Genomic DNA, 56,309 nt, shown 5'->3' with positions numbered 1-56,309 from the left:
GATCGCGGACGAGAGGGAGCGCCAGGACCTCCCGGGCGACGTCGTCTGGGTGCCGCGGGGGGATGAGCGTCCCGGCGCGCCGCTCGCGCGCGCGCTCCGCACGGCCGTGCTCCCGGATCCCGTCGACTACGCGTGGGTGTGCGGCGAGCGGGGCGGCGTGCAGGAGATCCGCCGCCAGCTCGTCGAGCGCGGGGTGCCGAAGGACCGGATCACCTTCTCGGGCTATTGGCGCCTCGGTGAGCCTCGCGGGTGACCGTGATGCGACCGGGAACCGAGAAGGCCGGGCCGCTCCGTCTGGAGCGACCCGGCCTTCTCACTGTGCGCGAGGGGGGACTTGAACCCCCACGCCCTATGCGGGCACTAGCACCTCAAGCTAGCGCGTCTACCTATTCCGCCACCCGCGCTGGTGTTTTCGGCTGTTTCCAACCGAAGAATGAGATTAGCACGATCCCGGGGTGCGCTCGAACCCGGGCGTCCGCCGGGCGCGTCGATCGGGCCTCTTCCCGTGTTCGATACGCTGGACCCATGTCTGCGCCCGAGGTCGATCTGCCCGAAGTCGCCCGGCTCGCCGCCGATCTGATCCGGTTCGACACGTCGAACTTCGGAGGCGGGGACGCGCGGGGGGAGCGCGAGGCAGCCGAGTACGTCGGCGCCTACCTGGAGAGCCTGGGGCTGCGCACCGAGTACTACGAGCCGATCACGCGGCGCACCAACGTCATGGCGCGCGTGCCGGGACGCGACCCGGACAAGCCTGCGCTCGTCGTGCACGGGCACCTCGACGTCGTCCCGGCGATGGCGGACGACTGGAGCGTGGATCCGTTCGGCGGCGTCGTCCGGGACGGGATGCTGTGGGGCCGAGGCGCCGTGGACATGAAGAACATGGACGCGATGATCCTCACCTCGGTGGCGGATCTCCTCCGTGCCGGCGAACAGCCCGAGCGCGACCTCGTCCTCGCTTTCTTCGCCGACGAGGAGAACGGCGGGGTGGAGGGCTCGGCCCTCGTGGTTCGGGAGCGCCCCGAGTGGTTCGCCGGCGCCGGCGAGGCGATCAGCGAGGTCGGCGGCTACTCCATCGACGTGGCCGGACGTCGTGCCTACTTGCTTCAGGTGGGGGAGAAGGCCCTGATGTGGATCCGCCTGGTGGCCCGCGGGCGCGCCGGGCACGGCAGCCGCCTGCACCCGGACAACGCCGTGACACGGCTGGCCGAGGCGGTCGCCGCACTCGGGCGCACACAGTGGCCGGTGCGGCTGACGCCGACGACCAGGGAACTGCTCGGACGGCTGTCCGATCTGACGGGCCTGCCCGCGGACGACCCGGACGCGCTGGCGGCGACGGCCGGGCCGGCCGAGGCGTTCCTCCGCTCGACCTTCCGAACGACGACGAACCCGACCGTCCTCGCGGCCGGGTACAAGCACAACGTCATCCCCGAGCGGGCCGAGGCGCTGGTCGACGTGCGCGTGCTCCCCGGCACCGAGGACGCGGTGCTGGCCCAGCTCCAGGAGATCGTGGGCGACGACGTCGAGATCGAGATGGTGGTGCGCGACATCGGCATGGAGACCCCGTTCCAGGGCGCGCTCGTCGATGCGATGGTCGGGGCGCTCGGGCGGCACGATCCCGGTGTTCCGGTGATCCCGTACCTGCTCGGCGCCGGGACGGACAACAAGGCCCTCGCCACCCTCGGCATCACCGGCTACGGGTTCGCGCCGCTGCGCCTGCCCGCCGATCTCGACTTCACAGGCATGTTCCACGGGGTGGATGAGAGGGTTCCCGTAGACTCTCTCGTCTTCGGGCAGCAGGTGCTGACCGACCTCTTCCGGACGTACTGACGCCTCAGCGTCGCGGTACGACGCCCTCCGCCTGACCCGAAAGCACGACGCATGCATCTGCTCGAAGCCCTGTTCCTCGGCCTCGTGCAGGGACTGACCGAGTTCCTGCCGATCTCCTCCAGCGCCCACCTGCGCATCGTGGGCATCTTCCTTCCCTCGGCGCAGGATCCCGGCGCCGCATTCACCGCCATCACTCAGATCGGCACCGAGGCGGCCGTGATCGTGTTCTTCTGGCGGGACATCGTCCGGATCATCAAGCATTGGGCGCTGGCGCTGGTCGGCAGGATCCCGCGCGACGACAAGGACGCGCGCCTGGGCTGGCTGATCATCATCGGCAGCATCCCGATCGTCGTCCTCGGGCTCCTGTTCCAGGACCAGATCGAGACCGTCCTGCGGTCGATGTGGATCGTCGCGATCATGCTGATCGTGTTCGGCCTGCTTCTCGGCGTCGCCGACGCCGTGGGTGCCAAGAGGCGCTCACTCGACGAGATCACCGTGCCGCACGGCGTCGTCTACGGCCTCGCGCAGTCGCTGGCGCTGATCCCCGGGGTGTCCCGTTCCGGCGGGACGATCACGGCCGGGCTCTTCCTGGGCTACGAGCGCGCGGCGGCGGCGCGGTACGCCTTCCTGCTCGCCATCCCGGCGGTGATGGGGTCGGGGTTCTACCAGGTGTTCAAGAGCATCGGCGAGCCGAGCGTGTTCTCGGCGGGGGAGACCCTCGCCGCGACGGGCGTGGCCTTCGTCGTCGGGCTCGGCGTCATCGCGTTCTTCATGAACTGGATCTCGAAGCGCAGCTTCCTGCCGTTCGTGATCTACCGCGTGCTGCTCGGCGTCGTGCTGCTGGTGCTGCTCGGGATGGGCGTGATCCAGCCCTGACGGGTTCCGGCCCCCGGGCTCAGCGCTTGTGCTCGCCCGGGCCGTCGCCGTTGTTGCGGCGCAGGTAGCGCTCGAAGGCCTGTGCGATCGCGTCGCCGGAGGCGTCGGGCGAGTCCCACGTGTCCCGCGTGCGCTCGAGCTGATGGATGTAGTCCGTCATGTCCTCGTCCTCGGCCGCGGCGGCGTCGATGGACGCCTCCCAGGCGGCGGCCTCGGTGCGTAGATGCCCCCGCGGCACGTCCACCCCGGACAGCTCGTGCAGCCGGTCGAGGAGGGCGAGCGTCGCCTTGGGCGACGGCGTGGCCGAGGCGACATAGTGGGGCACGCTCGCCCAGAGGCTGGCGGTCGGGATCCCCGCGGACTCCGCGGCATGCTCGAGCACGCTCAGGATCCCCACCGGGCCCTCGTAACTGGAGCGTTCCAGCCCCAGCCCCTCGCGGATCTCCTCGTTCTCGCTCGACGCGAAGATCGAGATCGGTCGGGTGTGCGGCACGTCGGAGAGCATCGCGCCCAGGGTCACGAAACCCGTCACGTCGTCCGCCAGAGCGGCGTCGACGAACTCGGCGCTGAACGCCTGCCAGGCGCGCGCGGGCTCCGCGCCGGTGAGGAGCCAGAACCGTGTCCGGTCGGTGTCGTCGTCGCCGACCGGGCGCCACAGCGTCGCCTCCGGCCAGCGCAGCCGCCTCCGGCCGTCGGCATCGAGCCCCACGGCCGGCCGCGTGTACTGGTAGTCGAAATAGAGCTCCGGATCCACCGAGTGCGCACGCTCGTACTCGCCGCTGCTCCGCAGCAGTTCGACTGCGGAGCTCGCGGCTTCGCCGGCGTCGTTCCAGCCGTCGAACGCGGTGATCACGATCCGGGGTCCGAGAGCCTGCACCTCGCTCCTCTCCGCGACGCCCGTCGCGCCGCTGGATCCCCCCAGGCTAGTCGCCCGACGGCGGACCGGGGCGGCGGGCGGCGCGCGGTGCCGCGGCTACGATGGAACAGTGACCCACCTTCCTCGCGCCGTCCTCTGGGACATGGACGGGACCCTCGTCGACACCGAGCCCTATTGGATGGCCGCCGAGACCCCGCTCGTCGAGTCCTACGGCGGGTCCTGGACCCATGAGCAGGCGCTTCAGCTCGTCGGCAACGGGCTGGAGGACAGCGCGCGGATCCTTCAGGCCGCCGGCGTGCGGATGGGGGTCACCGAGATCATCGACCACCTCACAGACAGCGTCCGCCGACAGCTCGTGGTCGACGGCGTCCCCTTCCGACCCGGCGCCCGCGAGCTCCTTCGCGAACTGCGGGATTCGGGCATCCGGACGGCGCTCGTGACGATGTCCATGCGACGGATGGCGGAGGACATCGTCTCTCTCATCGACTTCCCGGCCTTCGACCTGATCGTCGCCGGCGACGACGTCGAGCGCCCCAAGCCGTACCCCGACCCGTACCTGCAGGCGGCCAGGGAGCTCGGCATCGACGCCTCCGAGGCGGTCGCGCTCGAGGACTCGGCCACGGGACTGCGCTCCGCCGTGGCCGCAGGCACGGTGGCGGTGGGCGTGCCGCACATCGTCCCGCTCGACGGCATCGGCGCGCACGAGCTCTGGCCGACGCTGGACGGACGCGGCGTGGCGGACATCGTCACGGCGTTCGCGGACCACCGCGCCGTGCGCGCACCGGAGATCGGGGCGGACGCGTGACGGCGACGCGCCCCCGGGGTCCCTTCCGTGAGGGGGATCGCGTCCAGCTCACCGGGCCGAAAGGCCGCATGCACACCATCACGCTCCGCGCCGAGGGCGAGCTGCACACGCATCACGGGGTGCTGCGCCACCGGGACCTGATCGGTCTTCCCGACGGATCCGTCGTCGCGAACAGCTCCGGACACGAGTACCTGGTGCTGCGACCGCTGCTGCGCGATTTCGTGATGTCGATGCCGCGCGGCGCGGCGATCGTCTATCCGAAGGACGCCGGCCAGATCGTCGTCCAGGCCGATGTCTTCCCCGGCGCCACCGTCGTGGAGGCCGGGGTCGGCTCCGGAGCGCTGTCCCTGTCCCTCCTGCGGGCGATCGGCGACGAGGGGCGCCTGCTGTCCTTCGAGCGCCGCGAGGACTTCGCCGAGGTCGCCCGGGCGAACGTCGAGACGTTCCTCGGAGAGCTGCCGCCGACCTGGGACGTGATCGTCGGCGACCTCGTCGAATCACTGCCCGAGGCCGTGGCCCCCGGCACGGTGGACCGCGTCGTGCTGGACATGCTCGCCCCGTGGGAGTGCATCGACGCCGTGGCCGAAGCGCTCGCCCCCGGCGGGGTCGTGCTCTGCTACATCGCGACGGCCACACAGCTCTCCCGGGTCGCGGAGTATATCCGCGGCACGGGGCTGTTCACGGATCCGGAGTCCAGCGAGACCATGGTCCGCGGCTGGCACGTCGAGGGGCTCGCCGTGCGGCCGGATCACCGCATGGTCGCGCACACGGGCTTCCTCATCACGGCCCGCAGGCTCGCACCCGGCGCCGTTCCCCCCGATGTCAAGCGTCGGGCGGCGAAGAAGGCCACCTACGGCGACGAGGACGTCGAGCTGTGGACACCGGGCGCCGTCGGCGACCGCGAGATCACGGACAAGAACCTCCGAAAGAGGGTGCGCGAGGCCCAGCGTGCCGCCGGCGGCGCGCGGCTCGCGGCGGAGGGGCGGAGCGAGCCGGGCGCGTCCGCATAGACTGGAGCGCGTGCGTAAGACTGCCGCTGCCCTGATCACCCTCGGCCTCGCCTCCGTCGCGCTGGCCGGATGCACGAGCGCCCCCGCCTTCGACGGGGCGGCCTGCGTTGCTCCGTCGTCGGGCGACCTCGCCCGGGTGGCGACGGTCACGGGCGACCTCGGCACCGAGCCGGAGGTCGACCTGCGCACTCCCATGAAGGAGTCGTCCCTCACCGTCGACAAGGCGATCGTCGGGAAGGGCCAGGCCGTGAGTGCCGGCGATCAGCTGCTGTCCATCGATGTGGCGCTCTACAGCGGCACGACGGGGGAGCGTCTCGTCGCGACGGAGTTCAACGGCGACACCACTCGTCTCTCGAACGTCAACTCGTGGGACAGCCAGGTGCCGGGCATCGCGAAGGCCCTCACCTGCGCCACCGAGGGTTCGCGGCTCCTCGCCGGGATCCCCGCCGACGACCTCGGCGCCCAGACCGCCCAGGGGCTCGGCGTCGACAAGGACGAGACCGTCTTCGCCGTCATCGACGTCCTCAAGGTCTACCTCCCGCACGCCGAAGGCGCGCTCCAGTACAACGACGCGCTCGGACTGCCCACCGTCGTCCGTGCGCCCGACGGGCGCCCGGGGATCATCGTCCCCGACGCGAAGGCGCCCACCGAGCTCGTGGCTCAGACGCTCATCAAGGGCGATGGCGAGAAGGTGACCGGCGACGCGCCGATCCGCGTGCACTACACCGGCGTGACCTGGGCCGAGCGCACCGTCTTCGACAGCACGTGGGGAAGCAACCCGACGAAGTTCGACCTCGCGCAGGTGATCCCCGGCTTCGCCGAGGGACTGAAGGGTCAGACCGTCGGATCCCAGGTCCTCCTCGTCATCCCGCCGGAGAAGGGCTACGGCAGCCAGGCGCAGGGCGCGATCCCCGCCGACTCGACGCTCGTGTTCGTGGTCGACATCCTCGGTGTGGATCCCGACACCGGTACGGGACAGTAGTGGCCGGACGCATCCCTCCTGAAGAGCGCCTCACCAACCTCGTCGTGGCGCTCATGGCGACCGAGGTCGGTCTCACGAAGCAGCAGATCCTCGAGAACGTCTCCGGGTACCGGCAGCGGCAGGAGGCCGGGGCCCGTGCGGATGCGCTCGAGAAGATGTTCGAACGCGACAAGGACGATCTGCGCGCCCTCGGCATCCCGATCGAGACGCTCGGCGACCACGCCGACCCGAACGATCTGCGCGAGGCCCGCTATCGCATTCCCAAGGCGGAATACGATCTTCCTGTCGACATCGAGTTCACCCCGGCCGAGCTGGCGGTGCTCCGCCTCGCCGGAGGTGTCTGGAGCGAGGGTTCCCTGTCCGGCGAAGCGCAGGCCGGTGTCCGGAAGATCCGCGCCCTGGGCATCGACGTGGACGAGCCCATCATCGGGTTCGCTCCCCGCATCACGGCCCGCGAATCCGCGTTCGCCCCGCTCCAGGAGGCGATCGAGCGCAGCGTCGCCGTGGTCTTCGACTATCTCAAGCCGGGGGAGGAGGCTCCCCGGCGCCGACGGGTGAATCCGCTGGCTCTCCTGGAGTACGAGGCGCGATGGCATGTGTTCGGGATCGATCGCGATGTGGACGGCGAGCGGATGTTCCTGCTGTCGCGCATCGTCGGCGATGTGACCGTGACCGCCGAGTCGTTCCCGGCGGCGCTGCGTCAGGACGCCGGGGACCGCGCGCTCGCAAGCCTGGAGGCCGTCGCCGCCGCCCACTCCGCGTTGCTGGAGATCACTCCAGGGACCGAGGCCGCGCTGCGGCTCGGACGCCGCGCCACCCCGGCGGCGCAGGGAATCCGCCTGCCCTACGTCGACCTCCATATCCTGGCGGACGAGCTGGCCTCGTACGGTCCGGAGGTGCGCGTGGTCGAGCCCGCCGACCTCCGGGACGCCGTCATCTCGCGGCTGCGCGCCGTCGTGGCCGCCCACGAGTCCACGACCGGCGGAAAGGGGACGTCCTCGTGAACGCACGGCGACCGCTGCTCACCTCCGACCGCGTCCGCGCCTACCTCACGCTCGTCCCGTATCTGCTCGAGCGCGGCGAGGTCTCGCTGGAGGAGGCGGCGTCGGACTTCGACGTCACCGTCCCCCAGATGCGATCGATGGTCGAGAAGCTCACCCTCATCGGCCTGCCGGGGGACGAGGGCTACTGGCAGCAGCCCCAGGAGCTCTTCGACATCAACTGGGATCTCCTGGACGAGCAGGGGATCATCGAGCTCACGAACGACGTCGGCCTGCGTCGAGCTCCGCGCCTCACCGCGCGGGAGGCGGCAGCGCTGCTCGCGGGTCTGCAGCTCACGGCCGCCGTGCCGGCCGTGGCGGAGTCCGGGGTGATCGCCGGGCTCATCGCCAAGCTCTCCCGCGGCGCCGCCGGGCTGCCCGCCGACGTCATCGTCGCCCCCGGGCCCGTCGACGAGGTGCGCTCCCTGGTGTCGCGCGCGCTGCAGGACGGCGTCGCGGTGTCCTTCACCTATCGCGCCCCGGACGCCCCGGCGATCACGCGCACCGTCGATCCCGTGAAGGTCCTGATCACCAACGGCCAGTGGTACCTCCAGGGCTGGTGCCACCTGCGGCGCGCGATGCGGACGTTCCATCTGGACCGGGTGAGCGACCCCCGGCTGACGGACATCCCGATCGAGCACGGTGAGGAGCCCGTCCCCGAGCTCTTCGCGGTCGGCGGCGAGGGCGAGGCCACGATCCGCCTTCCTGAGCGGATCGCTCCGCTTCTCAGCGACTATCTCGAGCGCGCGGAGGCCGAGGTGCACGACGGCGTGGTCACCGCCCGCCTGCGCGTGGGAGATCCGTTGACGCTGAAACGGCTGGCGGCACGCTACGGGGGACAGGTGGAGCTGCTGGCCCCGCATGCGGCGCGAACGGCCGCGCACGACTGGGCTGCGGCGGGACTCGCTCTGTACAACGAGGATTCCGAGTCCTCCGCACGGTAGACTGGCCGGAAATCCCCGACTTGAGGAGACGAACATGTTCGCTGGACTGAACGGGTGGCACCTGCTCATCCTCCTCGCCGTCATCCTCCTGCTGTTCGGAGCGGCGAAGCTCCCGGCGCTCGCCAAGAGCATGGGCCAGTCCGCACGCGTCTTCAAGGGCGAGATGAGCGCCTTGAAGGAAGAGGACGCCGCGCGCGCCGAGCAGCGCGAGGCCGACAAGGACGACAAGGGCGAGGGCTCCACCGGCACGGGCCAGGGCACCTCGTCCGACCCTGAACGACCCCGCTGATCCGCGTGGCAGCGGTCGATTCTGCGACCGCCGGAGGCAAGCCTCGGCGCGATCGCACCATGTCGCTCGCCGCGCACCTCGTCGAACTCCGCAAGAGGCTGATCATCGCCGCTGCGGCGCTGGTGCTCGGCATGGTCGTCGCGTTCCTGGTGACGGACCCGATCATGAACTTCGTGACCGGCCCGATCCGGGCGGTGGCGGAGAAGCGAGGAGCCGACCTCGTCGGCTTCACCTTCACCTCGGTGACCGCGCCGTTCGATCTGCGGATGCGGATCGCGTTCTCGATCGGCATCTTCCTGTCCGCTCCCGTCTGGCTGTGGCAGATCTGGGCCTTCATCATGCCGGGGCTGACGCGGAAGGAGATCCGCTACACGATCTCCTTCGTCGCCGCCGCCGTCCCGCTGTTCTTCGCGGGCTGCTATGTGGGGGTCATGATCGTCCCGCACATCATCGAGCTGATGGCCGGATTCACCCCGGACGGGGCGCAGAACCTCTACACCGCGCAGGAGTACTACGACTTCGTCTTCAAACTGATGCTCGTCGTGGGCATCTCGTTCATCCTGCCCGTCTTCCTCGTCGCGCTGAACGTGGCGGGAGTCATGTCCGGCAAGGCGATCCTGAAGGGGTGGCGCGTCGCCGTGCTGATCGCGACCGTGTTCTCCGCGCTCGCGACCCCGGCGGCCGACGTCATCAGCATGCTGCTGCTCGGCGGCATCCTGGTCGTCCTGTTCTTCGCTGCGGCGTTCCTGTCCATGCTCTTCGACCGGCGCAAGCGCAAGCGGCAGGATGACCTGGGCCTCCCGCTGGACGCCACCGGATGACCTCGCCCGCCGATCGCTACTCCGCCGCCCGGGAGTCGCGGGACTACCCCCAGACGGCGGCGTTCGCCGCGCGGCAGCGGTTCGAGCTGGATCCCTTCCAGGTCGAGGGGTGTCGTGCGCTGGAGCGCGGTCGCAGCGTCCTGGTGGCCGCGCCGACCGGCGCCGGCAAGACGATCGTCGGGGAGTTCGCGATCCACCTCGCGATGGCGGGGCGGGGGGAGAAGGCGTTCTACACGACGCCCATGAAGGCCCTGTCCAACCAGAAGTTCCGGGAGCTGGTCGACGTCTACGGCCCGGACGACGTCGGGCTCCTCACCGGGGACGTGAACATCAACGGCTCCGCCCGCATCGTGGTCATGACCACCGAGGTGCTGCGGAACATGATCTACGCGGACTCCTCGGCGCTGCAGGGCCTCCGGTTCGTGATCATGGACGAGGTGCACTACCTCGCCGACCGATTCCGCGGGGCCGTCTGGGAAGAGGTCATCATCCATCTGCCGGCGGCGGTCCGCCTCGTCGCGCTGAGCGCCACCGTGTCGAACGCGGAGGAGTTCGGCGACTGGCTCGACACCGTGCGGGGCGACACCGAGGTCATCGTCTCGGAGACGCGCCCCGTGCCGCTGGAACAGCACGTGCTGGTCCGCGACGACCTGCTCCCGCTGTTCGACGACCGCGCGGGCGTCGCGACGGCCCAGGTCAACCAGGAGCTGATGCGGATCCGCTCGTTCACCGGCTCCCGCTACGACGAGAACCGCCGAGCCCAGGAGTACGGCAGCCGACGGCACGCCGGCGCCTACGCGCCTCGCCCGAAGAAGGGCGGTCGCCGCCCCGTCCGTTCCTCCAACGTCCGCCGGATCGAGCGTCTGGACCGTCCGCAGGTCGTCGAGCTCCTGGACCGGGCGAACCTGCTTCCGGCGATCTTCTTCATCTTCAGCCGGGCCGGCTGCGACGCCGCGGTGCAGCAGGTCCGTCGGTACGGGATCCGTCTCACGACCGCCGAGGACCGGCAGGAGATCCGCCGGACGGCCGAGGAGCGGATGCGGACGCTCCGCGACGAGGATCTCGGCGTGCTGGGCTACTTCGAGTGGCTCGACAACCTCGAACGCGGCATCGCCGCCCATCACGCGGGTCTGCTCCCGGCGTTCAAGGAGGTCGTCGAGGAGCTGTTCCAGAGGCGCCTGCTCAAGGTGGTCTTCGCCACGGAGACGCTGGCACTGGGGATCAACATGCCGGCGCGCACGGTCGTCCTGGAGCGGATGGAGAAGTTCAACGGCGAAGCGCGCGTCGCGATCACCTCGGGGGAGTACACCCAGCTGACCGGCCGCGCGGGGCGCCGGGGCATCGACGTCGAAGGCCATGCGGTCGTCCAGTGGACCGAGGGGATGGATCCGCAGGCGGTCGCCGCACTCGCGTCCCGCCGCACCTATCCGCTGAACTCCAGCTTCCGGCCGACGTACAACATGGCGGTGAACCTGCTGGATCGCTTCGGGCGCACCCGCTCGCGCGAGGTCCTCGAGTCCTCGTTCGCGCAGTTCCAGGCGGACCGGGCCGTCGTCGGCCTCGCGCGGTCGGTGCGCGAGGCCGAGGAGTCCCTCGCCGGCTATCTGCAGGCCATGACCTGTGAACGGGGAGACTTCCCGGAGTACTCGAGCATCCGGCGGGAGCTCAGCGACCTCGAGAAGAAGAACCGGTCGGACGCGAGTGCGCCTCGCACGGTGCGGGACAAGCGTCTGCGCAAGATCGAGTCCCTGCGCCGAGCCATGCAGCGCCATGCGTGCCACCGGTGCCCCGATCGCGAGACGCACGCCCGCTGGGCCGAGCGCTACTGGAAGCTCAAGCGCGAGACCGACCGCACGCGTCGCCAGATCGAGAACCGCACGGGGACGGTGGCGCGCGTGTTCGATCGCGTGATCGACGTCCTGCAGGCGATGGAGTACGTGACGGGCGACGGCGACGACCTGGTCCTCACGGACGCCGGCCGCTCGATGCAGCGCATCTACGGCGAACGCGACCTGCTCGTCGCGGAGTCGTTGCGGCAGGGGCTCTGGGACGGTCTCGACGCCGCCGGACTGGCGGCGATGGCCTGCGCGCTCGTGTACGAGCCCCGCCGGGACGACGGCTCCGTGGACCCCCGCGCTCTCCCCCGCGGACGGTTCCGCGAGGCGTGGGACGCGACCCTGACCCTCTGGGCCGAGCTGGACGATCTGGAGAAGGATCACCGTCTGCCCGGATCCGAGCCGCCGTCGGCCGCTCTCGCGCCGGCCATGCACGCGTGGGCCCGCGGCGGTGCCCTCGACCGCGTCCTCGACGAGGCGGACCTCGCCGCGGGGGACTTCGTGCGCTGGTGCAAGCAGACGATCGATCTGCTCGACCAGCTGTCGATCGTCGCCGGGTCCGCGGAGCTGGCCCGCACGGCACGAGCGGCGCTGGACGGCGTGCGGCGAGGGATCGTCGCCTACTCCGCGATGTGAGCCGACCCGAATGAGATCTCGACCGATGCGCGACCGCAGCGCGCCCGACGACACCGCGCCTGACGACTCCGCGCCCGCGGATCGCGCCGAGGCCCCGCCGGTGCCGCTGTGGCTCGCCGTGGTCCTCGCCGCGTGCGCGGGCGGGCTGCTCACCCTCGCCTTCCCTCAGCCGGCGGTGTGGGGGCTCTCCTTCGTCGCCGTGGCCATGCTGCTCGTCGCGCTCATCGGGCGACGGACGTGGTCGGCCCTGCTCGTCGGGTCCGTCTTCGGGATCGTCTTCTTCGTGCTGCTGGTCTCCTGGACCGGCACGTACCTCGGCCCGATCCCGTGGGTCGCGCTCGGCGTGCTGGAGGGCGTGTTGACGGGCGTCGGCCTCATCCCGGTCACCCTGGCGTACCGCTGGATCCCCCGGGCCCTCCGCCGGCCCGCCGTACGCGCGCTCGCTCTCGCGGGGACCGTGGGAGCGCTGTGGATCGGCCGCGAGCTGTTCGTGGGCACCTGGCCCTACGGAGGATTCCCGTGGGCGCGCATCGGGCTCACGATGACCGACACGAACGCGGCGCACCTGGCGTCCTGGGTCGGAGTCAGCGGGCTGGGCTTCGTCGTGGTCGCATTCGTCGCGCTCGTCGTCGAGATCGTGCGCGATCGACCGCGAGCCGCCCCGCGTCCCCGACTCCTGCCGATGCTCTCGTCGCTCCTGCTCCTGATCCTGCTCGTCGCCGTGCCGCTGTTCCCGACGACGCCGGCGGGAAGCATGCGGATCGGGGCCGTGCAGGGCAACGGACCCGCCGGGTTCTTCGACGAGCGCGAGCCGTACGCGGTCATCGACGCGCAGATCTCTGCCACTCGTGAGCTGCGCGGCGAGGACATGGATCTGCTCGTCTGGCCCGAAGGCGGCGTCGACGGCGATCCGTTCGAGAGTGCCGCCCTGGCCTCGGCGTTGAACCAGGTCGTCCGCGGAGTCGACGCGCCGCTTCTCAGCAACGCGGCGACGGGGAAGGGCGATCGGTTCTACAACACGTCGTTCCTCTGGCCGAAGGACATGACGGGGACACCGTCGCGGTCGGAGACGCAGACGCACGCGAAGCGGCACCCTGTCCCGTTCGGCGAGTACGTGCCTGACCGCGCCTTCTACAACGCGATCGTGCCGGATCTCATCGGGCTGCTGCAGCGTGAGTACACGCCCGGCGACGATGCTCCGCTGGTGCGGGTGGGGGAGCGGACGGTCGGTCTCGCGATCTGCTTCGACGTGATCTACGACGAGGTCATCCGCGAAGGGATCTCCGGCGGGGCCGAGGTCTTCGTCTTCCAGACGAACAACGCGGACTTCCGCGGGACGGCCGAGAACCTCCAGCAGCTGGCGATCGCACGCATGCGAGCGATCGAGACCGGCCGGTCCGTCGTGAACATCTCCACGGTCGGCACCAGCCAGATCATCCGCCCGGACGGATCCACCGTGTCGACCGTGGACGCCGATCGCCCCGGTGTGCTGCTCGAGGATGTCGAGCTGCGCACCGGGGCGACCGGGGGCGTCGTCGTGGGACCGTATCTGGAGCAGCTCCTGCTCTGGGGCGGGCTGCTCGGCGTGGTGGTCGCCGGGCTGTCGGCGCGGCGGCGCCGCGTCGGCTGAGCCTCAGCGGCAGGGGCGTCTGATCAAGCGCCGATCTTCTCGCGAGTGGGGTCGTCGCCGGCGCCGCGGCGGGCCCGGACGTAGGCGAGGCGCTCCTCCAGGAGCTCCTCGAGCTCGGCGCGCGTGCGGCGCTCGAGCAGCATGTCCCAGTGGGTGCGGGCGGCCTTGTCGTCGCCCTCCTCGACCTCGACGGACTTGCCGTCGACCTGGAGGCGCGCCTCTGCGCCGCAGGAGCGGCACTCCCAGGTGGTGGGGGGCTCGGCGTCGGCCGCGAACATGAGGGTCGTCTCGTGTCCGCAGGTGTCGCACGAGTACGTGGTCTGACGGCGTTCCATGAAGACGACGCCCTCTTCGCTCTGTAGGCTCTGGGCGCCGAGTCGGATGCCGCGAAGGCTGCGATCTGCCATTGTGTGGTCCTCTCGTCAGCACTCAGGTATAGCGGGTCAACCTGTGCACGTGATGCGAGGGGTCTGAACGCGCGCGACATTCACAGTCGATGCCCAGCGCCGGTTTCCGGCCGCCGCGCCAGGGTCACGACGGGGCGAGCACGCGCAGCGCGAGGTCGGCGCGATCGGTGACCACGCCGTCGGCGCCGGCGGCGACCAGAGCCGCCATGTCCGCCGCCTCGTTGATCGTCCACACATGCACCTCGACGCCGGCGGCGCGTGCCGCGCGGACGAGGGAGGGGGAGAACACGGGGACCCTTTCGTAGCGGACCGGAATCTGCAGCGCGTCGATCCCCGCGAGGACCCGACCGGCGATGCGGTCTCCCGGAAGGGCCGCGAGCGCCCGGGCGCGCGCGATGCCCGAGCGGCCGGGGGAGGCCGCAGGGGCGATCTCGGCACCGGCGTCGACGGCGGCGGCCACGGCCCGTCGTCTCGTCGCATCGGAGAAGCTCGTGAGGAGCACCCGGTGGGCGTGCGGGGAGACCGCGGCTCCCGCCGCCTCCGCCGCTGTCGCGTCCTTGACGTCGATGTTGAACCGCAGGGTGGGGAAGGACTCCAGCGCCTCCCGCAGGGTCAGCAGTCCGCCGTGCTCGGCGAACAGGGCCGCGAGCTCGGCGGTCCGCACGGACGCCACCGGACGGGGATCGCCGAACAGGCGGGACAGATCCGCGTCGTGGAAGAGGACGACATCGCCGTCCGCGGTGCGGCGGCAGTCGGTCTCGATGTACGCGACACCGCACGCATGGGCCGCGGCGATCGCCAGGGCGGAGTTGTCGAACACGGCATGCGAAGGGTCCTCGCCCTCCGCGATCGTGAGACCGCGATGGGCGAGGACCCTCGGCCAGGGCGCCCCGTCGAAGTACGGGTGCGTCACGCGTTCGTCGACGGCGGGGGAGTCTGTCCGTTGCGTGCCGTGAAGGCGCTGCCGATCCCCTTGAGCGCCTCCGTGAGCTCGCTGGGGATGATCCAGAGCTTGCTGGACTGGCTCTCGCTGATCTTCGGCAGCATCTGCAGATACTGGTAGGCGAGCAGCTTGTCGTCCGGCTGGCCCTGGTGGATGGCGTTGAAGACGTTCTGGATCGCCTCGGCCTCACCCTGGGCGCGCAGGACCGCGGCCTGCTTGTCGCCCTCGGCACGGAGGATCTCCGCCTGCCTGCGCCCCTCCGCTTCGAGGATCTGCGACTGCTTGGATCCCTCAGCGGTCAGGATCGCGGCGCGACGGTCACGCTCGGCGCGCATCTGCTTCTCCATCGAGTCCTGGATGGAGACGGGCGGGTCGATCGCCTTGAGCTCCACGCGCGAGACGCGGATGCCCCACTTGCCCGTGGCCTCGTCCAGGACGACGCGCAGCTGTCCGTTGATCTCGTCGCGGCTGGTGAGCGCCTCTTCGAGGTTCAGACCGCCGACGACGTTTCGCAGCGTGGTCGTGGTGAGCTGTTCGACGGCCCCGAGATAGTTGGCGATCTCGTACGTCGCCGCCCGCGCGTCCGTGACCTGGAAGTACACGACCGTGTCGATCGACACGACCAGGTTGTCCTCGGTGATAACCGGCTGCGGGGGGAACGAGACGACCTGCTCGCGCATGTCGATCAGCGGTCGGAGTCGGTCGATGAACGGGACGAGCAGATTGAGCCCGGGGGTGAGTGTCTTGTGGTACCGGCCGAGTCGCTCGACGATGCCGGCGGTCGCCTGCGGGATGATCCGGATCGAGCGGGCGACCGTGACCAGCACGAAGATGATGACGGCGATCGCGAGGATCCACCCGATCGCGGTCGGGATGAAGGATGCGTCGTCCATGAAGGCCTGCTCCTGCTTTCTTAGTCGTGGGCGGAACGGACGTAGGCGGTGGCGCCCTCGATGCGGCTGACCACCACGGGTGCGCCGGGCGCCAGAGGCGTGGTGACGGGCGCGTCGGAGGCGAGCCGTGCCGTCCAGGTGTCGCCGTTGCTCAGCTTGACCTGTCCGGTGAGCGTCGAGACCTCCAGGAGGACGACGCCGCTGAGCCCGAGGAGGGCGTCGACGTTGCTCTTCGCCGGGTCCTCGTTGCGATGAAGGCGACGCAGCAGAGGTGGTCGCAGCAGGAGGATGAATGCGGCCGCGGCGATGGCGGCGATGATCACCTGCGCCCACAGCGGCAGACCCGTGAGGTCGGAGACGAGGCCGACCGCGCTGCCGAGGGCGAGCATGAGGAATGTGAAGTCGAGCGAGAGCATCTCGATCACGAGGAAGACCGCGATCAGGACCAGCCAGCCGATCCAGGCCCAGTCCTCGAATCCCTGCAGAATCGCTTCCATGCGCGCGTGCTCCTCCTTTCCGTCAACCTACCACGCGGGTCCCTTCCGCCCGGGGCGTCCCGGACGCCGGGCGAGAGGCGGTTGGTAAAGTTCAGGGGTCCGTCCGCGCGCCCGAGCGCGCCCGTCCGAGGAGTCATCGTGTCCCAGCCCCTTCCCGCCGAATCGCTGACCGGAAAGGTCGCCCTGGTCACGGGGTCGTCCCGCGGGATCGGAGCCGACACGGTCCGTCTGCTCGCACAGGCCGGTGCCGACGTGGTGATCAACTACCGGAACAAGGCGCCGCGGGCGGAGAAGCTCGCCACCGAGATCCGCGAGCTCGGTCGTCGCGCGCTCGTCGTCGGCGCGGATCTCACGGATCAGGGATCCGTGTCCGAGATGATGAGCGCCGTCGAGGCGGAGTACGGGCGCATCGACGTCCTGGTCCTCAATGCCTCCGGAGGCATGGAGTCCGGTCTCGGCGAGGACTACGCGCTGCGGCTGAACCGCGACGCCCAGGTCAACGTGCTGGAGGCGGCGCGCCCGCTGCTGAAGGACGGGGGCAGGGTCGTCTTCGTCACCAGCCACCAGGCGCACTTCATCCGCACGACGCCGACGATGCCGGAGTACGAGCCCGTCGCGCTCTCCAAGCGCGCGGGCGAGGATGCGCTGCGCGCCCTCATCCCCGGGCTGACCGACCAGGGCATCGAGTTCGTGGTCGTGTCGGGCGACATGATCGAGGGGACGATCACGGCGACGCTCCTGGAGCGCGCCAACCCCGGCGCGATCGCGCAGCGCCGCGAGTCTGCGGGCCGTCTCTACAACGTGGCCGAGTTCGCGGCCGAGGTCGCCGCGGCGGCCGTGGAGCCGGTGCCGAACGACCACACCCGTCTCATCGGCGACGTCAGCAGCTTCGGCGTCGAGTAGGACGGGCGGACGAAAGAGGGGCATCACCGTGCGGTGATGCCCCTCTTTCGTCGCCGGCGCGCTCAGACCGACTCGTCGCGCAGGGCCGCCGAGACGTCCTTCGCGTCCTTGCCGATCGTGATCGCGCGGATGATCTGCACCAGACCGATCGCGACCAGGGAGATCCCGAGGACCCACCACAGTACGACCGCCGCGAACAACGGGGAGAAGAGGACCACGACGCCGGCGGCGATGCTCAGGAGCGCATAGAGCAGCGTCCACACCTTCGTGCCGTCGGTGCCGAGGAGCGACAGCGACACGATGCCGTCGAAGATCCAGCTCACACCGATGAAGATGGCGACCACCAGGGCGAGGGCGGTGGTGGCGGCGGCGAGGTTCGAGAAGGCGATGACGCCCGCCACGATGTAGAGGACGCCGAGCAGGATGTGGCCGATCCGCGCCCACCCGCCCTTGCCCGCCGAGAAGATGCCCAGCCCGATGTAGACCAGGCCGCCCACGATCAGGTAGGCGGCGACGATGCCCGTCACGATCACCGCGGACTTGCCCGGCCAGATCAGCAGGGTGAGGCCGGACAGGAGGGCGATGACGCCCGAGACGGCCAGGAACACGCGGAGCGAACGCACGAGGCTCTTCGCATCCGAAAGTGCGTCGGACATGTGGTGGACCCCTTTCTGAGAAGATCCTGTGAGGGATGAGGCTCAGCGTAGCGCCGCGATCCGTCGCGCGGGAGAGGACCTGCCGACGGCGCCCGCCGATTCCCGTGGATGTCCGCGGCGCATGCGAGGATTTCCCCATGCCGCCGAGCTCCGCCAGCGACCGACTGCGCGACCTCGTCGCCCTGCGCAGAGTCCGCGACAGGATCGACCGGGAGTACGCCCGGCCGCTCGATGTGGAGGCCTTGGCGCGCGGTGCGCACATGTCCGCAGGTCACCTCACCCGCCTGTTCAAGGCGGTCTACGGCGAGCCGCCGTATTCGTACCTGATGACCCGACGTATCGAGCGCGCGATGGCACTGCTGCGGCGTGGCGACGTGTCGGTGACCGACGCGTGCTTCGCGGTCGGGTTCCAGTCGCTGGGGACGTTCAGCACCCGGTTCTCGGAGCTGGTGGGGGTGTCGCCGCGCGCCTATCGGAGCGATCCGGGCCTGGGAGCGGGGATCCCGTCGTGGATGGAGAAGCAGGCGACCCGACCGATCAGGAATCGAGAAGCGAGCGTGCGCGCGGATGGGTAGCGTCAGCGGCATGGACATCACGATCAACGCCAGCTTCCTTCCGCACACCGATGCCGAGGAGTCCCTGGCCTTCTACCGCGACGTGCTCGGGTTCGAGGTCCGCAAGGACGTCGGCTATCAGGAGATGCGCTGGGTGACGGTGGGCCCGATCGGCCAGCCGGACACCGCCATCGTCCTGCATCCGCCGGCCGTCGATCCCGGCATCACCGACGACGAGCGGCGCACCATCCTCGAGCTCATGGCGAAGGGGAGCTGGGGCGGGATCGTCCTCGCGACGGACGACGTGGACGCCGCCTTCGCCGAGATCGAGGCGAAGGGGGCCGACGTCGTCCAGGAGCCCATCGATCAGCCCTACGGAATCCGCGATTGCGCGTTCCGCGACCCTGCGGGCAACATGGTGCGTCTGCAGCAGACCGCCTGACCGGCGTCATCACCGAGGAGAGGACGAGGATGCGCGACGAGCACATCGCTGATTCGCACGACACCATCCGGGTGCGCGGCGCCCGGGAGAACAACCTGAAGGACGTCGACGTCGACCTTCCCAAGCGTCGTCTCACCGTGTTCACCGGGGTGTCCGGATCGGGGAAGAGCTCGCTGGTCTTCGACACGATCGCCGCCGAGTCCCGGCGCATGATCGATGAGACCTACAGCGCCTTCCTCCAGGGCTTCATGCCCTCGGTGCCGCGCCCGGACGTCGACGTGCTGGAGGGGCTGACGACCGCGATCATCGTGGATCAGGAACGGCTCGGCGCGAACCCGCGCTCCACCGTGGGCACGGTGACGGACGCGAACGCCATGCTCCGGATCCTGTTCTCGAAGCTGGGGGAGCCGCACATCGGCGGTCCGACCGCGTTCTCCTTCAACATCCCGACGCAGAGGGCCAGCGGCGTCATGACCGGCCCGGGCGGGGAGAAGAAGATCGTCAAGGATGCGATCTACCTGGGCGGGATGTGCCCGCGCTGCGAGGGCAGGGGAGCGGTCTCCGACATCGACCTGTCGCAGGTCGTCGACGAGTCGAAGTCCCTCGACGAGGGCGCGATCATGGTGCCGGGCTACACCGCCGACGGCTGGATGGTGAAGGGCTTCTCCCAGTCGGGCTTCTATCCCGCCGACAAGCCGATCGCGGAGTTCACCGAGAAGCAGCGGCACCTCTTCCTCTACGGCGAGGTGACCAAGGTGAAGATCTCTGGGATCAACATGACCTACGAGGGGCTGATCCCGAAGATCACCAAGTCCATGCTCTCGAAGGACCTCGACGCGCTCCAGCCGCACATCCGGGCCTTCGTCGAGCGGGTCGCGACGTTCACCACGTGTCCGGAGTGCGAGGGGACCCGGCTCACGGAGGGCGCGCGCTCGTCGAAGATCGACGGCATCAGCATCGCCGACGCGTGCCGCATGCAGGTCACCGATCTCGCGGCCTGGGTCCGCGGGCTCGACAAGCCCGAGGCCGGACCGCTTCTGTCCGCTCTGAGCGCGAACCTCGACGCCTTCGTCACACTCGGTCTGGGATACCTCAGCCTGGATCGGCCGTCGGGAACCCTGTCCGGGGGAGAGGCGCAGCGGATCAAGCTGCTGCGGCATCTCGGGTCGTCCCTCACCGACGTCACCTACGTCTTCGACGAGCCGACGATCGGTCTTCATCCGCACGACATCCAGCGGATGAACGGTCTCCTTGAGCAGCTGCGCGACAAGGGGAACACGGTCCTCGTCGTCGAACACAAGCCGGAGACGATCGCGATCGCGGACCACGTCGTCGATCTCGGCCCGGGCGCGGGCAATGCGGGAGGGACGATCTGCTTCGAGGGCACCGTCGACGGGCTGCGTCGGAGCGGGACCCTCACCGGCCGCCATCTGGACGATCGTGCCGCGCTCAAGGCGGAGGTCCGTGCCCCTGTGGGCGTCCTGGAGATCCGCGGAGCGAACGAGAACAACCTGCAGGACGTGGACGTCGACGTGCCTCTCGGGGTCCTCACGGTCGTGACGGGCGTGGCCGGCTCGGGCAAGAGCTCGCTCATCCACGGCTCCGTCGCCACGCGGGAGGGCGTCGTGTCGGTCGACCAGAGCGCGATCCGGGGATCCCGGCGGAGCAATCCCGCGACGTACACGGGCATGCTGGAGCCGATCCGCAAGGCGTTCGCGAAGGCGAACGGCGTCAAGCCGGCGCTGTTCAGCGCGAACTCCGAAGGCGCGTGCCCCACGTGCAAGGGGGCCGGTGTGATCGTCACGGAGCTCGGTTTCATGGACACGGTCGAGTCGCCGTGTGAGGACTGCGGCGGAAAGCGCTTCCAGGCGGCTGTGCTCGACTACAAGCTCGCAGGCAAGGACATCACCGAGGTGCTGGACATGCCAGTGACGGAGGCGAAGGAGTTCTTCGGCGGGGGAGAGGCGCGGATCCCCGCCGTCTCGTCCATGCTGGAGCGCCTGGCCGATGTGGGGCTGGGCTATGTGACGCTCGGGCAGCCGCTCTCGACGCTCTCCGGCGGGGAGCGACAGCGGCTCAAGCTCGCGATCCAGATGGTGGACGGCGCCGACGTCTATGTCCTGGACGAGCCGACCACGGGTCTGCACCTCGCGGACGTCGAGAACATGCTCGGACTGCTGGACCGCCTCGTGGACGCGGGCAAATCCGTGATCGTGATCGAGCACCACCAGGCGGTCATGGCGCACGCCGACTGGATCATCGATCTCGGCCCCGGTGCCGGTCACGACGGCGGCAGGGTCGTGTTCGAAGGGACACCCGCCGAGATCGTCGCGACCCGGTCGACGCTGACGGGGGAGCACCTGGCCTCCTACGTGGGAGCCTGACGACGAATGGGCGATCTCCGGATCACGGTGCGCAACGCACGGTTCCAGCTCATCGAGGCGCTGGTGCACAATCGCAACCGGCGCCTGCGCGAGCGGCGCTTCGTCGTCCAGGGCGTCCGGCCGATCAGCCAGGCCATCGCCCACGGCTGGACGATCGAGACGCTCATCCGCGATGGGGAGCGCCCCCTGTCGGAATGGGCGTCGGAGACTCTGGATCACGCGGGCGAGGTGATCCGGATGAGCGGGGAGCTGCTCGCGGAGCTCTCCGGGAAGGAGGCCGGCGCGAGCGAGCTGGTTGCCATCGTGACGATGCCGGACGACGCCCTGAGCCGGATCCCCGTGACGGAGGACTTCCTCGGCATGGTGTTCGACCGTCCGACGCAGCCGGGGAACATCGGCGCCATCCTGCGGTCCATGGATGCGTTCGGCGGTCACGGCCTCGTGGTGTCGGGCCACGCCGCCGACCCGTACGATCCGAAGTCCGTCCGCGCGTCGACGGGCTCCCTGTTCGCGACACCGGTGGTGCGCGCGCCGGCTCAAGGTGCGGTCATGGAGTGGGTCGCGCAAGCGCGGGCGTCGGGCACTCCGGTGACGCTCGTCGCGACCGACGAAGAGGGCGACGTCGACATCTGGGACCACGATCTGACCAGCCCGACCCTCGTGCTGATCGGCAACGAGACGACGGGACTCGCCCGGGGCTGGCGCGAGGCAGCGGACGTGACGGTCCGGATTCCCATGCGCGGCTCGGCGAGCTCGCTCAACGCCGCCAACGCGGCGTCGCTCCTGCTCTACGAGGCCTCTCGCCAGCGGGCCCGCTGACAGAAGGCAGGGGAGCACGTCTCTCGCGGGTGTCGGTCACCGCCCGGCGACGGAGCCTCGCCAGGTCTCGATGGCGGTCCGCGATTCCGGCGCGAGATGTCCGCGGGCGAACCACGCGTCGAGGTCCAGGTTCTCGTACATCTCACGGAACGCGGAGCTCGCGGTGTGGCCGAAGCGGCGGAGGACCTCGCGACGTTCATCCGCGTGGAACGGGCGCCCGTGGAGGGCCGCCATGGCGTCGGCGTTCTCGAAGGAGCCGAGGTAATCCGAGACGGCCGCATCCGCCGTGACATCGAGGGCTCGAAGCAGCACCGCGGCGACGAGACCGGTCCGGTCCCAGCCGGCCGCACAGTGGAAGAGCACGGCGCCGTCATCGGCGGTCGCGATCGCGCTCAGGACAGAGGCGAGCCTGTCCGGAAGCGTCCGGAGGTGGTCGAGGTAGTAGAGCGGCGTGCCCCAACGCCCGTCTTCTTCGTAGGCCTTCCAGAAGGCGGCTTCGTCCCCGTCGAGGTCCACACGGAGGTGGTTCATCCTCGACGGGACATACCCGGTGTGCTCATCAGGGCGCCGCAGATCGATCACCGTCCGCACGCCGTGCGCGTGAAGCGCCGCCCAGCCCGCGTCATCCAGACGATCGAGCGCCTCGGTGCGCACGAAGACGCCCGTCGGGGTGATCGTCCCGTCGGCGCGGGCAAGGCCCCCGAGATCTCGGGCGTTGGCGAGTCCAGGGATTCGCAGGCGGCGCGGCATGCACACCAGTCTGTCATCGTCGGCAGAGCGTCCGCTGATGTCACGGACCGACCGTCGACGGGACGACGGACTCTCCGCGGCGGGGAACCCGGCTGTAGAGGCGGCGCGTCAACGAGCGGTTCTCCTCTGCGGGATACGATCTATCGATGCGGGGACCTGATCAGCAGAGCATCGACGCTCGCATCCAGCGCTATTACAACGACCTCTTCGATGAGGACACACGATTGACCGAATGATAAGGCTATGCCAGCTGATCGCTCCTACATCCGAGTGAAGGCCATGATCGTCGCGCCGAATGATGACGGCTCTCGCCACCTTGTGAGCAGAAACGCCCCGACCAGCGAGAATCCGCTGGGCTATCACCGTCTGATCGGCGGCAGTGTCGAACTGGGGGAGACACACCAGGAGGCAATAATCCGCGAGGTGGATGAGGAACTTGGAGCCCGCATTCTCAACCTCACCCACCTGGGCATAGTCGAGAACATCTTTCGCTACAACGGCGAGCTCGGGCACGAAATCGTCGCTCTTTACACCGGCAAATTGGAGCCGGCACCCGCTGACGAAGGTGGGACGCTTACGGAGTCGGACGGCTCAGTCGTTCCCGTTGTTTGGCGGCCATTCGAGGACACCAACGTGGCAGTACCGCTTTACCCTGCAGGGGCAAACGATTGGATTCGCGAGCGGTTCCGTCTTACCGCGCGAGGTCAAGACCCGTCCTGCGAGTAGATCGCGACCCTGCCTGACGGCCGTGTACGTCACGTGTCTGCGGAGGAACGCCGAAGGCGCGCCGGCAAGGAGCAAAGTGCGCACGTTCGCGCCAGGCCGGGATACGAGCGGAGCACCGTGGAAACCCTCGCCGATTCGTGCTACACGCTGGTGTTCAATCGAGACCCTGAAAGAACCGGTGCAAGTTGCTGGGGCGGCCGGATCACCGTCAAGCTGTCGACTAGCCTCGGTGCATGACAGATGACCTTCGCCTCGGCATCCTCACCAAACTCACCGATGCGGACGCAGCCGCCATCCACGGCCTGCTCGGGCAACTGTCCTCATCCGCGACGTTTGACCGCGCTCGAATCCAGTCGATGATCACGCACGATGCGACGGAGCTCGTGGTGGTACGTCAGGGTGAGCAGATCGTGGGCATGGCTACTCTGGTCACGTTTCCCTTGCCGACAGGACTACGCGGGTTTGTCGAGGATGTGGTGACCGACGAGTCAGTTCGTGGACAGGGAATCGGTTTGCGCTCGTTGGACCTGACGGCCCGCTCGTCGCGTGAGGCCGCGTTGCGTCTGTACGAGGCGGTGGGGTTCGTGCGTCGGGACACGAACGTCTTGCGCTTCGTTCCCTGAGATCACGGCCCCTTCGAGCCGGCGCACATCGATTGCCGAAGCTCCGATAATGCACATTATGTCAGTTCGAACGGGGAGACCCCTCCTCTCATGATCGTCTACGCAGCGTCGTACGATCAGGAGATGCGACGTACTGCGTTGATCGTCGAGACCCCTCCGTCGAGGACCCTCGTGGCTCTTCGGCGCAGATTGGCGAGCGATGCGCCGCCGGAGTTCGGGTTCTCGCTGACGCACGTGGGATGGTTCAGTGAGAGCCTCCTCTGGATCGGCCCCGAGAGGCCAGGGTCTTTCACAGAGCTCACGGATGCCGTCGCCCGGGCGTTTCCGGGCTTCCCGCCGTATGAAGGGCGGCACGACGGCTCGGTGCAACGGATGTCCGAACGCAGCCCCGAAGCGACCTATGACGCCGAAGGGGCCGCCTCTCCCCTGCTTCACAAGGACGCACATGGCGCATGCTGAGCCGGACGTCCCCGGACGGCGGATCCATGTCACGACGGCGGCGCCGACGGAGCGGCACGCGCGATCCATATGGGACTGCTACCGCACGGTCTTCGGCGACGCGCCGGACTACTCGATCTGGGTCGAGGAAACGCTCCGGCGGCATGCGCGCCGCGATGGCTTCCGCCTGGTGAGTGCGACGGACGGCGCCACGGTCGCAGGCTTCGCTTGGGGATATATCGGTTCTCGAGGTCAGTACTGGACCGATCTCGCCGCAGGCGCCCTGTCTCCGGATGTCGCGGCGACGTGGCTCGGCGGGCACTTCGAGTTCGTCGAGCTCGGCGTCGCACCCGAGCGACGCCGGCACGGCCTCGGCCAGGCGCTGCACGACGCTCTTCTTCAGGGCGTCGATCGACCGTGCCTGCTGAGCACGATCGACGAGCCGTCGGATCCCGCGGTGCGCCTGTACGTCCGATCCGGGTGGCGACGTCTGGGCGTCCTGACGCCAGGCCGCCAGATCATGGGACGCATGCCGGAGTGGACGGCCCGCTGACCGCAGCGTCGACACCATGGTGTCAACGGCGCGGGGTCCACCCCATCGGGAGCGCTCCAAAAGTCTCGGCACGTTCCCGGTCGGCGCGCGCCGACCAGCCCTGAGCTTCGTCCTCGCCGTCGAATCCGCCTCGGGCGACGCGGAACCCCACGTCCTCATGGTGCATGCGCGGCGCCCCTCCCCGCCTCGTGGACGCCCGCACGCTCCAGGCCTCGTCGGCGAACCCTCCCCCACGGAACACCCGATAGTCGTCGTATCGAGCCGGATCGAGGAGATCCCAGCACCATTCCCACACATTTCCGAGCGTGTCGAAGAGGCCGAAGACGTTGGGCATCTTCCCACCCACGTCCTGCGGTGTCCGGACTCCGTCGAGGGCCGTCCAGGCGACGTCGGCGAGCGGGCCGTGGTGCGGGCCGACGGAACCCGCACGGCAGGCGTACTCCCACTCGGCTTCGGTCGGCAAGCGGAACCCGTCGGACGACACATCCCAGGAGACGATCTCGCCGTCGAAGCGATACGCGGGCTCGATCCCTTCCCACTCCGACGCGGCGTTGCAGAACCGAATCGCGCGCAGCCAAGGCACATCGACCGCGGGCCGTCGCGGATGCCGGGCGACGATCCCGAGAATCTCGCCCACCTGTTCCTCGGTCACCGGGAACGTGCCGATCTCGAAGGACTCCAGATCCACCGTCCATCGACGGCGTCGACGCTGGTCGTGCAGCTCCACCCGGCCAGCCGGAAGAGCGGTCATCTCGATGTCGGGCACCCCGGAACCCTATCCGACCGGCACGTACGGGGTCGTCACCGGGGTCGATACCATCGCGCTATGAAGGTCTCCCCGCAGCATCGCGTGCTCGACCGGGTGTTCGAGGTCAGCATCATCCTCAAAGGGATCAACGGCGTCCTCGAGCTGGTGGGCGGGATCGCCCTGCTGTTCATCGATCCCGTGTGGGTGCGCACGTGGTGGACCGGGCTCACGGCTCATCTGGTCGTCGGGCATGAGCACTCGTCCCTGTGGCAGTGGTTCGTTCATCTTGCGGATGCGCTGGACACGAAGGCCACCGTGTTCGCCGCGGTCTACCTGCTCCTGCACGGGGTCATCAAGGTGGTCCTCGTCTGGGCGCTGCTTCGGGAGAAGCTCTGGGCCTACCCGTGGATGATCGTCGCCCTGGGGCTCTTCATCGCGTATCAGTGCTACGAGCTCGCCGTCCACTTCAGCTGGTGGATGCTCGCTCTGACCGTGTTCGACCTGTTCATCGTCGCCCTCACGCTGCGGGAGTGGCAGCTGCACCGCCGCCGAGTGACCGCCGCCGTAGTCGCGGGCTGACCGGCCGGAGAACTACGGGAGCTGGGCGAACTGCTCCGCGCCACTGTACATCCCGGTGTTCACTCCCCCGGCCGGTGGCGCGAGGACGCGGCACTCGCCCGCACGGAGGAACCTCGCTCCGACGGACAGCTTCCGATGCACCGTCCGCCGGGATGCGCGATCAGCGCGGCGGGGACCAGCGCGACGAATGTCAGGCGGGCCGCGGTGCGCCAGGAGCGCCGTCGGTACCGGGCACTCCCCCGGCGAGCCGGACCGTGAACATGCGGAGGAAGAGCTGGCAGAGGGGCCCGACGAGCAGCGCGAACGCCACCGTCCCGGCGCCCACCGTGCCGCCGAGGACCCAGCCGATCGCGACCACGACCACCTCGATTCCGGTGCGCACGATCCAGATCGGCCACCCCGTGCGACGGTGCAGCCCGGTCATCAGCCCGTCTCGCGGCCCGGGACCGAAATGCGCACCGATGTAGAGTCCGGTGGCTGCCGACAGCACCAGCAGACCGACGAGGAACAGGAGGATCTGCAGCCACAGGTCCTCCGCGACGGGGATGACCAGGAACCCGACGTCCGCCGCGGGCCCCACCAGGAGCGCGTTGAGCAGGGTGCCGATCCCCGGCCGCTGGCGGAGCGGGATCCACAGCAGGAGGACGACGATGCTGACGAGGATCGTGATGACGCCGAACGTCAGCGGCACATGATGCGACAGCCCCTGGCTGAGCACGTCCCACGGTGCGGCGCCGAGGCCGGCGCGGACGATGAAAGCGATGCCGATCCCGTAGAGGAACAGGCCGACGACGAGCTGGGTGATCCTGCGCGGGAGTCGTCGACCGGCGAACCGGCCGGTCACGCGGCATCCGTGCGACCGCGCGGCGTGACCTCCACCCAGGCAGGGTGCTTGGGCGGGCGGCCGTCGCCGGAGGACCGTCCGGTGAGGCGGCGACCGATCCACGGGCCGACGTGCGCCCGATAGTACTGCCAGGACGTCATCGCCGCGCGCGCCGCGGCCTCCGAGGGGCGCCACCAGGACTCCGGCGGTTCGAGTCCCAGAGCCTCCAGGACGCGTGCGGCCACGCGGTGATGGCCGTGCGCGTTCATGTGCAGGCGGTCGTCGGCCCAGTACTGCGACGCGCTGAGTTCCCGATCCGGCCAGTTCAGAGCGCGGATCACGTCCGGGCGATCCTGGATCCTCCGGAGGACCGCGGCGGAGAGTTCGTCCCCACGGCGCTGGATCAGGTCCCCCATCGGCAACTGCCCCGACGGATTGGCTCCGGACAGGACGATCAGCGTCGTCCCCGTCTCGTCGCATCGGCGCAGCACGCGCGTGAACGCGTCCGCGATGTGCTCGACGTCCGTCCGGGGACGGAGCATGTCGTTGCCGCCGGCGTTGAACGACAGATGCGTCGGTCCCAGCGCCAGCGCCGGCTCCAGCTGCTCCTCCACGACGGGCCACGCGAGCTTCCCGCGGATCGCGAGGTTCGCATAGGAGATCGGTACACCGATCTGATCCGCCCACCCCTGCGCGACGAGATCCGCCCAGCCGCGCACACGGCCGTCCGGCAGCTCGTCGCCCACCCCCTCGCTGAAGGAGTCTCCGATGGCGACATAGCGGACGGTGGTCATCCTCTCAGCCTACGGCGTGGGAGGAGCATGAGCATGCGTGCGGCGCCGGTCGCTAGGCGCCGTCCGCGCCCGATCAAGCGTCCGCGAGAAGACGCCGGACCCGAGGGATGACCTCGGCCCCGTAGAGCTCGATGCTGCGCATCATCGCCTCGTGCGAGAGCGTCCCCGTGGCGTACTTGAGGTCGAACCGACCGATCCCCAGCGTCGTGATCGTGTCCGCGATCTTCCGCGCGACGCGATCCGGAGAGCCGCTGTAGACCGCGCCCGCGGGACCCACCTCCTGCTGGAACTGCGCCCTGCTGTACGGACCCCAGCCGCGTTCCGCCCCGATGGTGTTGCGCATCTCCTCGAAGCCGGGGTACGCGGTGTCCCAGGCCTCGTCGTCCGTGTCCGCGATGTGGCCGGGCGAATGCACGGAGACGGGGTGCTCGGTCGTGCCGAAGCTGCGCACGGAGCGGTGGTACAGGTCGACGAACGGCCGGAACCGCGCCGCCGGCCCACCGATGATCGCCAGCATCAGACCGAGGCCATGACGCGCGACCCGGACCACGGACTCCGGGCTGCCGCCCACGCCCACCCAGGTGCGCAGCCCGTTCGCGGTCTTGGGGTGCACATCGGCGTTCTCCAGCGGGGCGCGCATCGTCCCCGACCAGGTCACCGGCTCCTCCTTGAGGAGCTCGACGAACAGCTCCAGCTTCTCCTCGAACAGGGTGTCGTAGTCGCGCAGGTCGTACCCGAACAGCGGGAAGGACTCGACGAACGATCCGCGGCCGAGCACGACTTCCGCGCGCCCGTCCGACAGCGCGTCGAGGGTGGCGAAGCGTTCGTAGACGCGGACGGGGTCGTCGGACGAGAGCACGGTGACGGCGGTGCCGAGGCGGATCCGGGAGGTCCGAGCGGCGATCGAGGCCAGCACCATCTCGGGCGACGACACCGCGAACTCCGGGCGATGATGCTCCCCGATGCCGAAGAAGTCCACGCCGACGGCGTCGGCGAGCTCGGCCTCGGCGACGATGTTGCGGATGGTCTCCGCAGCGGTGAGCAGCTCCCCCTCGGGTGTACGGGTCACGTCTCCGAACGTGTCCAGCCCGAACTCGATGTCCTTCGCGTCCATGGATCGCCCTTCCTATTCAGGTGCATAAACCTCGGGAAGGGCCCGCGCATTCCCGCTGCCGGCGGCGAGTCCTGGCAGCGGGAACGCATCGGCTCACCCCGCGTCGAAGACCGAGCGCAGGGTGTCGAGGCCGACCCCGCCGATGTCGAGCGCCCGCTTGTGGAACGCCTTGATGTCGAACGCGTCGCCCTCGGCCGCCTTGACGTGATCGCGGACCTGCTCCCAGATGCGCTGGCCGACCTTGTAGGAGGGCGCCTGCCCGGGCCAGCCGAGGTAGCGGTTCACCTCGAACTGCCGGAACTCGTCCGACATGTTCACGTTCCGGCGCATCATGTCGAGGGCGTAGTCGTGGTCCCAGACGCCCTCGCCGTCCAGACGGGGCTTGCGCAGGTGGACGCCGATGTCGAGGACCACGCGCAGGGCCCGCATTCGCTGTCCGTCCAGCATGCCCAGCCGATCGGCCGGATCGTCGAGGTAGCCGAGCTGCTCCATGAGCCGCTCGGCGTACAGCGCCCAGCCCTCCGCGTGGCCGGAGGTGCCCGCGAGCACCCGGCGCCAGGTGTTCAGCTCGGCGCGATTGTAGGTCGCCTGCGCGATCTGCAGATGATGGCCGGGAACGCCCTCGTGGTAGACCGTGGTGAGCTCGCGCCAGGTGTCGAACTCGGTGACGCCCTCGGGGACGGACCACCACATGCGGCCCGGACGGGAGAAGTCGTCCGTCGGACCGGTGTAGTAGATGCCGCCCTCCTGAGTCGGCGCGATCATGCACTCCAGCCGTCGGATCTGCTCCGGGATGTCGAAGTGCGTCGCCCCGAGCTCGGCGATCGCCCGGTCGCTCGTCTCCTGCATCCAGCGCTGCAGAGCCTCGGTGCCGACGAGCTTGCGCGCGGGATCCGCCTCGAGGTGCGCGACGGCCTTCTCCACGGTCGCGCCGGGCAGGATCTCGTGCGCGATCGCCGTCTGCTCGGCGATCATCCGATCGAGCTCCTCGCGCCCCCATTCGTAGGTCTCGTCCAGGTCGACCGTGGCCCCCAGGAATCGCCGGGACGCGAGCGCGTAGAGCTCCCGGCCGACGGCGTCATCGTCTGCCGCGACCGGTGCGAGCTCCGTCGTGAGGAACGTGCGCAGCTCGTCGTAGGCCACGCGCGCGGCGGCCGAGCTCTCCCCCAGCTCACGGGCGAGGGACGCCGGAAGCTGCCCGGTCTCGGGCGCCGCTTCGGCGACGAAGCCCGCGAAGAAGCCGTCGTCGGCCGTGTAGCGGGCGATCTGGGTGGCCACCTCGACGACCTGTCGACGTGCGGGGACGACGCCCTGCGCGATCCCTTCACGCAGGGTCGCCACATATCCGCCGAGCGCTTCGGGGACGGCGGACAGACGCTCGGCGATCACCGCCCAGTCATCCGCCGTGGCCGTCGGCATGAGGTCGAACGCCTGACGGAAGTCCTGCGCGGCCGACGCGATGACGTTGAGGTCGCGCAGGTGCCACCGGGCGGCGTCGAACTCGAGTTCGAGGCGCAGCTCGGCGCTCAGGTCCGCTTTCGTGACCTCGTCCACGTGGTCCGCAGGCTCCAGGGCCTCGAGCGCGTCGAGGGCGCGCCGAGTCTGTTCGATCGTGTGCGCGTGGCCGTCGGGGCTCAGATCGTCCAGCCGGCCGTTGGCCTCGTTGCGGCCGATGTAGGTCGCCAGGGTCGGCGAGAGCTCGACGAGCGTGTCCACCCACTTCTCGGCCACCTGGTCGATGGCCGAAGGGGTGCGCGGGGCGGGTGTCTGTTCCGTCATGGACACGAGCGTAGCGCCGGTCAGTGCGCGGCCTCGTTCCAATCCGCTCCGCGTCCGACCTGCACGTCGAGGGGTACCGACAGCGTCGCAGCGCCGCTCATGCGGTCGCGCACGATCTCCTCGACCGCGTCCCACTCCCCCGGCGCGACCTCGACCACGAGTTCGTCGTGGATCTGCAGGAGCACGCGGGATCCGAGCCCACGGTCGAGGAGATCCGCGTGGATCCGGAACAGTGCGATCTTCATGATGTCGGCGGCGCTGCCCTGGATGGGCGCGTTGAGGGCGGCGCGCTCGGCGTTCTCGCGCAGGACGCGGTTGGGGCTGGAGAGGTCGGGGAAGGGGCGGCGGCGGCCGAAGATCGTCTCCGTGTACCCGACCTCCTTCGCCGCCATCACCGACGCGCGAAGGTAATCGCGGACCGCGCCGAAACGGGCGAAGTACTCGAGCATGAGCTGCTTGGCCTCGGCCTGCTCGATGCGCAGCTGCTTGGACAGCCCGAACGCGCTCAGACCGTACACGAGGCCGTAGGACATCGCCTTGACTTTGGTGCGCATCGCAGCGGTCACATCCTGCGGATCGACGCCGAAGACACGCGCGCCGACGAAACGATGCAGATCCTCGCCGGAGTTGAACGCCTCGATGAGCCCCTCGTCGCCGGAGAGGTGCGCCATGATCCGCATCTCGATCTGCGAGTAGTCCGCGGTGAGCAGCGACTCGAACCCGTCGCCCACTTCGAACGCGGCGCGGATCCGGCGTGACTCCTCCGTGCGCACCGGGATGTTCTGCAGGTTCGGGTCCGTGCTCGACAGGCGGCCCGTCTGGCTCCCGGTCTGCACGTAGGTGGTGTGGATCCGCCGATCCTCACGGATCGCGGTGTCCAGCGACTCGATGATCTGGCGCAGCTTCGTGGCCTCACGATGCTGCAGAAGCAAGCCCAGGAACGGGTGGGGGTTCACCTCCTGCAGGTCGGCGAGGACCGCCGCGTCCGTGGAGTAGCCGGTCTTCGTCTTGCGGGTCTTCGGGAGCTGAAGATCCTCGAAGAGCACCTCCTGCAGCTGCTTCGGGGAACCCAGGTTCACCTCCCGCCCGATGATCCCGAAGGCCTCCTGGGCGATGCGGTCGGCCCGCTCCCCGAGCTCCTTCGAGAACGACGACAGCTTGTCGTGGGAGACCGAGACACCGGCCAGTTCCATGTCCGCCAGCGCCAGCAGCGTGGGCAGCTCGATCTCCCGCAGCACGCGGTCGACATCGTCAGGGAGGTCCTCCCGCAGGGCGGCGATGACCCGCTGAGTGAACCACGACAGCTGCGCGGGCGTGGCGCCCTCGGTCTCCGGGACGAGCTGGCTCGGATCCGCGACGGGCAGCTTCTCGCCCAGGTAGCGGTCCACGAGGTCTGCGAGGGTCTTGTCCGGGAAGCTGGGGCGAAGAAGCCACCCGGCGAGCCCGGCGTCGTAGGCGAGGCCCCCGAGCCGGACGCCCGCGGTCCGCAGCGCCTTCACCTGCGGCTTCGCGTCATGGAAGAGCTTCGGCGCGTCGGATTCCAGCCAGGGCTGAAGGGAGGCCCGCACAGCATCGCTCCAGTCGGTCTCCACGAGGTCGTCACCGGAGGACAGGCCCACGCGCGACGGCACACCGGCGGCGGCGGTCAGCGTGACGGCGACCTCGCCGCTCACCCCGGAGATCCAGTCGGCGAGCACAGCGGCGTCGACCTCGCGGGCCACAGGCACGCTGACCTGCGTGGCCGGGTCCTCATGCGACTCGCCATCCGTCATCGCCTCGAAGACGCGCGGGAGAAGAGTCCGGAACTCCAGGCGCGCGAAGATGTCCCTCACCGCCTGGGCATCGATGGGCGTGACCGCGAGGTCCGCGGGACCCACAGGCAGCTCGACGTCGCGGAGCAGTCGGTTCAGCCGACGGTTGCGCCGGACGTCGTCGATGTGATCGCGGAGGTTCCCGCCCACCACGCCCTTGATCTCGTCCGCCCTGCGGAGAAGCTCGTCCAGCGAGCCGAACTGCGTGAGCCACTTGACCGCGGTCTTCTCGCCCACTTTGGGCACCCCGGGCAGGTTGTCGCTCGTCTCCCCGACCAGGGCGGCGATGTCCGGATACTGCTCCGGGCGGACGCCGTAACGCTCCTGGACGGTGACGGGGTCGTAGCGCTTGAGCTGCGACACCCCCTGCACCGAGGGATACAGCAGCGTCACCTCATCGGTGACCAGCTGGATCGTGTCCCTGTCGCCGGAGACCACGAGCACGTCATAGCCCTGCTCGGCTCCCTGCGTCGCCAGCGTGGCAAGGATGTCGTCCGCCTCGAACTGCTCCTTCGTGAGCACGGGGATCGACATCGCGGCCAGGCAGTCCTGAAGAAGCGGGATCTGACCGCGGAACTCCTGCGGCGTCTCGGAGCGGGTCGCCTTGTACTCGGCATACTCCTCGGTGCGGAAGGACTGGCGTGACGTGTCGAAGGCGATCGCCATGTGCGTCGGCCGCTCGGCCTTGATGAGGTTGACCAGCATCGAGAGGAAGCCGTAGATGGCGTTGGTGTGCTGGTTGTCCTTGGTCGTGAAGTTCTCGACCGGGAGCGCGAAGAACGCGCGGTAGGCGAGCGAATGGCCGTCCACGACCATGAGGGTAGGCTTTGCGGAGTCCGTCACCCTGCCAGCCTAACGAGGAGCACGGACACCCGCCGAGGAGGAAGAATGACCGACGCCGCCACCAGCGAGGGACTCGAGTGGGCGACGGCCCGGGGCATGGGGGCGCTCGCCGAGAAGATGGGGATGCGGTTCACGGAGTTCTCGCTCGAGCGCTGCGTAGCCACGATGCCGGTCGAGGGCAACACGCAGCCGGTGGGGCTCATGCACGGGGGCGCGTACGTCGTCCTCGGCGAATCGCTCGGCTCGATGGCCGCCAATCTCCACGCCGGCCCGGGGCGTCTCGCGGTCGGCGTCGACATCAACGCCACGCACACGCGCTCGGCCACCAGCGGTGTCGTGACCGGGGTCTGTACACCGGTGCACCTCGGGCGCAGCATCACGGTCCACGAGATCGTCATCACGGACGATCAGGGCCGCCGCTGCTCGACCATCCGCATCACGAACATGATCAAGGACGTGCCGGGAGAGGCGTGATCTCTGATCGCGGCTACGCGTTCCCGGACGGCGTTCTGAGGATCGCGATCACCTCGCTCAACTGGGCGGTCATTCCGTCCAGGCGGGTGTCGATCCCGTCCAGGCGGGTGTCGATCCCGTCAAACCGAGCGTCGTGAGCCTCCAGCCGTTTGTCCACTGCAGCGAGGAGCTCGTACAGGTCGTCGATGTCGTTCGAGTGACGCTCGATCAGAAGGTCCTTGTTCGAGGGAGCGGCGGGCATGTCCCGACGATACACCGAGCGGCGGGCGGCCCGCCGGGCGTGAGAGCGCTCTGTGGACAAGTCACACACCGTCAGCGCGAGTCCTCGAGCAAGCGCTGGAACAGCAGGTGGTCCTGCCACTCCCCCGCGATCCGCAGGTAGCGGGGAGGCAGGCCGATCCGCCGGAATCCGTTGACCTCCAGGACGCGCTGGGAGCCGACGTTGTGCACCAGCGTCGCGGCTTGGATCCGGTGCAGCCCCAGGTGTTCCTGCGCATGCGCGCGCACGTGGGAGACAGCGCGGCGCATGATGCCGCGTCCTGCGAGCGACGAGTCGATCCAGTAGCCGAGATCGGCGCTGTGGAACGCGCCGCGGACGATGTTGTTGAGGTTCACGCGCCCGAGGACGCGTCCCCCGTCGTCGAAGAGGAGGAACCTCGCGCTGCGCCCCTCGGCCGCTTCGCGCAGCGAAAGCCCGACCTGCGCCTCCTGGTGCTCGGCGGTGAAGAACGCCGGAACGCGAACCGGATCCCAGGGCTCCAAGTGCGCACGGTTACGCGCATAGGCCTTCGCGAGCTCGACGCCGTCGCCGGGACGGATCAGCCGGAGCCGGAGTCCGTCACCGAGATCCACCTCTACTTCTTGGGAGCGAGCTGCTCGATGATCGCCTTGGCGACGTCCTGCATCGTCAGGCGGCGATCCATCGACGCCTTCTGGATCCAGCGGAACGCCTCGGGCTCGCTCAGACCCATCTTCTCGTTGAGGAGGCCCTTCGCGCGGTCGACCAGCTTGCGGGTCTCGAAGCGCTCGACCATGTCGGCGACCTCGGCCTCGAGGGTGATGATCTGCTCGTGGCGGGCCAGGGCGATCTCGATCGCGGGGAGGAGATCGTTCGGGGTGAAGGGCTTCACGACGTAGGCCAGGGCGCCGGCCTCGCTCGCCCGCTCCACGAGCTCCTTCTGGCTGAACGCGGTGAGCAGCACGACCGGGGCGATGTTGCCCTTGTGCAGCTTCTCCGCCGCGCTGATCCCGTCCAGCTGGGGCATCTTGACATCCATGATGACGAGATCGGGGCGCAGCTCCGTGGCGAGCTGGACAGCCGTCTCGCCGTCCCCCGCCTCGCCGACGACGTCGAAGCCGTTGTCTCGGAGGATCTCGACGATGTCGAGACGGATCAGCGATTCGTCCTCCGCGACGACGACACGGCGGGGCGCGGTGGACGTCGGGGTCTCGGGCTGCTCAGGCTGTGCTTGCTCGGTCACGGATCCATTCTAGGGGACGCCTCTCCCTCCCGGCGGTCGCGTGCCCCGCGTCGGCCGGATCGCCGCCTGACCGTTTCGGCTATCGTTTCGATCGTGACCGGCTCCCTCCGTTCCTCGACCGCGCCGCTGACGGTGCGCCGGTTCCGGCGCTCGGACTGGGGCTGGGTCCAGCGGTGGTTCGAGGACGAGACGCTCGACCGCGAGCTCGGTCCCCTCGACGAGGAGTGGCGGGACCATGTGCTGACCGAGACCGACGGGGTCGAGCTCGTCGTCGAGGAGCCCGGTGCCGATTCCGGCACGGGCGCGCCCGTGGCGCTGATCGGGATCGTGTGGGGCGGCGCCGACCACGGGGCCGCCGGTCTCCCCCACGCCGTCACGGACCTCGCCGTGGATCCGGCGCGACGCCGCAGCTCCCTGGGACGCCGCGCACTGGACGCCGCGCTCGCATGGCCAGGACATCCCGCGAACGACGAGTGGGTCGCCTACGTGGACCAAGAGAACGCCGGCGCCTTCGCGTTCTTCACCGCCGTCGGGTGGTCCCATCAGGGCCTCGATCCGGATCCGTCCGACGAGGACGCGATGCACCGGTTCACCCGGACCTGACGACGCGAGCCTCGCCGAGAAGCGAGCGCCCGGTGCCGGTGCGCCGCCGGCGGGGAAGGGCGCCGAACGCCATCACGGACATCGCTGCGCCGGTATGATCGGGGCCGTGGAGATGATCGAGGTCGACAGAGCCTAGCCGCCGAGCATCCGGTGGCTCCTCCCCGTGCGGGCATCTCCCGCGCGCGTGATCGACCCTTCTCCGTCGCGCACAGACCCGCTCCGCGAGGCACGGATGCGTGCGTGGTGCGGTCCCCACCGGCATGTTCGTCCTGCCCGACGTCGCTTCCGTGCGGGACGCCCCGCGCGGGGCTCTCTCGCGCCGCGCGCCTCATCGGACCCCGGTCCTCCTGCCGTTGCCGCGCCCCAGAGTGCGCTCCGTCTCACGGTTCCGTCGTCGGTTGCCCTGCCAGTCCCCTGGCGCCCGCTCTCGCCGATGAAAGGCACCGCCATGTACGACCGCACCTCTCTCCCCGCCCCACGACCCGGACGCGCCCCGGGCACGACGCCGCCTCCCGGCCTGTCCCGGCCCTGCGAGATCCAGCTCCGAAAGGACGGTGGAGCATGGGCCTGTCGTTGACCACGCGGAGCCGCTGGATGCGGATCCGCGACCACCTCGCACAGTCTGGCGAGCCGTCGTTCCGGTTCGCGCAGCTCATCACCGCATGGAAAGGATCCACCGCGGAGACCTTCGCCGATGTCCACGCCCTCCCTCTCCGCCTGCGTCAGGAGCTGACGGAGACGTTCGGCGCCCTGCTGCACCCCCTCCGGGTCCTGGATCGCCAACGCGACGAACAAGTGGAGAAGGTGCTGTTCGCATCGGAGAGCGGCGCACGCATCGAGACCGTGGTCTCGCACTATCGAGACGGCTGGGACTCGATGTGCATCTCTTCCCAGGCCGGCTGCGGCCTGGGATGCACGTTCTGCGCCACCGGTGCTGTCGGGCTGATCCGCAACCTCAGCGCCGACGAGATGATCGCTCAGGTCATGCATCCCTGGTGGACCAGGGCCGAGCTGCCGAGACCGGCCAGCGTGGCCTTCATGGGCATGGGCGAGGCGCTCGCGAACCCGCACCTCTTCGATGCGCTGACGCTGCTGACGGACAGCGCGTACGCCGGCATGTCGGCGCGGAGGATCACCGTGTCCACGGTGGGGTTCGCACCGAACCTGGAGCGTCTGGTCACCGAGCATCCTCAGCTGACGATCACTCTGTCGGTGCACTCGGCGTTCCCGGAGCAGAGAGAGGGGATCATCCCCCTCGAGCGCCGATTCCCGCTCGCACAGAACCTCGACATCCTCGATCGGCACGTCGCCCTGAGCCGTCGCAAGGTCTATCTCGCGTACCTGCTGATCGCCGGTGTCAACGACAGCGAAGACCATGCCCGCGCCCTGGTCGAGCTGGTGTCCGCCCGTGCGCGGCCGGAGCTGTTCCACGTGAGCGTCATCCGCTACAACGAAGCGGCCGGCGCCGCTCCCGAGTACCGTGCGCCGTCGTCTCGCGATGTCGACGCGTTCGTCGAGACGCTGACCGCCCACGGCGTCCACGCGACCAGACGACGGCAGCTCGGTTCCCGAATCGATGCGGCCTGCGGTCAGCTGCATGCGAGATATCTCGCCCCCGGCGGCCGGGGTACGGGTGGGGGCGCCGCGTCCTCACCGGTGATCCCGCTCGCCGTCGGTCGCGGGAACGGGTGAACGCCGCCCATCGCACCGTCCGACACCGGCGGCACGCTCCCCGTCCGTGAGGGGCGGCGTGACGATGGGCCGCGATCCCTGCAGGGTTCGCGGCCCATCGCCGTCGGTGCCGGCGGTGGGACTCGAACCCACACGCCCTTTCGGACAAAGCATTTTGAGTGCTCCGCGTCTGCCATTCCGCCACGCCGGCCCGCAGACGAGCCTATCGCAGCGATGCCGGCCGCTTCGCAGGACGACGGAGGGGCGGAGCCGAAGCCCCGCCCCTCCGGACGAATCACGCCTGCGCTTTGTAGACCGGCGCCGCGCCGCCCACCGCGTCGCCCACCTTGTGGACGCGGATGTCGTTGGTCGAGCCGATGATCCCGGGAGGCGATCCGGAGATCACCACCACCTTGTCGCCCTCCGCGGCGAGTCCCTGGCCGAGAAGGTACTCGTCGACCTGGTGGAACATCATGTCCGTGTGCTCGACGACGTCGACCAGAACCGAGCGGATCCCCCAGGTGATCGCAAGGCGACGCCGGATGCTCGGCTCCGGGGTGAAGGCGAGCATCGGGATCCGGGAGCGGAGGCGGGACATACGTCGCGCCGAATCGCCCGACTGCGTGAACACGCAGATGTACTTCGCGCCGACGAACTCGGCGACCTCCTCGCCGGCGAGCGTGATGATCCCGCCCTGGGTGTGCGGCTTGTTGGTGAGCGGAAGGATCCGCTCCAGGCCGTGCTCCTCGGTGGACTCGATGATGCGCGCCATCGTCTCGACGACGACGACGGGGTACTCCCCCACGCTCGTCTCGCCGGACAGCATCACGGCGTCCGCGCCGTCCAGGACCGCGTTGGCGACGTCCGACGTCTCCGCGCGCGTGGGCACCGGGCTCGAGATCATCGACTCCAGCATCTGGGTCGCGACGATGACCGGCTTCGCGTTCTGGCGCGCGAGCTCCACGGCGCGCTTCTGCACGATCGGCACCGCCTCGAGCGGAAGCTCGACACCCAGGTCGCCGCGGGCGACCATGATGCCGTCGAAGGCCGCCACGATCTCCTCGAGGTTGTCCACCGCCTGGGGCTTCTCGATCTTCGCGAAGACGGGGACGCGGAAGCCCTCCTCCGCCATGATCTCGTGCACGCGCTCGACATCCTGCGCGTTGCGCACGAAGGACAGGGCGATCAGGTCGGCGCCCGAGCGCAGGCCCCAGCGCAGGTCCGACTCGTCCTTCTCGCTGAGCGCCGGCACGTTCACCGCGACGCCCGGAAGGTTGATGCCCTTGTTGTTCGAGACGGCGCCGGCGACGACCACGCGCGTGGTGACGACGGTGCCGTCGGTCTCGACGACCTCGACGCGCACCTTTCCGTCGTCGATGAGGAGGAAGTCCCCGGGCTTGACGTCCTGCGGCAGACCCTTGAACGTCGTGCCGGAGATCTCCCGGTTGCCGATGATGTCCTCGGTCGTGATCTTGAAGATGTCCCCGACCTCGAGCTCGTACGGGCCGCCCTCGAACTTGCCGAGCCGGATCTTCGGGCCCTGCAGATCCACGAGGATCGCGACGGCTCGCCCCGCGTCCTCTGCGGCGCGACGCACGTTCGCGTAGTTGTTGTCGTGGACGGAGTAGTCGCCGTGGCTGAGGTTCAGTCGTGCGACGTCCACCCCCGCATCGATGAGGGCCCGCACGGTCTCATACGTCGAGGTCGCGGGTCCGAGTGTGGCGACGATCTTGGCACGTCTCAAAGCTGTGTCTCCGAGTGTTCGAGGGGGATGGATGTTGCGGCCACGCTGCCGGCCCCAGCCTACGCGGGCTGGAGGCCGATAGCGAGATCGGTCGGTCGGACCGGGGCCGGCAGCACCGTCTCCCCCATCAGATAGCGGTCCACACCCGCCGCGGCGGCCCGCCCCTCGGCGATCGCCCACACGATGAGCGACTGGCCGCGGCCGGCGTCACCGGCCACGAACAGGCCGCTCTCCGTCGATGCGTACTCGTCGTCGCGCGCGAGCACCCCGCGCTCCGTGAACCGCGGCCGCGTGTCGCCGCCGAACCGGTCCTGCTCCGGACCGGTGAAGCCCATCGCGATGAGGACGAGGTCCGCAGGGATCTCCCGCTCGGTCCCGCTCTTGGGGACCCGGCGACCGTCGACGAACTCCGTCTCCGCCACGCGCAGGGCTCGGACCTCGCCGGCGTCGTTGGCGAGGAACTCCACGGTCGAGGCGAGATAGACGCGCTCCCCGCCCTCCTCGTGGGCGGACTGGACCTCGAACACAGTCGGCATCATGGGCCACGGCTGGTGCTCGGGCCGCGCCGTGCCCGGCTGACGGCCGATCGCCAGGTTCGTGACGCTGAGCGCCCCCTGCCGGTGAGCCGTGCCGATGCAGTCCGCTCCAGTGTCGCCGCCGCCGATGACGACGACGTGCTTGCCCTCCGCGGTGATCTGGTTCTGCACCGGGTCGCCCGCGACGGCCTTGTTCGACTCCACCAGGTACTCCATGGCGAAGTGGATCCCGTCGAGGTCCCGTCCCGGGATCGGCAGGTCGCGCGGGACCGTCGATCCGGTGCAGACCACGACCGCGTCGTAGCGGGCGCGCAGGTCGTCCCAGGAGATGTCGACGCCGATCTCGACGCCCGCACGGAAACGCGTGCCCTCCTCCTGCATCTGCCGGAGACGGGTGTCCAGGATGCCCTTCTCCATCTTGAAGTCGGGGATCCCGTAGCGAAGCAGGCCGCCGATGCGGTCGTCGCGTTCGAAGACCGCCACCGTGTGGCCCGCGCGGGTCAGCTGCTGTGCGGCGGCGAGTCCTGCCGGGCCCGATCCCACGACCGCGACCGTCTTCCCGGTCAGGCGCGCCGGAAGCTCCGGTTCGATCCAGCCCTTGGCGAAGGCCTCGTCGGCGATCGAGACCTCGACCTGCTTGATCGTGACGGCGGGCTGGTTGATGCCGAGCACGCAGGCGCTCTCGCACGGTGCCGGGCACAGCCGTCCGGTGAACTCCGGGAAGTTGTTCGTGGCGTGGAGGCGCTCGCTCGCCGCGCGGCCTTCGCCGCGCCAGGTCAGGTCGTTCCACTCCGGGATGAGGTTGCCCAGCGGGCAGCCCGAGTGGCAGAACGGGATGCCGCAGTCCATGCACCGGCCGGCCTGGCGTCGCAGCACCGCGGTATCGCCGGGCTGGTACACCTCCTTCCAGTCCATGATGCGGACGGGGACGGGACGACGAGCGGGAAGCTCCCGCTCCGTCACCTTAAGGAAGCCCTTGGGGTCAGCCACCGGTCACCTCCAGGATGCGGTTCCACACGATGTCGCCGTCGGGGTCGAGCCCCGCGGCCTCGGCCTCCTCGCGCGTGCGGCGCACGGCCGCGAAGTCGCGCGGGAGAACCTTCACGAACTCGGACGCCTCGCGCTCGAAGTCCGACAGGATCTCCTCGCCCAAGGGCGAGGAGGTGCGCTCGACGTGTTCGACGAGCAGGCTCCGAAGGACCTCCAGATCGGCCCGATCCAGCGGCTCGAGCGTCAGCTCTCCCGTATCGAGGGACTGCGCGTTGACGCTGTCGGCGCGCAGCCCCCGCACGTAGGCGACGCCCCCCGACATGCCCGCTCCGAGGTTGCGGCCGGTGCGTCCGAGGATGACGGCGACGCCCCCGGTCATGTACTCGAGCGCGTGGTCGCCCACGCCCTCGACGACCGCGGTGGCTCCCGAGTTGCGCACGAGGAACCGCTCGCCGACGACGCCCGAGATGTACATCGTCCCGCCGGTCGCACCGTATCCGATGACGTTGCCGGCGATGACGTTGCGGTGCGGAGCGAACGTCGCCTCCCGGGGCGGTCTGATCGTGATGTCGCCGCCCGAGAGCCCCTTGCCCACGTAGTCGTTGGCGTCGCCCTCGAGCCGCAGGATGATGCCGTGCGGCAGGAAGGCCCCGAGGGACTGTCCTGCGGTCCCGTGCAGGGTGATGTCGATCGTCTCCCTGGGCAGGCCCGCCGCGCCATGGCGAGCGGTCACGGCATGGCCGAGCATGGTGCCGACCGCGCGCTCGGTGTTGCGGATCGGCAGCTCCAGCACGACGGGGGACTTGTCCTCCAGCGCCTCGGCGGCGATCTCGAGCAGCGCGGCGTCGAAGTGCTTCTCGAGCTCGTGGTCCTGCGCGCGTGCGCTGCGGCGCGGCTCGCTCGCGGGGAACTCCGGACCCTCCAGGATCGGGGCGAGGTCCAGTCCCTCCGTCTTCCAGTGCCGGACCGCTGCATCCGTGCGCAGCAGGTCCGTGCGTCCGATGATCTCGTCGAGCGAGCGGAACCCGAGCTGGGCGAGGATCTCGCGGACCTCCTCGGCGATGAACTCCATGAAGTTCACCACGAACTCCGGCTTGCCCGTGAAACGCTCCCGTAGCACGGGATTCTGGGTGGCCACGCCCACCGGGCAGGTGTCCAGGTGGCAGACCCGCATCATGATGCACCCGCTGACGACGAGCGGCGCCGTGGCGAAGCCGAACTCCTCCGCGCCCAGCAGGGCGCCGATGACGACGTCCCGGCCGGTCTTGAGCTGGCCGTCGACCTGGACGACGACACGGTCGCGCATGCCGTTGAGCATGAGCGTCTGCTGCGTCTCGGCGAGACCCAGCTCCCAGGGGGTGCCGGCGTGCTTCAGCGAGTTCAGCGGGCTCGCGCCCGTGCCACCGTCATGACCGGACACGAGGACGACGTCGCTGAGCGCCTTGGCGACGCCGGCGGCGACCGCCCCGATGCCCGACTGGCTCACGAGCTTGGTGTGGATCCGGGCCGTCGGGTTCGCGCGCTTGAGATCGAAGATCAGCTGCTTCAGATCCTCGATCGAGTAGATGTCGTGGTGCGGAGGCGGGGAGATGAGTCCCACGCCCGGCGTCGCGTGCCGGGTCCGCGCCACCCAGGGGTACACCTTCTGCGGCGGCAGCTGGCCGCCCTCCCCGGGCTTGGCGCCCTGCGCGAGCTTGATCTGGATGTCGTCCGCCTCGGTGAGGTACTGGCTCGTGACGCCGAACCGGCCGGAGGCGACCTGCTTGATGGCGCTGCGGCGCTCCGGATCCACCAGGCGCTCGGGGTCCTCCCCGCCCTCGCCGGTGTTCGACTTGGCCCCCAGACGGTTCATCGCGATCGCGAGCGTCTCGTGCGCCTCCTGCGAGATCGAGCCGTAGCTCATGGCGCCGGTCGAGAAGCGCTTCACGATCGACGAGACGGGTTCGACCTCGTCGAGCGGCACGGCCGGGCGCTCGCCCGTGCGCAGCTCGAAGAGCCCCCGCAGGGTCTTGAGCTCCCGCGACTGGTCGTCCACCAGCTTCGTGTACTCACGGAACACGTCGTACCGGCGGGTGCGGGTGGAGTGCTGCAGCCGGAAGACGGTCTCGGGGTTGAACAGATGCGGCGACCCGTCCCGGCGCCACTGGTACTCGCCGCCCGTCCACAGGCGCTCATGCGCCCGCGCGGCGGCGTCCTCCGGGTAGGCGAAGTCGTGGCGCGCCTGGTTCTCGGCGAAGACGTCCTCGATCCCGATCCCGCCGAGCTTCGTCTCGGTGCCGGTGAAGTACGCGTCGACGAAGTCCTGACTCAGCCCGACGGCCTCGAACACCTGCGCGCCCGCATACGAGGACACGGTGGAGATGCCCATCTTGGACATGATCTTCAGCACGCCCTTGCCGAGCGCGTAGATGAGGTTGCGGACCGCCTTCTCCGGAGTCAGGCCCGTGATGAAGCCCGTGCGCACGAGGTGCTCGACCGTCTCCATCGCCAGGTAGGGGTTCACCGCGGATGCGCCGTAGCCGATGAGGGTGGCGACGTGATGCACCTCGCGGACGTCGCCCGCCTCGACGATCAGGCCGACCTTCATCCGGTTCTCGTTCCGGATGAGGTGGTGGTGCACGGCCGCGACCATCAGCAGCGACGGGATCGGCACGAGATCCTTGTTGGAGTCGCGGTCCGAGAGGATGAGGAACTCGGCGCCCCGCGCGATCGCCTCGTCCGCCTCGGCGCACATCTGCGCCAGGCGCTCCTGCATCGTGTGCGGGCCGGCGTCGAAGTGATAGAGCCCCTTGATGGTCGCGCTGGACCGGTCGGGAAGGGCCTTATCGATGTGACGGATCTTCGCGAGCTCGTCGTTGTCGATGACCGGGAAGTCCAGGGTCACGGTGCGCGCGTGCTCGGGGCTCCAGCTCAGCAGGTTCCGCTCCGGGCCGAGACCGAGGCGCAGGCTCGTCACGACCTCTTCACGGATTGCGTCGAGCGGCGGGTTCGTGACCTGTGCGAACTGCTGGACGAAGTAGTCGAACAACAGCCGGGGCCGCTTGCTGAGGACGGCGATGGGCGTGTCGCTGCCCATCGCGCCGAGCGGCTCGGCACCGGTCTGCCCCATCGGGGTCAGCAGGATCCGCACCTCCTCCTCGGTGTAGCCGAAGGTGCGCTGGCGGCGGGTGATGGATGCCGGCGGATGCACGATGTGCTCCCGCTCGGGGAGGTCGGCCAGCCGGACGGACCCGGCATCCAGCCACTCCTGCCACGGGTGCATGCGGGCGAGGTCGCGCTTGACCTCCTCGTCCTCGACGATGCGCCCCTGGGCGGTGTCGACCAGGAACATGGTTCCCGGCTGCAGCCGGCCCCGGCGCTTGATGCGCTCCGGTGCGAACTCCAGGACGCCGGTCTCGCTGCCGATGACGATGAGGCCGTCGGTCGTCTCCGTCCATCGGCCCGGCCTCAGGCCGTTGCGGTCGAGGGTCGCGCCGACGAGAGTGCCGTCGGTGAAGATGAGGGCGGCAGGACCGTCCCACGGCTCCATCTGGTTCGAGTGGTACTCGTAGAACGCGCGCAGCTGCGGGTCGATGTCGGCCTGCTTCTCCCAGGCGGCCGGCACCATCATCATCACGGCGTGCGGAAGGCTCCGTCCGGTGAGCGTCAGCAGCTCGAGGACCTCGTCGAACGAGGCCGAGTCGCTGGCGCCGTCGGTGCAGATCGGCAGCAGCGGGCGCATGTCCCCGAGGAGCTCGGACTCGAGCTGCGACTGACGGGCGCGCATCCAGTTGCGATTGCCGCCGACGGTGTTGATCTCCCCGTTATGGGCGAGCATGCGCAGCGGCTGCGCCAGCGGCCACGACGGGAAGGTGTTGGTCGAATAGCGGGAGTGCACGACCGCGAGCTCGGACGCGAACCGCTCGTCCTGCAGGTCCGGGTAGAACGGCTCCAGCTGGAGGGTCGTGACCATGCCCTTGTAGCCGAGCGTGCGGCTCGACAGCGAGACGAAGTAGGCGTCCAGCTCATGCCCGGCGCGCTTGCGCAGACGGTAGGCGAGACGGTCCAGGGCGATCCCGGAGGGGGCCTCGCCGGCATCTCCGGCGGGAGCGGAGACGAAGAGCTGCTCGAAGGCGGGGCGGGCCTCGTCGGCGAGCTTGCCGAGGTGCTCGTTCGCGGTCGGGACACCGCGCCAGCCGAGGACCGTCAACCCCTCCTCCCGGGCGATCCGCTCGATCCCCGCCTTCTGCTGACGTCGCGCCCCGGAGTCCCGGGGCAGAAAAGCGAGGCCGGCCGCGTACTCCCCCGCATCGGGGAGAGCGAACGGCACGACCTCGCGAAGGAAGGCATCCGGCATCTGCGTGAGGATGCCCGCGCCGTCCCCGGTCCCCGCGTCGGAGCCGATGGCCCCGCGGTGCTCCAGGTTGCGCAGGGCCTCCAGAGCCAGCGCGATGATGTCGTGACCCGGCGTGCCGCGGAGCGTGGCGACCATGGCCAGGCCGCACGCGTCCTTCTCGAACGCGGGGTTGAACATCCCCTGCTTCGGGGGGTATGCGCCGGAGGCGCCGTAGGGAGGCTGGAAGTACACCAGTTACCGTCCTCAGATCTCGAGATGACCCGGGGACGTCATTGGCCGGGCAGAGGGGGATGGAGTCCTCACGGACGTGCGGCTAACGGGTGCCTTCCGCGTCCGTGGGAGCGGTGCTTGTGGCTGAGGCTCCTGCGGTGACCTCGTCGGACGGAGGAGCGCTCACGTCGACGAAGTCCAAGCTGTCCGCCGATTCTACATCAGCGTCCTTGCGTCCTCGGCCGGGCATGTACGGCGAGGGCTCGATGCCCGGGTGACGGCGGGACTGGACCACGAGGATCACGATGCCGACGACGACGCCGATGATCGCGGCCCAGACGTTGGTGCGCAGTCCGAGGTAGATCTCGCTCGGATCGATCCGGATCGACTCCCAGACGATGCGTCCTGCGCCGTACCAGATGAGGTAGACCGCGAAAAGCCTGCCCCACTGGAAGAAGAGCTTGCGGCCGAGCCACAGCAGGACGATCACGCCGAGGCTGTTCCAGATGACCTCGTACAGGAACGTCGGGTGGAACAGCGTGCCCTCGGCCAGGCCCGCCGGGAACGCCGGGTTCGTGGACTCGATCTCCAGCCCCCAGGGGAGGTCGGTCGGCAGGCCGAACAGCTCATGGTTGAACCAGTTGCCGAAACGGCCGATCGCCTGCGCGAGGAGAAGGCCGGGCGCGAGGGCGTCCGCGAACGTCCAGAACCGGATCCCGCTCCACTTGCACCCGAGCCACGCCCCAATCGCGCCGCCGATGAGGGCGCCGTAGATCGCGATGCCGCCCTCCCAGATGTAGAAGACGGCCCAGATGTTCTTGCCCGGCCCGAAGTAGAAGCCGGGGTGGGTCAGCACGTGGAAGATGCGCGCCGCGATGATCGCCAGCGGGACGGCGAGGATGGCGATGTCGATGACGACCCAGGGCTCCGCACCGCGCTTCGTGAGGCGGTGGTTCGTGATCAGCACGGCCAGGATGATGCCGGTGATGATGCAGAGGGCGTAGAAGTGGATGCGCAGCGGACCCAGGTCGATGAAGCTGACCGGCGGGCTCGGGATGCTGGCGACCACGCCCGAGAGGGCGTTCTGGAGCGCGAAGGACATGCGAACGAGTCTACGGGGTCACTCGGCGCGACGCGTTCCGGCCGCCAGGGCGCGCGCGGTCTCGGCCAGCCCCTCGACCCCGCCGTCGCGGAGCGCCCGGACGAGCGCCGTGCCGACGATCGCGCCGTCGGCGTACTCCAGGACACCCGCCACCTGCTCGGCGTTCGAGATGCCGATGCCCACGCACGCGCGGTGCGCGCCGTGTGCCCGCAGACGCTCGACGAGCGTCCGCGCCGCGCGGTCGAGCTCGGCGCGCTCTCCCGTGATCCCCATGGTCGAGACCGTGTAGACGAACCCGGTGGACGCGCCGACCACGAGGTCGAGTCTCTCGTCGCTGGAGGTCGGTGCCGCCAGGAAGATCCGGTCGAGGCCGGTCCGCGTGCTCGCGTCGATCCACTCCTGCGCGGCCTCGGGGGTGATGTCCGGAGTGATCAGCCCGGCGCCGCCCGCGTCGCGCAGGTCGTCCGCATAGCGGTCGACCCCGTACTGCACGACGGGGTTCCAATAGGTCATGACCACGACCGGCACGTCGACGGAGGCAGTGATCGCCCGCACGGCCGTGAAGAGGTCCCGCATGCGGAATCCCGCGGCCAGCGCGGCCTGCGTGGCCTCCTGGATGATGGCGCCGTCCATCACCGGGTCGCTGTAGGGCGGGCCGAGCTCGATGACGTCGGCCCCGTTCTCGGCGAGCGTGATCGCCGCACGGATGCTCGTGTCCAGGTCCGGGTAGCCCACCGGGAGGTATCCGATGAACGCACCCCGTCCCTCGGCATGGGCGCGCTGGATCGCTTCTTCCACGCGACTCATGCCGTGCCGCCCTCCTCGTCGTCGTACAGATCGAAGTAGCGGGCGGCCGTGTCCATGTCCTTGTCGCCGCGGCCGGACAGGCACACCGCGATGACGGCGTCCGGCCCGAGCTCGCGGCCGAGACGGATCGCGCCGGCCAGGGCGTGGGCGGACTCGATCGCGGGGATGATGCCTTCCGTGCGGCTCAGCAGGCGGAGAGCCTGCATGGCCTCGTCATCGGTCGCCGGGATGTACTCCGCCCGCCCGATCGCGGCGAGCCAGGCGTGCTCCGGTCCGACGCCCGGGTAGTCGAGGCCGGCGGAGATCGAGTGCGACTCGATCGTCTGGCCGTCCTCGTCCTGGAGGACGAAGGTCCGTGCGCCGTGGAGGACGCCGGGGCGTCCGCGCTCGATGGACGCCGCGTGCTTGTCGACGCCGTCGCCGGCCGCCTCGACCCCGTAGAGCCGGACGCCCTCGTCGTCGAGGAAGGCGTCGAACATGCCGATCGCGTTGGATCCGCCGCCGACGCAGGCGACCACCGCATCCGGAAGGCGCCCCGCCTCCTCGACCAGCTGCGCTCGGGCCTCTTCGCCGATGATCTTCTGGAAGTCGCGGACCATGGCCGGGAACGGGTGGGGACCTGCGGCGGTGCCGAAGATGTAGTTGGTCGTCTCGACGCTGGCCACCCAGTCCCGGTAGGCGTCGTTGATGGCGTCCTTGAGGGTCCGCGAGCCGGTCGTGACCGGCACCACCTCGGCGCCCAGCAGTCGCATCCGCGCGACGTTCAACGCCTGACGCTCGGTGTCCACCTCGCCCATGTAGATCGTGCAGTCCAAGCCGAACAGCGCGGCCGCCGTGGCCGTCGCCACGCCGTGCTGTCCGGCCCCGGTCTCCGCGATCACGCGCGTCTTGCCGAGGCGCTTGGTCAGGAGCGCCTGGCCGAGCACGTTGTTGATCTTGTGGGACCCCGTGTGGTTGAGATCCTCGCGCTTGAGGAACACCCGGGCGCCACCGGCGTGCTCCGCGAAGCGCGGCACCTCCGTGATCGGCGACGGGCGTCCGGCGTACGAGTGCAGCAGCGCCGTGAGCTCCGCCTGGAAGGCGGGGTCGGCGACGGCCTGTTCGTACGCCTCGGTGAGCTCGTCGATCGCGGCGATGAGCGATTCGGGCATGTACCGCCCGCCGAAGTCGCCGAAAAGGGGTCCGGGCTGGTCGCGCAGGCTCACGCCGTCGCCTCCGTCCGTGTCGCGCGGCGCCTCATGCGTCGCTCGGTCCGTGATGCGCCCGCCCCTCGCCGGCGGCGAGGAAGGACGCCAGGGTGGCCACCGGGTCCCCGGTGACGAGGGCCTCGCCGATGAGCACGACGTCGGCGCCGGCCTGCCGGTAGTGCCGGACGTCGTCGGGCGTCAGGACCGCGGACTCGGCGATCTTGACCGCGGAGTCCGGGATGCGGTCCACGAGCCGGCCGAACAGGTCCCGGTCCAGCTCCAGCGTGGTGAGGTCGCGAGCGTTGACGCCGATGAGATCGGCGCCGAGGTCGATGGCGATCTCGAGCTCCTCGGCGGAGTGCGTCTCCACGAGCGGCGTCATGCCGAGCTCGCGGATCAGGGCGTAGAGCTCCGCGAGGACGCGGCGGTCGAGCCCGGCGACGATGAGCAGCGCGAGATCGGCGCCCGCCGCCCGCGCCTCGAGCACCTGGTACGGCGTGGCGATGAAATCCTTGCGGAGAACGGGCAGCGACACCGCCGCTGTGACCGCCTCCAGGTCGGCGAGGCTGCCGCCGAATCGACGCTCCTCGGTGAGGACGCTGATGGCCGAGGCGCCCCCGCGCTCATAGAGCGCGGCCTGCGCCGCCGGGTCCGGGATCTCGGCGAGCCGGCCCCGCGAGGGGCTCGCGCGCTTGACCTCGGCGATGATCTTGACGCGATCGGCCGGAGCGAGGGCCGCGCGCACGTCCGCGGCCGCAGGACGCGCGAGGGCATCGCGCTCCACGACCGCGAGCGGACGCTCCCGCTCGCGTCGGACCGCGTCCTCGACTGCGCCGGCCGTGAGGTCGGCGAGCACCATCAGTGCGCCTTCGGCGAGTACTTCGGGCCCTTCACGCCGTAACCGGCCTTGGCGAGGATCCAGCCCACGATCAGGCCGACGACGATGAGTCCGGCCGAGGCCCAGACGACGGCGGGGATGTCCAGGAAGAACGCGACGGTGCCGATCGTGAAGCCGAGCAGCATGATGACCACGGCGGTCCAGGCGGCAGGCGAGTGTCCGTGGCCGGGATCGGCGATGGGGTTGGTCATGTTCTCCTCCGAACGTGCTCTGGGATCCGGTCCAGTCTATCGGGATCGGCGGGCGGAGCCGTTCGCCCTGCCGGACGCGGGGATCGACGCCGCGGTCAACGAGTCGGGTCGCTCCCGTGGCTGAGCTCGTCCCAGGACTCGACCGCGTCGACGGGACCGTCCGCGGGCCGCGGACTCGTCTCGAAGCGCCGCCCCCCGGTGCGCCAGCGCCGCGACGTCAGGAGCACGAGGACGGCCGCAACCGCCAGCAGCGCCCAGGCGAGGCCGGCGAGCCACGGCCAGGCCGTCGGGGCGATCCCCTCGACCACGGGACCGAGCGCGGCGTCGCCGGCGAGTCCCGTGACCTCGGTCAGCGCCGGCGCGACCGCCGACAACGGGCGCCGGATCACGATGGTCAAGGTCAGCACCTCGAGGACGATGGCGACGAGCAGACCGATCGTTGCGAACACGTAGCGCAGCACCGGGCCGACGAGGGCGATGGCCGCGCCGAGGGCGAGAACGGTGAGGCTCAGCGGCGCCAGCACCGGCACCGCCGTGGCACCGGCCACGGGGACCTCCGCCCCGCCGTCCGCGCGGACCACCGAGAGCCACGTCTGGGTCGACGAGATGATGCCGATGCCGCCGGCGAGGACGATCAGCAGGATGCTGACGGCCTTGCCGGACCGCGACGTGGCGGCGCTCATCCGGCCTCGCCTCCGATACGGGGATGCAGGTCCCTCGAATCGAAGCACGTGCGGGTGCCGGTGTGGCAGGCGACGCCCACCTGATCCACCGCAAGCAGGACCGTGTCGCCGTCGCAGTCGAGTCGCGCGCCCCGGACGTGCTGCACGTGCCCGGACGTGTCGCCCTTGCGCCAGTACTCCCGGCGCGAGCGCGACCAATAGGTGGCACGGCCAGTGGTCAGCGTGCGACGCAGCGCCTCCTCGTCCATCCACGCGAGCATGAGGACCTCGAGGCTGTCCCACTGCTGGACGACCACGGGGACCAGGCCGTCCTCGTTCCAGCGGACCGCCGCGGCGGACACCGTCTCGACGTTCTCCTCGTCGGTCATCGCACCGTCACCCCCGCCTCGCGCAGCGCCTGCTTCACGTCGCCGACGGTGAGAGCCCCGGAGTGGAACACGCTCGCCGCGAGCACCGCGTCCGCCCCTGCGGCGATCGCCGGGGGGAAGTCCGTCACGACGCCGGCGCCGCCGGAGGCGATCACCGGGACGCTGGAGATCTCCCGCATCAGGGCGACGAGCTCCAGATCGAACCCGTCCTTGGTGCCGTCCGCGTCGATCGAGTTGACGAGCAGCTCCCCGGCGCCGCGCTCGATCGCCTCGCGGGCCCATGCCGCCGCGTCGAGGTCGGTCTCGGTCCGTCCGCCGTGGGTGGTGACGACGAAGCCCGAAGGCGTGCGATCGCTGCGCTTGACGTCGAGGGAGAGCACGAGCACCTGCGCGCCGAACCGGTCGGCGATCTCGCCGACGAGCTCCGGCCGCGCGATCGCCGCGGAGTTCACGCCGATCTTGTCGGCGCCGACGGACAGCAGGCGGGCGACGTCCTCCGTCGTGCGCACTCCCCCTCCGACCGTCAGCGGGACGAACACCTGCTCGGCGGTGCGGCGGACCACGTCGTGGGTCGTCGCCCGGCCGTCGACGGTCGCGGTGACGTCGAGGAAGGTGATCTCGTCGGCGCCCTGCGCGGCGTAGTGGCGCGCGAGCTCGACGGGATCGCCCATGTCTCGGAGGTTCTCGAAGTTCACGCCCTTGACCACGCGGCCGTCCGCGACGTCGAGGCAGGGGATCACCCGGGCGGCGAGGGTCATCAGAGCCTCGCCGCGTGGATGGCGGTCACGAGGATCGCGCGGGCGCCGAGCGCGTACAGCTCGTCCATGACCTGGTTCATCCCGGCGCGCGGGATCATGACCCGGACGGCCACCCACGCGGGATCGCGCAGCGGCGACACCGTTGGCGACTCCCGCCCGGACGCGATCTCGGTCGCCTGGTCGACGAGGTCGGCCGGCAGGTCGTAGTCCAGCAGCACGTAGCGACGCGCGACCATCACGCCGCGCAGCCGTCGCAGCAGGGTGTCGGTGCCCTCGACCTCGCCGGGGCGGCTGATGAGCACGGCCTCGGACTCGATGATCACCGGCCCGAAGATCTCGAGTCCGGCCTGGCGGAGCGTGGTTCCGGTCTCCACGACGTCGGCGATCACATCGGCGACGCCGAGGCGGACCGCGGACTCGACAGCGCCGTCGAGCGGGACGAGCTCCGCCTCGACGCCGTGGCCGCGGAGGAAGTCGTCGACGAGACCGGGGTACGCCGAGGCCACGCGCACGCCCGCGAGCTGCTCGATCGAGCGGTAGACCCCGGGGGGCCCGGCGAACCGGAACGTGGAGCGGGCGAAACCGAGCTGTTCGATCTCGCGTGCGTCCTCCTGCCGGACGTCGCGGAGCAGATCGCGTCCGGTGATGCCCACGTCCAGGGCGCCGGAGGCGACATACGTGGCGATGTCCCGGGGGCGGAGGAAGAAGAACTCGACACCGTTGTCGGCGTCGACGACATGCAGGGTCTTGGAGTCCCGCCGACCGGCGTAGCCGGCCTCGGCGAGCATCTCGGCGGCGGTCTCGGACAGCGATCCCTTGTTGGGGACGGCGATGCGGAGCATTCTGGGGTCTTTCCTTCGGAGCGGATCGGACGGGATCGGCTCAGAGATGTCGGTACACGTCCTCGGTGCTCAGCCCCTTCGCGATCATCAGCACCTGAAGGTGGTAGAGCAGCTGCGAGATCTCCTCGGCAGCGGCGTCGTCGCTCTCGTACTCGGCGGCCATCCAGACCTCGGCCGCCTCCTCGACGATCTTCTTGCCGATCGCATGGACGCCCGCGTCGAGTTCGCGGACCGTGCCGGAACCCTCGGGGCGCTCCGCAGCCTTCCGGCTGAGCTCGGCGAAAAGGTCGTCGAAGGTCTTCACCCGTCCAGGCTACCGGCTCGTGCGAGCTCCCGGAGCCGCGTGACGGCAGCCTCGACGTCCTTCTGCCCGTAGACGGCGGAGCCCGCCACGAAGGTGTCGGCGCCCGCGGCCGCGGCCTGTGCGATGGTGGCGTCGGAGATGCCCCCGTCCACCTGGAACCAGACGTCCGAGCCACGCCGCCGCGCCTCGGCGACGAGGGCGGCAAGCTTCGGCATCGTCTCGGGCATGAAGCCCTGGCCGCCGAATCCCGGCTCGACGGTCATCACGAGGATCTGATCGAACTCGTCCAGGATGTCGTAGAGCGGCTCCCCCGCGGTGCCGGGCTTGATTGCCACGCCCGCGCGCGCGCCGATCCCCCGCAGCGTCCGGGCGAGGGCGACCGGATCGTGCGCGGCCTCGAGGTGGAACGTGACGCTCGCGGCGCCCAGCTCCGCGTATCCCGGTGCCCAGCGGTCCGGATCCGTGATCATCAGATGGACGTCCAGCGGGATCGGGCTCGTCGCCTGGATCCGCTCGACCATCTGCGGACCGAAGGTGAGGTTCGGGACGAAGTGGTTGTCCATCACGTCGACGTGGGCGAAGTCCGCGGTCGCGATCCTGGCGAGCTCCGCCTGCATGTTGACGAAGTCGGCGGCGAGGATGCTCGGGTTGATCCGCGGAGCGGCGGGCAGGTCGGACGCGTCGATCGGAGAGGCCATGCCCCCATTATCCGGGTGGACGCTCCCTCGACCGGCCGCCGCGCACGCGCGGTCGCGCGTCAGGCGCGCTTTCGCAGGAGCGCCAGGAACATGGCGTCCGTGCCGTGACGGTGGGGCCAGAGCTGGACGTGCCCCCGGCCGGACGCGGGCTCGGGCAGGTCGATCGGCGACCGGGACACCGCTCGCACGACCGCACGCGCGTCGAGCTCGTCGATGTCCTCGCGTCGGCGCAGGACCTCCTCGACGACGCCGGCGGTCTCGGCGAGGTGCGGCGAGCACGTCACGTACGCGACGATCCCGCCCGGGGCGAGCGCGTCCAGCGCCGACGACAGCAGTTCCGCCTGCAGGTCCACGAGCTCCCCGACGTCGGCGGGCGTCTTCCGCCAGCGCGCCTCCGGCCGGCGGCGCAACGCGCCGAGGCCCGTGCACGGCGCGTCGACGAGGATCCGGTCGTAGGCCCCCGGGCGGTGCGCGGCGAGGACGCGCCCGTCCTCCTCCGCGACGGGGATCTCCGCGGGGATGGGCCGCAGCGCGCGGCGGACCAGGCCCGCGCGGGCGGGGACCACCTCGTTGGCCTCGAGCGAGGCGCCGCGGCGGAGGGCCTCCGCCGCGAGCAGGGCCGTCTTGCCGCCGGGACCGGCGCACAGGTCGAGCCAGCGCTCCCCCGTCCGCACCGGCGCTGCTTCGACGAGAGCCAGGGCGACGAGCTGGGACCCCTCGTCCTGCACGCGGACGCGCCCGTCATGCTCCTGGACCACGGACGCGGGATCGCCGCCCGGGGAGGCGAACGCGGTCGGGGCGTACGGGCGCCGCGGCTCCTGCGGTTCGGCGAGCCCGGGCAGGGCCACCAGCGTCACCTCCGGCGCGGCGTTGTCCGCGTCCAGGAGAGCCGGCAGCTCCTGTGCCCGTCCTTCCGCCGCCAGCGCGCGGCGCAACGCCCGGATGATCCACACCGGGTGGGCGCTGCGCAGTCCCAGGCGCTCGTCGTCGGAGCGTGCGGTGCGATCCAGTTCCGCCTCCCACTCCGCCGCGTCGCGTCCGCCGATGCGCCGCAGCACGGCGTTGGCGAACCCCGCTGCTCCCCGCCCGGCCGCGCCCGCGACGAGGGTGACCGACTCGTTCACGGCCGCGTGCCGGGCCACCCGCGTCCCGAGGAGCTGGTGGGCGCCCAGGCGCAGCGCGTCGAGCACGGCGGGGTCGATCTCGGTGACGGGCCGATCCGCCGCGTGCGCGATGACCGCGTCGTACGTCCCCCGGCGGCGGAGGGTCCCGTAGGCCAGTTCCGTGGCCAGGCCCGCGTCCTGCGCGGACAGGCCCGCCTCGCGGATCGCGGCGGGAAGCAGCAGGTTGGCGTACGCGTCCGAGTCGCTCACGGCCCTCAGCACGTCGTACGCGACGCGGCGGGCCGGCTGGACATCCCGCGCCTGCTCCCTGCGCGGGTTTCGTCCCGCGCTCGTGCGTCCGGCCGGCGTCGCGCCGGCCGGACGGGCCGAGTCCCGGGCTCGCGAGCGGCGGGAGGAACGTCCGTCGCGGTCGCTCACGCGCCGGCCCTCGCATCCGTGCGCAGACCGCGGAACCAGTCCGGCGCGGCCATCGCGGCCTTGCCCGCAGGCTGGACGCGCGTCAGCAGGAGCGGATCGGTGGCGGTCCCGACGAGGACGCCGTCCTTGCGGAGGAGGAGCGCTCCGGGCTCCAGCCGGTCGGCGCCCGCCGCACGGCGCAGTTCGCGGACCTTCACCGGCACGCCCGCCACGAGCGTGTGCGCTCCGGGCTCGGAGGTCACGCCCCGGTAGCGAGCGAACACCTCCTCGGCCGGGCGCGTCCAGTCGAGCAGGCCGTCCGAGAGATCGAGCTTGGCGGCTGTCGTCGGCTCCCCCTGCTGCGCCTCCGCCTTCGCCGATCCCTCCGCGATCGAGGTCACCACCTCGCTGACCAGACCTGCGCCGTCGCGCGCGAGCGACGCCAATGCCTCGTCGGCCGTCGCGTCCGGCGGGACCGGGAAGGTCCGCGCCGCGAAGATGTCCCCCGCATCCAGGGCCGGGACCAGCTGGAACACGCTGGCACCGAGCTCCGGGTCGCCGGCGATGAGCGCGCGCTGCACCGGCGCCGCGCCGCGCCAGCGCGGAAGGATCGAGAAGTGCAGGTTGATCCATCCCGCCGTCGGCGTCGAGAGCAGGGGCTCGCGCACGAGGCCGCCGTACGCGACGATCACGCCGAGTTCCGGAGCCAGACCCGCGATGCGCGCCGTCGCCTCGTCGTCGAGCCTCGCCGCCCTGATCACGGGGAGGCCGAGCTCCTCCGCGGCCGCCGCGACCGGTGACGGCGTGAGGACGCGCTTGCGCCCGAGCGGTGCGTCCGGCCGCGTGACGACCGCGACCACCTCGTGCTCGCCCGCCAGGCGTCGCAGGGTCGGCACGGCCGCTTCGGGTGTTCCGGCGAAGACGAGACGCATCAGAGGTTCCTTCCGGAAGGGACGAGGGGAATCCGGCGAGCGGACGACGGCGGAGGCGGCGCTCACAGGTCGGGCTCCGTGATGTCGAGCCTGATCGAGAGCGTAGTCCGCGGCGTCCGCCCTCGCCCGCGGCGTCGCCCGGTCGCCTCGGCGACCACCGCGGCCCGCAGGGTCGTCGCGACCCGACTGCCGTCGGCGTACGGGAAACGCACGAGGGCGCGCTCGCGGTCCGTCTCGCCGTCCTCCTCGACGGGAACGGGGCCGAGGACCGCGTCGGGCGGGAGCCCGAGCGTCCCGATCTCCTCGAGCGCCCGGCGCATGCC

At 70.1% G+C, this 56,309-nt stretch carries 57 protein-coding genes, 2 tRNA genes and 1 pseudogene (1 of these 60 running past the window's edge); 25 read left to right on the top strand and 35 right to left on the bottom strand.

From position 1 onward, the window contains the following. Positions 1-253: the end of a siderophore-interacting protein gene (locus MR1_RS04050; RefSeq protein ID WP_255218085.1), read on the top strand. The gene continues 491 nt to the left of window position 1, outside the view; only the last 253 of its 744 coding nucleotides appear in the window; its start codon lies off the left edge, out of view; the stop codon is at positions 251-253. A gap of 66 nt (positions 254-319) precedes the next feature. Here the strand turns inward: MR1_RS04050 and MR1_RS04045 are convergent. Further along, a tRNA-Leu gene (locus tag MR1_RS04045) sits at positions 320-404 on the bottom strand. Positions 405-525: 121 nt separating this feature from the next. On the opposite strand from MR1_RS04045, the gene MR1_RS04040 reads away from it, so the two are divergent. Together MR1_RS04040 and MR1_RS04035 are read left to right on the top strand one after the other, a co-directional pair. Continuing rightward, a complete protein-coding gene (locus MR1_RS04040; protein WP_067243397.1) occupies positions 526-1,827 on the top strand; it encodes a M20/M25/M40 family metallo-hydrolase in 1,302 nt (433 codons plus the stop codon). 51 nt (positions 1,828-1,878) lie between these two features. After that, positions 1,879-2,703 (top strand): undecaprenyl-diphosphate phosphatase, encoded by an 825-nt coding sequence (locus tag MR1_RS04035; protein WP_067243396.1) that lies wholly within the window; start codon positions 1,879-1,881, stop codon positions 2,701-2,703. Between the two features lie 19 nt (positions 2,704-2,722). Here MR1_RS04035 and MR1_RS04030 read toward each other — a convergent pair whose 3' ends face one another. After that, positions 2,723-3,580: a PAC2 family protein gene (locus MR1_RS04030; RefSeq protein WP_067243395.1), complete on the bottom strand. Its 858-nt coding sequence runs from the start codon at positions 3,578-3,580 to the stop codon at positions 2,723-2,725. Positions 3,581-3,689: 109 nt separating this feature from the next. On the opposite strand from MR1_RS04030, the gene MR1_RS04025 reads away from it, so the two are divergent. From MR1_RS04025 to lnt, 9 genes are read left to right on the top strand one after another with little or no spacing between them, the layout of a single operon-like run. Then, on the top strand, positions 3,690-4,385 hold the full coding sequence (locus MR1_RS04025; protein WP_255218084.1) for an HAD family hydrolase: 696 nt from the start codon (positions 3,690-3,692) through the stop codon (positions 4,383-4,385). Then, positions 4,382-5,395 (top strand): tRNA (adenine-N1)-methyltransferase, encoded by a 1,014-nt coding sequence (locus MR1_RS04020; protein WP_067243394.1) that lies wholly within the window; start codon positions 4,382-4,384, stop codon positions 5,393-5,395. Before MR1_RS04025 ends, MR1_RS04020 begins: the two co-directional genes overlap by 4 nt. A 10-nt stretch (positions 5,396-5,405) precedes the next feature. Next, the gene (locus MR1_RS04015) at positions 5,406-6,377 is read left to right on the top strand and encodes an FKBP-type peptidyl-prolyl cis-trans isomerase (RefSeq protein ID WP_067243393.1); all 972 of its coding nucleotides are present in this window, start codon (positions 5,406-5,408) and stop codon (positions 6,375-6,377) included. Continuing rightward, complete coding sequence (locus MR1_RS04010; RefSeq protein WP_067243392.1) at positions 6,377-7,381, top strand: helix-turn-helix transcriptional regulator; 1,005 nt, start codon at positions 6,377-6,379, stop codon at positions 7,379-7,381. The genes MR1_RS04015 and MR1_RS04010 overlap by 1 nt, the downstream gene beginning before the upstream one ends. Then, positions 7,378-8,361 carry a helix-turn-helix transcriptional regulator gene (locus tag MR1_RS04005; protein ID WP_067243391.1) on the top strand — a complete coding sequence of 328 codons (984 nt, stop codon included), beginning with the start codon at positions 7,378-7,380 and terminating at the stop codon, positions 8,359-8,361. The genes MR1_RS04010 and MR1_RS04005 overlap by 4 nt, the downstream gene beginning before the upstream one ends. Before the next feature lie 34 nt (positions 8,362-8,395). Next, positions 8,396-8,650, top strand: a complete 255-nt coding sequence (gene tatA, locus MR1_RS04000) for a twin-arginine translocase TatA/TatE family subunit (protein ID WP_067243390.1) — start codon at positions 8,396-8,398, stop codon at positions 8,648-8,650. A 59-nt stretch (positions 8,651-8,709) separates the two neighbouring features. Beyond that, a complete protein-coding gene (gene tatC / locus MR1_RS03995) occupies positions 8,710-9,471 on the top strand; it encodes a twin-arginine translocase subunit TatC (protein WP_067243389.1) in 762 nt (253 codons plus the stop codon). Continuing rightward, a complete protein-coding gene (locus tag MR1_RS03990; protein WP_067243388.1) occupies positions 9,468-11,942 on the top strand; it encodes a DEAD/DEAH box helicase in 2,475 nt (824 codons plus the stop codon). The genes tatC and MR1_RS03990 overlap by 4 nt, the downstream gene beginning before the upstream one ends. A 25-nt stretch (positions 11,943-11,967) precedes the next feature. Continuing rightward, positions 11,968-13,572: an apolipoprotein N-acyltransferase gene (gene lnt / locus MR1_RS03985; protein WP_084344357.1), complete on the top strand. Its 1,605-nt coding sequence runs from the start codon at positions 11,968-11,970 to the stop codon at positions 13,570-13,572. 23 nt (positions 13,573-13,595) lie between these two features. On the opposite strand, the gene MR1_RS03980 is transcribed toward lnt, so the two are convergent. The 4 genes from MR1_RS03980 to MR1_RS03965 form a co-directional block, all read right to left on the bottom strand. Beyond that, positions 13,596-13,979 (bottom strand): RNA polymerase-binding protein RbpA, encoded by a 384-nt coding sequence (locus tag MR1_RS03980; RefSeq protein WP_067243387.1) that lies wholly within the window; start codon positions 13,977-13,979, stop codon positions 13,596-13,598. A gap of 124 nt (positions 13,980-14,103) precedes the next feature. After that, positions 14,104-14,892 (bottom strand): glycerophosphodiester phosphodiesterase family protein, encoded by a 789-nt coding sequence (locus MR1_RS03975; protein WP_067243386.1) that lies wholly within the window; start codon positions 14,890-14,892, stop codon positions 14,104-14,106. Further along, the gene (locus MR1_RS03970; protein WP_067243385.1) at positions 14,889-15,815 is read right to left on the bottom strand and encodes an SPFH domain-containing protein; all 927 of its coding nucleotides are present in this window, start codon (positions 15,813-15,815) and stop codon (positions 14,889-14,891) included. Before MR1_RS03970 ends, MR1_RS03975 begins: the two co-directional genes overlap by 4 nt. Before the next feature lie 20 nt (positions 15,816-15,835). Then, positions 15,836-16,312: an NfeD family protein gene (locus MR1_RS03965; RefSeq protein ID WP_067243384.1), complete on the bottom strand. Its 477-nt coding sequence runs from the start codon at positions 16,310-16,312 to the stop codon at positions 15,836-15,838. Between the two features lie 138 nt (positions 16,313-16,450). Here MR1_RS03965 and MR1_RS03960 point away from each other — a divergent pair, with 138 nt between their 5' ends. Beyond that, a complete protein-coding gene (locus MR1_RS03960; protein WP_067243383.1) occupies positions 16,451-17,215 on the top strand; it encodes an SDR family oxidoreductase in 765 nt (254 codons plus the stop codon). Between the two features lie 62 nt (positions 17,216-17,277). On the opposite strand, the gene MR1_RS03955 is transcribed toward MR1_RS03960, so the two are convergent. Further along, on the bottom strand, positions 17,278-17,871 hold the full coding sequence (locus tag MR1_RS03955; protein ID WP_067243382.1) for an HdeD family acid-resistance protein: 594 nt from the start codon (positions 17,869-17,871) through the stop codon (positions 17,278-17,280). Positions 17,872-18,008: 137 nt separating this feature from the next. Between MR1_RS03955 and MR1_RS03950 the strand changes: the two genes are divergently transcribed. From MR1_RS03950 to MR1_RS03935, 4 genes are read left to right on the top strand one after another with little or no spacing between them, the layout of a single operon-like run. Then, entirely contained in the window at positions 18,009-18,446 is a 438-nt protein-coding gene (locus tag MR1_RS03950; protein WP_067243381.1) for a helix-turn-helix transcriptional regulator, read from the top strand. Between the two features lie 10 nt (positions 18,447-18,456). Next, complete coding sequence (locus MR1_RS03945) at positions 18,457-18,867, top strand: VOC family protein (RefSeq protein WP_067243380.1); 411 nt, start codon at positions 18,457-18,459, stop codon at positions 18,865-18,867. Between the two features lie 29 nt (positions 18,868-18,896). Next, a complete protein-coding gene (locus MR1_RS03940) occupies positions 18,897-21,251 on the top strand; it encodes an ATP-binding cassette domain-containing protein (protein WP_067243379.1) in 2,355 nt (784 codons plus the stop codon). Positions 21,252-21,257: 6 nt separating this feature from the next. Beyond that, positions 21,258-22,070 carry a TrmH family RNA methyltransferase gene (locus MR1_RS03935; protein WP_067243378.1) on the top strand — a complete coding sequence of 271 codons (813 nt, stop codon included), beginning with the start codon at positions 21,258-21,260 and terminating at the stop codon, positions 22,068-22,070. 36 nt (positions 22,071-22,106) lie between these two features. Here MR1_RS03935 and MR1_RS03930 read toward each other — a convergent pair whose 3' ends face one another. Beyond that, positions 22,107-22,820 (bottom strand): tyrosine-protein phosphatase, encoded by a 714-nt coding sequence (locus tag MR1_RS03930; protein ID WP_067243377.1) that lies wholly within the window; start codon positions 22,818-22,820, stop codon positions 22,107-22,109. A gap of 243 nt (positions 22,821-23,063) precedes the next feature. Between MR1_RS03930 and MR1_RS19265 the strand changes: the two genes are divergently transcribed. The 4 genes from MR1_RS19265 (at position 23,064) to MR1_RS03915 (ending at position 25,160) form a co-directional block, all read left to right on the top strand. Next, positions 23,064-23,546, top strand: a complete 483-nt coding sequence (locus tag MR1_RS19265) for an NUDIX hydrolase (RefSeq protein WP_084344356.1) — start codon at positions 23,064-23,066, stop codon at positions 23,544-23,546. 233 nt (positions 23,547-23,779) lie between these two features. Then, entirely contained in the window at positions 23,780-24,169 is a 390-nt protein-coding gene (locus tag MR1_RS03925; RefSeq protein WP_067243376.1) for a GNAT family N-acetyltransferase, read from the top strand. A gap of 90 nt (positions 24,170-24,259) precedes the next feature. Then, on the top strand, positions 24,260-24,628 hold the full coding sequence (locus MR1_RS19990) for a hypothetical protein (protein ID WP_067243375.1): 369 nt from the start codon (positions 24,260-24,262) through the stop codon (positions 24,626-24,628). After that, positions 24,615-25,160, top strand: coding sequence for a GNAT family N-acetyltransferase (locus MR1_RS03915; protein WP_067243374.1), 546 nt, complete (start codon positions 24,615-24,617; stop codon positions 25,158-25,160). The genes MR1_RS19990 and MR1_RS03915 overlap by 14 nt, the downstream gene beginning before the upstream one ends. Before the next feature lie 22 nt (positions 25,161-25,182). On the opposite strand, the gene MR1_RS03910 is transcribed toward MR1_RS03915, so the two are convergent. Further along, complete coding sequence (locus tag MR1_RS03910; protein ID WP_067243417.1) at positions 25,183-25,911, bottom strand: formylglycine-generating enzyme family protein; 729 nt, start codon at positions 25,909-25,911, stop codon at positions 25,183-25,185. Between the two features lie 75 nt (positions 25,912-25,986). Between MR1_RS03910 and MR1_RS03905 the strand changes: the two genes are divergently transcribed. Continuing rightward, positions 25,987-26,487, top strand: coding sequence for a DUF2127 domain-containing protein (locus MR1_RS03905; RefSeq protein ID WP_067243373.1), 501 nt, complete (start codon positions 25,987-25,989; stop codon positions 26,485-26,487). A 190-nt stretch (positions 26,488-26,677) separates the two neighbouring features. On the opposite strand, the gene yczE is transcribed toward MR1_RS03905, so the two are convergent. The 5 genes from yczE to polA all read right to left on the bottom strand — a co-directional run bounded on the left by yczE (position 26,678) and on the right by polA (position 33,651). Further along, positions 26,678-27,331 (bottom strand): membrane protein YczE, encoded by a 654-nt coding sequence (gene yczE / locus MR1_RS03900; protein WP_157517890.1) that lies wholly within the window; start codon positions 27,329-27,331, stop codon positions 26,678-26,680. After that, positions 27,328-28,104 carry an SGNH/GDSL hydrolase family protein gene (locus tag MR1_RS03895; protein ID WP_067243372.1) on the bottom strand — a complete coding sequence of 259 codons (777 nt, stop codon included), beginning with the start codon at positions 28,102-28,104 and terminating at the stop codon, positions 27,328-27,330. Before MR1_RS03895 ends, yczE begins: the two co-directional genes overlap by 4 nt. 73 nt (positions 28,105-28,177) lie before the next feature. Then, a complete protein-coding gene (locus tag MR1_RS03890) occupies positions 28,178-29,218 on the bottom strand; it encodes an LLM class flavin-dependent oxidoreductase (RefSeq protein ID WP_067243371.1) in 1,041 nt (346 codons plus the stop codon). A gap of 93 nt (positions 29,219-29,311) precedes the next feature. Beyond that, positions 29,312-30,997 carry a DUF885 domain-containing protein gene (locus tag MR1_RS03885; RefSeq protein WP_067243370.1) on the bottom strand — a complete coding sequence of 562 codons (1,686 nt, stop codon included), beginning with the start codon at positions 30,995-30,997 and terminating at the stop codon, positions 29,312-29,314. Between the two features lie 20 nt (positions 30,998-31,017). Then, positions 31,018-33,651, bottom strand: a complete 2,634-nt coding sequence (gene polA / locus MR1_RS03880; RefSeq protein ID WP_067243369.1) for a DNA polymerase I — start codon at positions 33,649-33,651, stop codon at positions 31,018-31,020. A gap of 45 nt (positions 33,652-33,696) precedes the next feature. On the opposite strand from polA, the gene MR1_RS03875 reads away from it, so the two are divergent. Continuing rightward, entirely contained in the window at positions 33,697-34,125 is a 429-nt protein-coding gene (locus MR1_RS03875; protein ID WP_067243368.1) for a hotdog fold thioesterase, read from the top strand. Positions 34,126-34,138: 13 nt separating this feature from the next. Here the strand turns inward: MR1_RS03875 and MR1_RS03870 are convergent, their stop codons facing one another. The 3 genes from MR1_RS03870 to MR1_RS03860 all read right to left on the bottom strand — a co-directional run bounded on the left by MR1_RS03870 (position 34,139) and on the right by MR1_RS03860 (position 35,606). Continuing rightward, entirely contained in the window at positions 34,139-34,366 is a 228-nt protein-coding gene (locus tag MR1_RS03870) for a hypothetical protein (protein ID WP_157517889.1), read from the bottom strand. A 71-nt stretch (positions 34,367-34,437) separates the two neighbouring features. Continuing rightward, complete coding sequence (locus MR1_RS03865; RefSeq protein ID WP_067243366.1) at positions 34,438-34,977, bottom strand: GNAT family N-acetyltransferase; 540 nt, start codon at positions 34,975-34,977, stop codon at positions 34,438-34,440. A gap of 2 nt (positions 34,978-34,979) precedes the next feature. Continuing rightward, complete coding sequence (locus MR1_RS03860; protein ID WP_067243365.1) at positions 34,980-35,606, bottom strand: ANTAR domain-containing response regulator; 627 nt, start codon at positions 35,604-35,606, stop codon at positions 34,980-34,982. Positions 35,607-35,699: 93 nt separating this feature from the next. Here MR1_RS03860 and MR1_RS03855 point away from each other — a divergent pair, with 93 nt between their 5' ends. Together MR1_RS03855 and MR1_RS03850 are read left to right on the top strand one after the other, a co-directional pair. After that, positions 35,700-36,209, top strand: coding sequence for a GNAT family N-acetyltransferase (locus tag MR1_RS03855; protein ID WP_067243364.1), 510 nt, complete (start codon positions 35,700-35,702; stop codon positions 36,207-36,209). A gap of 561 nt (positions 36,210-36,770) precedes the next feature. Then, positions 36,771-37,901, top strand: a complete 1,131-nt coding sequence (locus tag MR1_RS03850) for a radical SAM protein (RefSeq protein WP_084344352.1) — start codon at positions 36,771-36,773, stop codon at positions 37,899-37,901. A gap of 107 nt (positions 37,902-38,008) precedes the next feature. Here the strand turns inward: MR1_RS03850 and MR1_RS03845 are convergent. From MR1_RS03845 to MR1_RS19985, 18 genes and pseudogenes are all read right to left on the bottom strand, one after another. Continuing rightward, positions 38,009-38,091 (bottom strand) — tRNA-Leu (locus MR1_RS03845). 84 nt (positions 38,092-38,175) lie between these two features. Further along, entirely contained in the window at positions 38,176-39,624 is a 1,449-nt protein-coding gene (gene pyk, locus MR1_RS03840; protein WP_067243363.1) for a pyruvate kinase, read from the bottom strand. A gap of 59 nt (positions 39,625-39,683) precedes the next feature. Next, positions 39,684-41,150, bottom strand: a complete 1,467-nt coding sequence (locus MR1_RS03835; protein WP_067243362.1) for a glutamate synthase subunit beta — start codon at positions 41,148-41,150, stop codon at positions 39,684-39,686. After that, the gene (gene gltB / locus MR1_RS03830; protein ID WP_067243415.1) at positions 41,143-45,663 is read right to left on the bottom strand and encodes a glutamate synthase large subunit; all 4,521 of its coding nucleotides are present in this window, start codon (positions 45,661-45,663) and stop codon (positions 41,143-41,145) included. Before gltB ends, MR1_RS03835 begins: the two co-directional genes overlap by 8 nt. Positions 45,664-45,799: 136 nt before the next feature. Next, the gene (gene lgt, locus MR1_RS03825; RefSeq protein WP_067243361.1) at positions 45,800-46,798 is read right to left on the bottom strand and encodes a prolipoprotein diacylglyceryl transferase; all 999 of its coding nucleotides are present in this window, start codon (positions 46,796-46,798) and stop codon (positions 45,800-45,802) included. Positions 46,799-46,816: 18 nt separating this feature from the next. Then, positions 46,817-47,605: a tryptophan synthase subunit alpha gene (trpA, locus tag MR1_RS03820; RefSeq protein WP_067243360.1), complete on the bottom strand. Its 789-nt coding sequence runs from the start codon at positions 47,603-47,605 to the stop codon at positions 46,817-46,819. Further along, a complete protein-coding gene (trpB, locus tag MR1_RS03815; RefSeq protein WP_067243359.1) occupies positions 47,602-48,810 on the bottom strand; it encodes a tryptophan synthase subunit beta in 1,209 nt (402 codons plus the stop codon). Before trpB ends, trpA begins: the two co-directional genes overlap by 4 nt. Before the next feature lie 31 nt (positions 48,811-48,841). Continuing rightward, on the bottom strand, positions 48,842-49,648 hold the full coding sequence (gene trpC / locus MR1_RS03810; protein ID WP_067243414.1) for an indole-3-glycerol phosphate synthase TrpC: 807 nt from the start codon (positions 49,646-49,648) through the stop codon (positions 48,842-48,844). 2 nt (positions 49,649-49,650) lie between these two features. Beyond that, entirely contained in the window at positions 49,651-49,881 is a 231-nt protein-coding gene (locus tag MR1_RS03805; RefSeq protein WP_067243358.1) for a DUF6704 family protein, read from the bottom strand. Positions 49,882-49,976: 95 nt separating this feature from the next. Further along, on the bottom strand, positions 49,977-50,564 hold the full coding sequence (locus MR1_RS03800) for a Trp biosynthesis-associated membrane protein (RefSeq protein ID WP_067243357.1): 588 nt from the start codon (positions 50,562-50,564) through the stop codon (positions 49,977-49,979). Then, on the bottom strand, positions 50,561-50,932 hold the full coding sequence (gene hisI / locus MR1_RS03795; RefSeq protein ID WP_067243356.1) for a phosphoribosyl-AMP cyclohydrolase: 372 nt from the start codon (positions 50,930-50,932) through the stop codon (positions 50,561-50,563). The genes MR1_RS03800 and hisI overlap by 4 nt, the downstream gene beginning before the upstream one ends. Beyond that, entirely contained in the window at positions 50,929-51,690 is a 762-nt protein-coding gene (gene hisF / locus MR1_RS03790; protein ID WP_067243355.1) for an imidazole glycerol phosphate synthase subunit HisF, read from the bottom strand. The genes hisI and hisF overlap by 4 nt, the downstream gene beginning before the upstream one ends. Next, on the bottom strand, positions 51,690-52,532 hold the full coding sequence (hisG, locus tag MR1_RS03785) for an ATP phosphoribosyltransferase (RefSeq protein ID WP_067243354.1): 843 nt from the start codon (positions 52,530-52,532) through the stop codon (positions 51,690-51,692). Before hisG ends, hisF begins: the two co-directional genes overlap by 1 nt. Before the next feature lie 40 nt (positions 52,533-52,572). Beyond that, the gene (locus MR1_RS03780; RefSeq protein ID WP_067243353.1) at positions 52,573-52,836 is read right to left on the bottom strand and encodes a phosphoribosyl-ATP diphosphatase; all 264 of its coding nucleotides are present in this window, start codon (positions 52,834-52,836) and stop codon (positions 52,573-52,575) included. Further along, positions 52,833-53,534: a ribulose-phosphate 3-epimerase gene (gene rpe / locus MR1_RS03775; RefSeq protein WP_067243352.1), complete on the bottom strand. Its 702-nt coding sequence runs from the start codon at positions 53,532-53,534 to the stop codon at positions 52,833-52,835. The genes MR1_RS03780 and rpe overlap by 4 nt, the downstream gene beginning before the upstream one ends. Before the next feature lie 59 nt (positions 53,535-53,593). Next, positions 53,594-55,075, bottom strand: coding sequence for an RsmB/NOP family class I SAM-dependent RNA methyltransferase (locus MR1_RS03770; protein ID WP_084344350.1), 1,482 nt, complete (start codon positions 55,073-55,075; stop codon positions 53,594-53,596). Beyond that, positions 55,072-55,986, bottom strand: coding sequence for a methionyl-tRNA formyltransferase (gene fmt / locus MR1_RS03765; RefSeq protein ID WP_067243351.1), 915 nt, complete (start codon positions 55,984-55,986; stop codon positions 55,072-55,074). The genes MR1_RS03770 and fmt overlap by 4 nt, the downstream gene beginning before the upstream one ends. A gap of 62 nt (positions 55,987-56,048) precedes the next feature. Further along, positions 56,049-56,309 (bottom strand): annotated as a pseudogene (locus tag MR1_RS19985) (primosomal protein N'); the annotation flags it as partial.

This window comes from Microbacterium resistens NBRC 103078, assembly GCF_001552355.1.
Classification (GTDB): Bacteria; Actinomycetota; Actinomycetes; order Actinomycetales; family Microbacteriaceae; genus Microbacterium; species Microbacterium resistens.
This window is presented reverse-complemented; position numbering and strand designations above follow the sequence as displayed.

Excerpts from the sequence above, each read along its gene's own strand:
- MR1_RS03990 (WP_067243388.1), top strand. The coding sequence starts at position 9,468 with ATGACCTCGCCCGCCGATCGCTACTCCGCCGCCCGGGAGTCGCGGGAC.
- MR1_RS19265 (WP_084344356.1), top strand. The coding sequence starts at position 23,064 with ATGCCAGCTGATCGCTCCTACATCCGAGTGAAGGCCATGATCGTCGCG.
- MR1_RS03945 (WP_067243380.1), top strand. The coding sequence starts at position 18,457 with ATGGACATCACGATCAACGCCAGCTTCCTTCCGCACACCGATGCCGAG.
- MR1_RS03885 (WP_067243370.1), bottom strand. The coding sequence starts at position 30,997 with ATGACGGAACAGACACCCGCCCCGCGCACCCCTTCGGCCATCGACCAG.
- MR1_RS03915 (WP_067243374.1), top strand. The coding sequence starts at position 24,615 with ATGGCGCATGCTGAGCCGGACGTCCCCGGACGGCGGATCCATGTCACG.
- tatC (WP_067243389.1), top strand. The coding sequence starts at position 8,710 with ATGTCGCTCGCCGCGCACCTCGTCGAACTCCGCAAGAGGCTGATCATC.
- MR1_RS03870 (WP_157517889.1), bottom strand. The coding sequence starts at position 34,366 with ATGCCCGCCGCTCCCTCGAACAAGGACCTTCTGATCGAGCGTCACTCG.
- tatA (WP_067243390.1), top strand. The coding sequence starts at position 8,396 with ATGTTCGCTGGACTGAACGGGTGGCACCTGCTCATCCTCCTCGCCGTC.
- MR1_RS03930 (WP_067243377.1), bottom strand. The coding sequence starts at position 22,820 with ATGCCGCGCCGCCTGCGAATCCCTGGACTCGCCAACGCCCGAGATCTC.
- hisF (WP_067243355.1), bottom strand. The coding sequence starts at position 51,690 with ATGACCCTCGCCGCCCGGGTGATCCCCTGCCTCGACGTCGCGGACGGC.
- MR1_RS03875 (WP_067243368.1), top strand. The coding sequence starts at position 33,697 with ATGACCGACGCCGCCACCAGCGAGGGACTCGAGTGGGCGACGGCCCGG.
- MR1_RS03890 (WP_067243371.1), bottom strand. The coding sequence starts at position 29,218 with ATGGACGCGAAGGACATCGAGTTCGGGCTGGACACGTTCGGAGACGTG.
- MR1_RS03910 (WP_067243417.1), bottom strand. The coding sequence starts at position 25,911 with ATGACCGCTCTTCCGGCTGGCCGGGTGGAGCTGCACGACCAGCGTCGA.
- MR1_RS03895 (WP_067243372.1), bottom strand. The coding sequence starts at position 28,104 with ATGACCACCGTCCGCTATGTCGCCATCGGAGACTCCTTCAGCGAGGGG.
- MR1_RS03965 (WP_067243384.1), bottom strand. The coding sequence starts at position 16,312 with ATGGAAGCGATTCTGCAGGGATTCGAGGACTGGGCCTGGATCGGCTGG.
- MR1_RS03925 (WP_067243376.1), top strand. The coding sequence starts at position 23,780 with ATGACAGATGACCTTCGCCTCGGCATCCTCACCAAACTCACCGATGCG.
- rpe (WP_067243352.1), bottom strand. The coding sequence starts at position 53,534 with ATGGCCTCTCCGATCGACGCGTCCGACCTGCCCGCCGCTCCGCGGATC.
- MR1_RS03905 (WP_067243373.1), top strand. The coding sequence starts at position 25,987 with ATGAAGGTCTCCCCGCAGCATCGCGTGCTCGACCGGGTGTTCGAGGTC.
- MR1_RS03970 (WP_067243385.1), bottom strand. The coding sequence starts at position 15,815 with ATGGACGACGCATCCTTCATCCCGACCGCGATCGGGTGGATCCTCGCG.
- hisI (WP_067243356.1), bottom strand. The coding sequence starts at position 50,932 with ATGACCGACGAGGAGAACGTCGAGACGGTGTCCGCCGCGGCGGTCCGC.
- MR1_RS04035 (WP_067243396.1), top strand. The coding sequence starts at position 1,879 with ATGCATCTGCTCGAAGCCCTGTTCCTCGGCCTCGTGCAGGGACTGACC.
- MR1_RS03800 (WP_067243357.1), bottom strand. The coding sequence starts at position 50,564 with ATGAGCGCCGCCACGTCGCGGTCCGGCAAGGCCGTCAGCATCCTGCTG.
- fmt (WP_067243351.1), bottom strand. The coding sequence starts at position 55,986 with ATGCGTCTCGTCTTCGCCGGAACACCCGAAGCGGCCGTGCCGACCCTG.
- MR1_RS03940 (WP_067243379.1), top strand. The coding sequence starts at position 18,897 with ATGCGCGACGAGCACATCGCTGATTCGCACGACACCATCCGGGTGCGC.
- gltB (WP_067243415.1), bottom strand. The coding sequence starts at position 45,663 with ATGTTCAACCCCGCGTTCGAGAAGGACGCGTGCGGCCTGGCCATGGTC.
- MR1_RS19990 (WP_067243375.1), top strand. The coding sequence starts at position 24,260 with ATGATCGTCTACGCAGCGTCGTACGATCAGGAGATGCGACGTACTGCG.
- trpA (WP_067243360.1), bottom strand. The coding sequence starts at position 47,605 with ATGAGTCGCGTGGAAGAAGCGATCCAGCGCGCCCATGCCGAGGGACGG.
- lgt (WP_067243361.1), bottom strand. The coding sequence starts at position 46,798 with ATGTCCTTCGCGCTCCAGAACGCCCTCTCGGGCGTGGTCGCCAGCATC.
- MR1_RS03935 (WP_067243378.1), top strand. The coding sequence starts at position 21,258 with ATGGGCGATCTCCGGATCACGGTGCGCAACGCACGGTTCCAGCTCATC.
- MR1_RS03955 (WP_067243382.1), bottom strand. The coding sequence starts at position 17,871 with ATGTCCGACGCACTTTCGGATGCGAAGAGCCTCGTGCGTTCGCTCCGC.
- lnt (WP_084344357.1), top strand. The coding sequence starts at position 11,968 with ATGCGCGACCGCAGCGCGCCCGACGACACCGCGCCTGACGACTCCGCG.
- MR1_RS03805 (WP_067243358.1), bottom strand. The coding sequence starts at position 49,881 with ATGACCAACCCCATCGCCGATCCCGGCCACGGACACTCGCCTGCCGCC.
- MR1_RS03950 (WP_067243381.1), top strand. The coding sequence starts at position 18,009 with ATGCCGCCGAGCTCCGCCAGCGACCGACTGCGCGACCTCGTCGCCCTG.
- hisG (WP_067243354.1), bottom strand. The coding sequence starts at position 52,532 with ATGCTCCGCATCGCCGTCCCCAACAAGGGATCGCTGTCCGAGACCGCC.
- MR1_RS04040 (WP_067243397.1), top strand. The coding sequence starts at position 526 with ATGTCTGCGCCCGAGGTCGATCTGCCCGAAGTCGCCCGGCTCGCCGCC.
- MR1_RS03980 (WP_067243387.1), bottom strand. The coding sequence starts at position 13,979 with ATGGCAGATCGCAGCCTTCGCGGCATCCGACTCGGCGCCCAGAGCCTA.
- MR1_RS03850 (WP_084344352.1), top strand. The coding sequence starts at position 36,771 with ATGGGCCTGTCGTTGACCACGCGGAGCCGCTGGATGCGGATCCGCGAC.